Raw genomic sequence first — 44,064 nt, 5'->3', positions numbered from 1 at the left:
CAGCGTCAGATGTGTATAAGAGACAGGGGGAATACCGTCACCTGTGGGAGCGAGCCTGCTCGCGAAGGGGCCTGAACAGGCAACCAATCCTTTAGCGCACCGCCTCAAACAACCCGCTCGCCCCCATCCCGCCACCCACGCACATGGTGACGATGCCGTAGCGCAGATTGCGCCGCTGCAATTCCCGGATCAAATGCCCGACCTGACGCGAGCCGGTCATGCCGAACGGGTGGCCGATGGAAATCGAGCCGCCATTGGCGTTGTACTTGTCGTTGTCGATCTCCAGCCGGTCGCGGCTGTACAGGCACTGCGAAGCGAACGCCTCGTTCAATTCCCACAGATCGATATCCGCCACTTGCAACCCCTTGGCCTTGAGCAGTTTCGGCACCGAGAACACCGGGCCGATGCCCATTTCGTCCGGCTCGCAGCCGGCGACGGTGAAGCCACGGAAAAACGCTTTCGGCTTGAGCCCCAGCTCCAGCGCTTTGTCCAAGCTCATCACCAGTGTCATCGAGGCACCGTCGGACAGCTGCGAGGAATTGCCCGCCGTCACCGAACCGTCGTCGGCGAACACCGGTTTCAAACCGGCAAGGCTTTCGTACGTGGTGTCCGGGCGGTTGCAGTCGTCGCGCTCGACGACGCCGTCGACAATCTGCACTTCGCCGCTGTTCTTGTCCTCGACCCGGTATTTCACCGCCATCGGCACGATTTCATCATCGAACAAACCCGCAGCCTGGGCCTGGGCCGTGCGGATCTGGCTTTGCAGCGCATAGCGATCCTGCGCTTCGCGGCTGACGCCGTAACGTCGTGCCACCACTTCGGCGGTCTGGCCCATGGTGTAGTAGATGCCGGGAGTCTGTTGCTTGAGCAGCGGGTTGATCAGGTGATCGGTGTTGACGCTTTTCAGGGTCAGGCTGATCGACTCAACGCCGCCGGCGACGATGATGTCGCTGCAACCGGAGGCGATCTGGTTGGCGGCAATCGCAATCGCCTGCAAGCCCGAGGAACAGAAACGGTTGAGGGTCATGCCGGCGGTGCCGGTGCCCAGGCGCGACAGTACCGCGACGTTGCGGCCGATGTTGTAGCCCTGCGCGCCCTCGTTGGATCCGGCGCCGACGATGCAGTCCTCGACGCTGGCCGGGTCGATATCGTTGCGGGTCAGCAGGGCATTGACGCAGTGGGCCGCCATGTCATCGGGGCGGGTCTGGTTGAACTTGCCGCGAAAGGATTTGGCCAGGCCGGTCCGCACGCTGTCGACGATCACCACTTCACGCATGGCATACCTCATTGTTGTTGTCGGTTGAAAGTGGACCTGAGCATAAGTCCACCTTCTTACCGACCGCGAGGATCATTCACCCGGCGTATGCGCGGCCATCGCTTCAATCCTTGTGCTTTTTGGCCTTCTTGTCGGATTTCTCGAACGCGTCTTCCAGCGCGCGGTTGATGGTGCGCAACACTTTCACCCGTGCCCAGCGTTTGTCGTTGGCCTCGACCAGCGTCCACGGCGCGATCTCGGTGCTGGTGCGATCAACCATGTCGCCGACCGCCCGGCGATAGTCGTCCCACTTTTCCCGGTTGCGCCAGTCGTCCTCGGTAATCTTGAAGCGCTTGAAGGAAATCTCTTCGCGCTCCTGAAAGCGCTCCATCTGCGTGTCCTTGTCGATAGCCAGCCAGAACTTGACGACGATGACGCCGGCATCGGCCAGTTGCTCTTCGAAGTCATTGATTTCGCCATAGGCGCGCAGCCAGTCGGCCGGGGTGCAGAAGCCTTCGATCCGCTCGACCAGCACCCGCCCGTACCAGGAGCGGTCGAATACGGTGAATTTGCCCCGCGCCGGAAGGTGTCGCCAGAACCGCCACAGGTAGGGTTGCGCGCGCTCTTCTTCGGTGGGCGCGGCGATCGGCACGATGCTGTACTGACGCGGATCGAGCGCGGCTGCCACGCGGCGAATCGCCCCGCCCTTGCCCGCCGCGTCGTTACCCTCGAACACCGCCACCAGCGCATGGCGGCGCATGCGTTTGTCGCGCATCAGCCCGGACAGACGCGCCTGTTCGGTGATCAGTTGTTCTTCATAGTCTTTCTTGTCCAGACGCTGGGTCAGGTCGAGGCTGTCGAGCAGGTTCAACTGATCGACCGGCGTGCCCAGCGGCGCGGCACTGACTTCGTGGGGATTGACGTCGGCGCGCTTGAGCGCACTTTGCAGGCCTTCGAGGAGAATCTTGCCCACCGCCAGGCTGCGGTAATTGGCATCGACGCCTTCGATGACATGCCACGGCGCGTAATCGCGGCTGGTGCGGCGCAACACCCGCTCGCCGTATTTGACGAACTTGTCGTAGGTCTGCGACTGCTGCCAGTCCAGCGGACTGATGCGCCAACTGTGCAACGGGTCGTCGGCCAGCGATTTGAGCCGCGCTTTCATCTGCTTCTTGGACAGGTGAAACCAGAACTTGAAGATCAGCGCGCCTTCATCGCAGAGCATTTTTTCCAGACGCTCGGCGCCGGCGATGGCCTGATCCAGACGCGGATCCTTGAACAGTCCGTGCACCCGGCCCTGGAGCATCTGGCTGTACCAGTTGCCGAAGAAAACCCCCATTCGCCCTTTGGCCGGCAGCATGCGCCAGTAGCGCCACGCCGGTGGCCGCGCGAGTTCTTCATCGGTCTGCTGGTCGAAGGTGCGCACTTCGATCAGGCGCGGGTCCATCCATTCATTGAGCAGCTTGACCGTCTCGCCCTTGCCCGCCCCTTCGATGCCGTTGATCAGGATGATCACCGGAAAGCGCTTCTGCTGCTGCAACTCGAACTGCGCTTCCAGCAAGGCTTCACGCAGCGCAGGGACCGCCGCCTCATAAGTATCTTTGTCGATGGCGTGACCGATTTCAGCGGATTCAAACATGGGACGGCTCCTTCCAGGGTTCAGCAAGACTAGCGGATGATTGCAGCACCTGAACAGATCGCAGTCTTCGGCAGCTCCAAATGCGTTTCCCTGTAGGAGCTGCCGAAGGCTGCGATCTTTTGACATTTTCCCTGACACGCCCAAATCTCGTCTTGTGCTGGATCAGGCAGCTCGCGCGTGATCGGCTAGAATGGCCGCCTTGTGTTTGCCGAGCCTGCCATGAAAGCCGAAATGCCCCACGCCCAACTCGACTGGGACGACCAGGGACGCCCACGATCGCGGGTGTTCGATGACGTGTACTTTTCCGACCAATCGGGGCTGGAGGAAACCCGTTACGTGTTTCTTGAGCAGAACCGTTTGGCCGAACGCTTCGCTGCGCTGCCGGCGGATGGACGTCTGGTCATTGGCGAAACCGGCTTCGGCACCGGGCTGAATTTTCTCTGTGCCTGGCAGCTGTTCGAACAACACGCAGTGGCCGGCGCACGCCTGCATTTTGTCAGCGTCGAGAAGTACCCGCTGGCGCCTGCGGATCTGCGTCGGGCCTTGGCACTGTGGCCGGAACTCAGGCCGTTGGCCGATCAGTTGCTCAGGCACTACGTGGCGATTCATCAAGGCTTTCAGCGCATTACTTTGGCCGAAGGTCGAGTGACGCTGACCTTGCTCATCGGCGATGCGCTGGAGCAACTGCCGCAACTCGATGCGCAGATCGACGCGTGGTTTCTCGACGGTTTCGCCCCGGCGAAAAATCCGGACATGTGGACTGCCGAGCTGTTCGTCGAGCTGGCACGTCTGGCTGCGCCGGGCTCGACCATCAGCACCTTCACCAGCACCGGTTGGGTCCGGCGTCTGCTCAACGCTGCCGGGTTCAAGATGAAGCGCACACCGGGCATCGGCCACAAGTGGGAAATCCTGCGTGGCGAATTTCTCGGTTGGCCCGCCGAGGTGGCGGCGCCCATACCGGCGAAACCCTGGTTCGCCCGCCCTGCTCCGTTGTGCGGTGAACGCCGGGCGCTGGTGATCGGCGCCGGCCTGGCCGGCTGCGCGACGGCGTCGAGTCTGGCGGCGCGCGGCTGGCAAGTGAGTCTGCTGGAGCGTCACGCGGCCGTCGCGCAAGAAGCCTCGGGCAACCCGCAGGGCGTGCTCTATCTCAAGCTGTCCGCCCATGGCACTGCCTTGTCGCAGTTGATCGTCAGCGGCTTCGGTTACACCCGGCGCCTGCTGGAAAGCCTGCAACGCGGCAGCGACTGGGATGACTGCGGCGTGCTGCAACTGGCGTTCAATGCCAAAGAAGCCGAGCGCCACGGGCAACTGGCGGCGGCGTTTCCTGAAGATCTCTTGCAGTGGCTGGAACAGCCGCAAGCGCAGGCTCGCGCCGGTGTCGGCGTGGCTCATGGCGGCTTGTTCTACCCCGAAGGCGGCTGGGTGCATCCGCCGGCGTTATGTCAGGCCCAGGCGACCCACACCAACATTGAGTTGCTCAGCCATCACGAAGCTTTGGAACTGCGCAAAGTCGCAGACCTGTGGCAAGCCTTCGACGGCGAACGTTTGCTCGCCAGTGCGCCGGTGGTGATCCTGGCCGGAGCCGCCGAAATCAAACGTTTTGCCCAGAGTGCAGAATTGCCGCTCAAGCGTATTCGCGGGCAGATCACGCGTCTGGCTGAGACTGCAGACAGTCGTGCGCTGGCCACCGTGGTGTGCGCCGAGGGCTACGTCGCCCCGGCGCGTCTGGGCGAGCACACCCTGGGCGCCAGTTTCGACTTCAACAGCGACGACCTGACGCCCACGAGTGCCGAGCACCAAGGCAATCTGACGATGCTCGAAGAAATTTCCAGCGACCTGCTGACCCGCCTCAACACCAACGAGCAGCCACTGGAGAATCTTGAGGGCCGCGCCGCCTTCCGCTGCACCAGCCCCGATTACCTGCCGATTGTCGGTCCGCTCGCTGATCTGCAAACCTTCAATCAAACCTACGCAGCGTTGAGCAAAGACGCCCGGCAAGTGCCGGACCTCGCCTGCCCGTGGCTCGACGGTCTGTACGTCAACAGCGGCCACGGTTCTCGCGGACTGATCACCGCGCCGCTGTCCGGCGAGCTGCTCGCCGCGTGGCTGGACAACGAGCCGCTGCCGTTGCCGCGCAGCGTAGCCGAAGCCTGTCATCCCAACCGTTTCGCGTTAAGGCAGTTGATTCGCGGCAAGTGAATTTCACGTATCGGGCATTTCGCAGATGCCCAGATCCATCAGCCGTATCGCGTCTTCCGTCAGGCTCTTGAACAGCACGTCTTCAGCCTGGTCCTTTTCCAGCTTGAGTGCCTGGTTCTGACTTAAATAATCGCCAGAGGGCAGCGTATCCTTCTTGTCGAACAGTGCGCTCATTTGCGGGTCGTACGCGTCATCGATCAGCGCAAACTTGCGGACAAATGTGCGTCGCAGATAGTCACGCCAGAACGTGCGCCCCTGCATGTAATCCAGCCATTGCGGGGAAAGTTCGGCGGTCAGAACGCGATTTTTTGCCACTTCAAGATCCGCGGCCGTCACGCCACTCTGGGCACTGAACAGCATATCTTTCGGTTGACCGCGCAGCCCCAGCTCATCGGTCAGACCGATGCGATAAGCAAGGTTCATTTCCAGCGCATCGACCTCTGGAGCCCGGAGCGAATGCTCCCGGGCGATTTCTTCCAGCTTGTCCAGCCTGAACAGACTGCGACCCAGTTCCAACAGAGCCTTGGCTGTTACCCTGCGACCACTTGCGGCGCTGCTTACCCGCTCCACTTCTACTGCGACTTCAAGGCGACTGAAAACAAGCGCCGCGTTATCGGTGCAATGAAGCGGATCGGCCGCGATGTCGAGCAGTTGACGACCCAGTGGCTCGTCAGCTTCCGCCGCCTTCAGTACCGCCCAGACGCGTCGCTGCATGTCAGCGCTGCCCAGTTTGCCGTCCGCCGTATCACCCAGTTGCGCCAGCAAAGTGAACAAGCCATCGGCCGTCTGATCGCTACGCAATGCCGCCCAGATGCGCGACTGCTCTGCCCACTCTTCGCCACTGACCTTGGTCAACCAGAGCGAGCGCGCCGTTTGCTCGTTCATCCGTGCGATGTCATCGGGGAGGTAGTCCATACCGATGCCGAAATTATCGCGATAGTTTTCCAGATGCGTTTTGCTGCGTTCGGAAAAAGGATTCAGTCCCAGCTTGAGTGCGCTGGTGAAATGGCGTGTTTTCTGGAATAACCAGTCGGGCAGCTCTTTGATTTTATTCCCGGTCAGGTTCATCAATTCAATGTGGACGGAATTGGACAGGCCTTCTGGCAGTTCCGTGATGCCGGTTTCTTGCAGGGACAAGCGGCGCAGTTGCGTCATTTGACTGAAATCCGGGGTGGCGCCCAACGGATTCTTGTCCAGATTCAGGTAGCGCAACGTGCTCAGCCTGTTCAGCTTCGCCAGTGTCTGCTCGGTGAGCTTGAGCTGATTGTTTGCCAGGCTCAGCCGTTGCAGACGCGGCATGTGCGACAACACTTCAGGCAACCGGGTGATCGTGTTGCTGCCCAGTTCCAGTAGCTCGAGCTGTTTGAAGGACTTGAGGAAGTGCGCGACATCATCACCCAGCGCCATGTTCCGCATCGACAATTGCTCTATGTGGTCGAAGCTCACCGACGGCGGCAATGTTGGCACCTTACCGATGCGCATGCCGTCAAGATCGAGGGTACAGAGGTTCTTTCCCTCCTCGTTGGCGGCCCAATGAAAGCGTCGAAACGCTTCCTCGATCAGCTCGGCAGCCATTTTCCGACTGTGCCGCGCTTCGGCCAGATCGCCCCCCATGGCTTGCAGCGCGGCGCCATCTTCACTCCAGACAAACAGCGCGTCACGCAGGGTTTGCAGATCCTGACGCAGGGCTTTGATCCGGGTCGCACGGCTCAACGGATCATCACCCAGTTCGTTGAGCAATTGATTGAGCTGCGGCTCGCTCAGACGCGGATAAAGCCTGCGGGCTTTGCGCAGCAGTTTGCGTGAATGGCCAGCCACGGGGACCTGATCGCCTTGCACACAGGCCGGCTCGACGGGAAGTGACTCCGTACTGCCGCCGCGCAATGCCCGCGCAGTGAACTCGCGTTCGTCGAGGGCAACGTTGAGCAGCTTTTTGCGTAACTGTTGCGTACTGACCTGTCCGGTATCGGCAAACCCGAGTGCTGCCCGCTGACGTGGCGGCAATGCCTTGAGGATGGCCATGTACAAAGCGTCGGGGCCGGATGCCACCTTGCCCAAGGATTTTTTGTCGCCGCCAAACGCCTCATAGCCCTGCGTGGTTTTCACCAGATAACCGGTATTTTCCGAAGTCGCCGACGCATCGCCGATGTCTTCGAGGATCGGTCCGGTCAAGGCCTTGTCGCGCATTTGCAGACGCAGCTGCGCGTTCCAGCCGCTCAGGCGCGGCAGTAATTTCATGGCCAGGCTGTCGGTGTCAGCATTGGCCAGCCACGACCAGTGCAACCCGCTCAGCGCCCGGTCAAGCCGCACCTCGGCAACACCGGCCCGCGTCCGCTGCCCCAGCCGCAAGGGCGCGCTCCCGGTCGAGCGCAAGTGCAGGCGCTCGACAGTCGAGGCACGGTCGATCAGCCTTTGACCATGGCGCGCCGGAATGTCGGCGAAGACCTGGCGTAATTTGCCCAGGTCCTGCGCGTCACTGTGGTCATAGCGCTTGTACATCCGCTCGAACGCCGCGCGGTAATCGGACTTGAGCGCAGCACCGAGTTTTTTCGCCAGCGCAGGTGCTTGCGTGCTTTTTGCGACTTTGCCGCCGAGCAAGGCCTCGACTTCATGCTCGTAAAGACCATCGATGACGGTTTGCAGCAAGCGCCCGAGTGCCAACTGACCTTGGGTGACCGGCACTCCCAAGGTATCGTCGAGCGTGGTGTTTGCTGGGTAAGTGGTTTCGACGTCTCCCTCATGACCGATCACCTCAAGGTACCGGTCAGTCGGCCAGCCCGGCAGTTTCGTCAAGGCATGCATCTGTTCTTCAAGAGGCTGCTCGGAGTGGATCTCGCCGTTTTCCAGTTCCGTGGTCAACTCACGAAACTGGCGCTCGATGCGCACGCGCTCGACGGTATCGCGCAGGCGTACAGGCAGGCTCAGATTGTCGTTGAAGGTTTCCAGCAAGGTCTGCTGCGAGGTGTTGCTCAGCCGGCGAAGGATATCCAGATCGCTGTCAGCAAATTCGCTCAACTGCGGATCGATGCGCTTGAGCGTGTAGGCGCTGCTGCCCCATTCTTCGGGCTCTTCAGCGGGTAAGCGCCAGCCACCCTCGACGTGGCGGATCAGTTCCGGAGCATAGGCTTGGGCGCGTGCGGGGTGTTCCAGGCGCCAGTGCTGAGTGTCGATATCAAAGTTGCCAGCCAACAGGCGATGCTCGAGGCGGCCGATGGTCTTGTTGCCGATCTGGTAGAACTCCTTTGAACCGGCACCGATGGTGAATCCGGCCGGCAAAGCATGCTCGTACGGGCTCAAATCAGGCTTCCACAGGCGCGGCTTGCCTGCCCGATCAAGAATCGCGGTGAACTGCGCGAAGAACTCCGGATGCGCACGCAGGAGCTTTTTGCCCAGTGTTCCCAGCGCCTTCTGAGCGCCGGCAAAAACGCCCATCAATGCGATGTTCTCTACCACACTGAGCAGATGTGACAGCGCCTCTTGATGATCACCACGGCGCCAGTCCTCGACGCCGTCGTACACTTCACCGAGCAACTGCCCGACCGCGACGCCCATCATCAATTGTCCCAGGACCGGCACGAACAGCCCTGCCACCGACGCCACGGTCACCCCGCGTTGAATGAAATCCAACAGACGTTTCTGTCGGATCTCTTCATCGATATCAGCGGTTGGCACCGCCAGTTTGCGCGCGTCGATCTGCAATTTTCCGACATGGCTTTGCACCATGAAATCGAAAAGCGGCACATCGATCGGCCAATGCTCGACGACGCCCAGGTCAGGCTTTTCAGCTAACGCCTTGAAGAAGTCCGCCTTGTCATCTTCATCCAGGCTGCCGGCGAAATACTCCTGATATTCCGTGCTTTTGAGTTGTTGCGCGAGGTAGCGCTTGAACGCGTTGAAACTCGGGTACTCATACACGGCGCGCTCGGGCTCGCCGGGCATATACACCATGCATCCATCCTCAGGGTGCTGTTCCACGGAGCGTTTGGAAAATACGACGACGCCCCAAACGCAGCTGTCGAGGATTCTGACGCCCTGCATGATCATCGGGTCTTTGCCGTAGCGCAGGTTTTGCGCCGAAGCGACGCCCTCGGCCAGCATCAGATCCTGCAGCATGCGCAAACCTGCCGCGGTGATATCGCCCTTGAGCTGCGCAGGATGAGCGTCCAGCTCCAGCAGCGATTGCTTCAATGCGGCGATATCGCGAGTCATGGCACTGGTGGCTACGACTTTGCCGCAGTCATCACGCAGACCGAACACTTGCTGCAGATGCTCCTGGTATTTCTTGCCCAGATCCAGCTTGCGGCACAACGCTGCGAACGCTGCCGGCGTCAGATCTTTCACGCCAGCGGGCACACTTTTGACGCGCACCAGACTGCCGGCGGGGAAACCATCGGCCTGCTCCTCGTCTTCGGTGAAATTCTGCATGGCTGCTTGCAACAGGGTCTGCGTCGCGTGTTCGACCAAGTCGATATCGGCCTGATCCGTCGCCTTCCCATCGCAGCCGCAATCGACGCCCGGCAGACTGAGCACATCCTCGCCCACGTCATAGGACGCTGGCCATTTCTCGTTCAGCGCGGCGTTGAGTTCGCTGATGCAGAAGCTGTGCAATGGTTTGAGCCGGGTCAGATCCTTGTCGACTTTTACTTGCAGGGTGTGCAATTCACGATTGATTTCATCCAGCTTGTTCAGCGTGGCCGCAGAAGCCGTGAGCAGATACGCCGGCAAGCTTTTTTCCAGGCTTTCAGCGGTATCGAGATCACCGGTAGCGTCGTACAGGGTGCTCAGGACCGAGTCCTGAGTCTGCGGATGGGTCTTGTCTTGGCTGGGCATGGCAATAGTCCTTTATTGCGATTCGAACCCTCGACTCTAGCGGTACCGGACGGCCAGTAACAGTTCAAATTCCTGCGCAGAATCCGCGCAGATCAAACGTGTTTTTGTATGGAAAAAATAGCCCTGCATCACACGGCAAGCCCCAACCGTACTGGCATTCAGCGCAACCCGTATACCCGGCTGTTCAGAGACATCAGGGAGCGTCGACAGCTGCCAGGGTTGGATAGTGGCATTTTAAAATGCAACATCGTCCATTTAGAGCGGCGCTAAGGTAGAATTGCGGCCATACACTCAATGGACAGCTGCGATGTTGCAACCTAACAAAAAAAGCGGAAATATACCGGCGCTTACCGGACTGAGGTTCTTCGCGGCCCTGATGGTTTTTTTCTCTCACTTCCCGATCAAAACGCAAAATCAAAATATTTTACTACTGCAAACTTCCGGATTTAATGGCGTTACTTTTTTCTTCGTTCTCTCAGGCTTTATAATTGCGTACAACTATCTGGAGCGATTTGAGTCACGGCCATTGCAATCAACACCACGCTTCTTGCTTTCAAGATTCGCCAGGATATATCCGCTGTACGCTCTTATAATAATTTTTTCCTGGATGAATTCGGGTGGCTCCATTCCAATCGCGCCGTACCTCACCGCAACTCAGGCATGGAGTGGAGATCTGTTTGTCGCTATGGGGCTAAACAGCCCGTCATGGAGCATCAGCGTCGAGGTGTTCCTGTACTTATTGTTTCCGTTTCTGATTCCAGCACTTAAAGCAGTTGGAATTTCCACCGACCGATACAAACTGATGATAGCCGCGACGCTCATAGTTGTCGCTCAAATCGCTATTGCAATCTACTTTTCAGCACCTGAGCGCGCCGGTCTCGTGGCCACCGAACCAGGATCTTCGCATCGCTGGCTATACCGAGGGCCGGCGTACAGATCTCTCGACTTTATGCTGGGAATACTCGCGGCGATTTATTATCAGCGTTTTTTCAAACCGACACGAACAACCAATTACATGTGGAGCGCGCTAACTTACGCATGTATCGCTTATATATTCACACTGGCAACTTCTTTGACCGTTGCCGGCAGTGCTTTCAAGTGGGACGCCGCTTACGCTGTCCCGTACACGTTACTCATACTGAGTATCGTCATCTCCAACAAAACCCACGTAGCCCGATTCCTTTCCGGGGAAAAGATCGTTCTACTAGGCGAAGCATCGTACGCCTTGTATTTGATCCATGTTCTCCTTGGTGCGATGTACATACCTCATACTGGTGAATCGATGTTTTTTGTCATACTTCACCAGGCTTTATTTCTAGGAGGTGTCATCAGCATATCCGTCGGCCTGCATCTGTGCATTGAAAAGCCTTGCCAACAGATGATTCTCAAACTGTTTAGAAAAAAAGATCTCAGCCGATACATGCCACCCTCAGATACGATCCCGACAACGAAGTCGATCAACGCAAAATGACATTTCCGGGGCTGTATCCAACGGCCCCACGGCGGTCGTTCGCTGGGTCCGGGAGTACGGCCATTTTCGCTCCCGCGTGGTCGCAACCGAAGGGGACGGACGCGTCGCGGGAAGTTTTATTGAACGATCGCGCTCTGCAGGTACTCGAAAAAGCCAGACCTACTACGGCGGCGCGCTCTGATGACGTTTTCGCGCCGAAAGGTTCGGGTGATAGATCAGAGCTGCACATCCGTTCCGAAACAGGGGCCAAGCGCCACTGGTTGAAGGGGCTGCGGCAGGCGAAGATTCAGTATCGCCAGATGCATAACATCAGGCACACCTGATCGTGATATGCGTGATGTGCGGGGATATGGGAATCGTTACCTTGCAGCTCAGACGCAGTGCCCAGGTTCTGCTTTCAACCGATGCCGGGCGAATCAGCTTTGCGAGTGACCTCGCGGAACATGAAAAAGCCGGATTTATCAAAAAAACGGTACAGCATTGGTACCTGATTCGCGGTAAATACGCTTGACCCCCGCAGACACAAGGCCTTTTTGGATTATGTGCGGATTAGCTGGCGAGTTACGTTTTGATCAACAACCTGCAGACCTTGCAGCGATCGAGAGAATCACCCATCACCTGGCCCCTCGCGGCCCTGACGCGTGGGGCTTCCATGCCCAAGGGCCGATTGCCCTGGGTCATCGACGCCTGAAAATCATGGACCTGTCGGACGGCTCGGCGCAGCCGATGATCGACAGCCAACTGGGCCTGTCCCTGGCGTTCAACGGTGCGATCTACAACTTCCCGGAACTGCGCGCAGAGCTTGAAGCACTGGGTTATGCCTTCTATTCGGGTGGCGACACCGAAGTGCTGCTCAAGGGTTATCACGCCTGGGGCGAGGCACTGCTGCCGAAACTCAACGGCATGTTCGCCTTCGCCATCTGGGAGCGCGATGCCAAGCGTCTGTTCATCGCCCGCGACCGTCTCGGCGTCAAGCCGCTGTACCTGTCGCGAACCGGCCAACGCCTGCGCTTCGCTTCGGCATTGCCGGCATTGCTCAAGGGCGGCGATATCAACCCGATTCTTGATCCGGTGGCGCTCAATCACTATCTGAATTTCCATGCGGTGGTGCCTGCGCCGCGCACCTTGCTGGCCGGTATTGAAAAACTGCCGCCGGCCACCTGGATGCGCGTTGAAGCCGATGGCGGCACCGAGCAGAAAACCTGGTGGACCCTGCCCTACGGCCCAAATGAAGACGAGAAAAACCTCAATCTGGAAGACTGGGTCGATCGCGTCCTCGGCAGCACCCGCGAAGCAGTGGCGATCCGTCAGCGTGCGGCAGTGGATGTCGGTGTGTTGCTTTCGGGCGGTGTCGATTCGAGCATGCTCGTCGGCCTGTTGCGCGAAGTCGGCGTAGAAAATCTGTCGACCTTCTCCATTGGTTTCCAGGATGCCGGCGGCGAGCGCGGCGACGAATTCCAGTATTCGGACCTGATCGCCAAGCACTACGGCACCCGCCACCACCAGTTGCGCATCGACGAGAAAGAAATCATCGAGCAACTGCCCGCCGCCTTCCGCGCAATGAGCGAACCGATGGTCAGCCATGACTGCATCGCGTTCTATCTGTTGTCCCGTGAAGTGGCCAAGCACTGCAAAGTGGTGCAGAGCGGCCAAGGCGCAGACGAACTGTTTGCCGGTTACCACTGGTATCCGCAGGTCGACGGCGCGGCGGACCCATACGCGGCCTACCGCGACGCGTTCTTCGATCGCAGCTACGACGACTACGCGGCGACAGTTCAGCCGAAATGGCTGGTCGATCATGATGCGGCGGGCGACTTCGTCAAACAGCATTTTGCCCAGCCCGGCGCCGATGCTGCCGTGGACAAGGCGCTGCGTCTGGACAGCACGGTGATGCTGGTCGATGACCCGGTCAAACGCGTCGATAACATGACCATGGCCTGGGGCCTGGAAGCGCGTACGCCGTTTCTCGACTATCGACTGGTCGAACTGTCGGCCCGTGTGCCGGGCAAATTCAAGCTGCCCGATGGCGGCAAACAAGTGCTGAAAGAAGCTGCGCGCCGGGTCATTCCAAGCGAAGTGATCGACCGCAAGAAAGGCTACTTCCCGGTGCCGGGTCTCAAGCACTTGCAGGGCGACACACTCAATTGGGTGCGCGAGCTGCTGCTGGATCCGAGCCAGGATCGCGGCCTGTTCAACCCGAGCATGCTCGACAAGCTTTTGACTGATCCGCAAGGCCAGCTGACCCCGTTGCGCGGCTCGAAACTGTGGCAATTGGCAGCCCTGAACCTGTGGCTCAGTGAACAAGGAATCTGATTGATGAAACCCCATGCCACGTCCATCAACCAACGCCTGTTGCGTGGTCAGGCCCCCTCGTATGAACGTTTGCAGGCGCGCCTGGCCGAAGACGGCAGCGAGCTTGCCAGCGCCCCGATTGCCGTGCATTGCGGTTGGGGCCGGCTGCTGATCGGCCACACCTTTCCCGACCCGGCGTCGCTGGCGCAGGAGCTGCTCAACGAGCAACCCGGCGAGCGCGACATCGCCCTGTATGTTGCCGCACCGCAGCAGATTCTCGGCCTGGAGCCGACGCAGCTGTTTCTCGATCCATCCGACACCCTGCGTTTGTGGTTCAGCGATTACCGGCAGGCCACGCGGGTGTTTCGCGGCTTCCGCATTCGTCGTGCGCAGAGCGAAACCGACTGGCAGGGCATCAACCGTTTGTACCAGGCGCGCGGCATGTTGCCGATCGATCAGGAGTTGCTCACCCCGCATCATCAGGGCGGCCCGGTGTACTGGCTGGCGGAAGACGAGGACAGCGGCGCGGTGATCGGCAGTGTCATGGGCCTCAATCATGAAAAAGCCTTCAACGATCCGGAACACGGCAGCAGCCTCTGGTGCCTGGCGGTCGACCCGCATTGCTCACGCCCGGGCGTCGGCGAAGTGCTGGTGCGACATTTGGTCGAACACTTCATGAGTCGCGGCCTGGCTTATCTGGATCTGTCGGTGCTGCACGACAATCGTCAGGCGAAAAACCTTTACGCCAAACTGGGTTTCCGCAACCTGCCGACCTTCGCCATCAAGCGCAAGAACGGCATCAACCAGCCGCTGTTTCTCGGCCCGGGGCCGGAGGCGAATTTCAATCCTTACGCGCGGATCATCGTCGAAGAAGCGCATCGACGCGGTATCGACGTGCAAGTCGATGACGCCGACGCCGGGCTGTTCACCCTTAGCCATGGCGGCCGTCGCGTGCGCTGCCGCGAGTCGCTGAGCGATCTGACCAGTGCGATCAGCATGACCCTGTGCCAGGACAAAAGCCTGACCCACAAGGTGCTCAAGGCCGCAGGCCTGAAACTGCCGGCGCAGCAACTGGCGGGCAATGCCGACGACAACCTGGCCTTCCTTGATGAGCACCAACGGGTGGTGGTCAAGCCTCTCGATGGCGAACAGGGCCACGGCGTCGCGGTGGATCTGCGCACCATCGAAGAGGTGCAAAAGGCTATCGAAACCGCCAAGCAGTTCGACAGTCGCGTGCTGCTGGAAAGCTTCCACGAAGGCCTTGATCTGCGCATCGTGGTGATCGGCTTTGAAGTGGTGGCGGCGGCGATTCGCAAGCCCGCCGAAGTGGTCGGCGATGGTCAGCATTCGATCGGTGCGCTGATCGAAGCACAGAGCCGCCGCCGGCAAGCCGCCACCAGTGGCGAAAGCAAGATTCCGCTGGACCACGAAACCCAACGCACGCTGCATGCTGCCGGTTACGACTACAGCAGCATCCTGCCGGCCGGCGAGCATCTGTTCGTGCGGCGCACGGCCAACCTGCACACCGGCGGGACGCTGGAAGACGTGACCGACATTCTTCATCCAACGCTGGTCGACGCGGCCGTGCGCGCGGCGCGGGCGCTGGATATTCCGATGGTCGGGCTCGATCTGATGGTGCCGGCAGCGGATCAGCCCGAGTACGTGTTCATCGAAGCCAATGAGCGCGCCGGCCTCGCCAACCATGAACCGCAGCCGACGGCGGAGCGCTTTGTCGATCTGTTGTTTCCGCATAGTCAGCCGGCTGTCTGAACCCTTCCTGATCGTTCCCACGCTCTGCGTGGGAACGCCTCATCGGACGCTTCGCGTCCATTCGAGGGACGCAGAGCGTCCCGCGCTGCATTCCCACGCAGAGCGTGGGAACGATCAGTGCTCAACCCATCAGGAGTTTCCATGACCATCACCACACAAATCCCTGAACCGGATCTGGCTTACCTGCAAAAAGTCCTGCTGGAAATGCTCGCCATTCCCAGCCCTACCGGGTTCACCGACACCATCGTGCGCTACGTCGCCGAGCGTCTCGAAGAGCTGGGCATTCCGTTTGAAATGACCCGGCGCGGGACCATCCGCGCGACCTTGAAGGGCAAAAAGAGCAGCCCTGACCGCGCGGTGTCGGCGCACCTGGACACCATCGGCGCTGCTGTGCGTGCGGTGAAAGACAACGGTCGCCTGACCCTCGCCCCGGTCGGTTGCTGGTCGAGCCGCTTTGCCGAGGGCAGCCGGGTCAGCCTGTTCACCGACACCGGCGTGATTCGCGGCAGCGTGCTGCCGCTGATGGCGTCCGGGCATGCGTTCAATACCCAGGTCGATGAAATGCCGATCAGTTGGGACCACGTCGAACTGCGTCTGGACGCCTACTGCACGACCAAAGCCGATTGCGAATCGCTGGGCATACATGTCGGCGACGTGGTGGCCTTCGATCCGCTGCCGGAGTTCACCGAAAGCGGGCATATCAGCGCGCGCCACCTAGACGACAAGGCCGGCGTCGCAGCGCTGCTCGCCGCGCTCAAGGCGATTGTCGACAGCGGCCAGGAACTGAACATCGATTGCCATCCGCTGTTCACCATCACCGAAGAGACCGGAAGCGGTGCAGCGGCGGCATTGCCGTGGGACGTCAGCGAGTTTGTCGGCATCGACATCGCACCGGTCGCCCCCGGCCAGCATTCCAGCGAACACGCGGTGAGCGTGGCGATGCAGGATTCGGGCGGGCCGTATGACTATCACCTGTCGCGGCATCTGTTGCGTCTGGCCGATGAACACGAATTGCCGGTGCGCCGTGACATGTTCCGCTATTACTTCAGCGATGCGCACTCGGCGGTCACCGCCGGCCACGACATTCGCACCGCCCTGCTCGCCTTCGGCTGCGATGCCACCCACGGCTACGAACGCACGCACATCGACAGCCTGGCGGCGCTCAGTCGCTTGCTCGGCGCGTACATTCTGAGCCCGCCGGTCTTCGCCAGCGATGCGGCGCCGGCCAATGCTTCACTGGATCGCTTCAGCCATCAGATCGAGCATGACACGCAGATGGAAAGCGAAACCCGCGTGCCGCCGGTGGACAGTCTGGTTGGGCAGCGTTCTGACAGTTGAGCCTTCGGAACAGATAACCGCCTTCGCGAGCAGGCTCGCTCCCACAGGGGATCGCTTTCAAATGTGGGAGCGAGCCTGCTCGCGAATGGGCCGGCAAGACCGATACAGAACTGGCAGGCAGAACCCAATCCCCGTAGCATCCCGACATTGATTTGACCGAGGTGCCCATGCTCATTCCCCACGACGCGCTTGAAGTCGACACCCTCACCCGCCTGATCGAGGATTTCGTCACCCGCGACGGTACCGACAACGGCGATGACACCCCGCTGGAAACCCGCGTCCTGCGCGTGCGCCAGGCGTTGACCAAAGGCCAGGCTTTGATCGTGTTCGACCCGGAAAGCGAACAGTGCCAGCTGATGCTCAAGCACGACGTACCCAAGCATCTGTTCGACTGAAACCGTCAGCCAGCCTTCGCCGCGGCCTCCTTGCGCTTGATCCGGTCATAGACCTCGGCGCGGTGTACATGGACCTTTTTCGGCGCCTCGACGCCGAAGCGCACGCTGGAGCCGTTGACCGACAGAACACGCAGGGTGATGTCGTCTCCGATTGAAATCAACTCACCGACCACACGGCTGAGTACAAGCATGGGATTCATCCTTCAGGACTGGCAAACCCTGAAGATGCGCGGCTTACAGCGTCTTCACAATCCACGACGAGCAAATCAGTCTTGCCCTACAGCTGCCCACGCCCACAGCTGTCAGACGCTTCGCACAAAAGCTTCAGGCGGCGGAAAAGCGCGGCCCGAACAGAATGATGCTGGCACCGACCACGCACAGCGCCATGCCGATCCAGTCCGAGCCCAGCGGACGCACCCGCTCGACCACCGCCAGCCAGCCAATCGAAGCAACGATGTAGATCCCGCCATACGCGGCATAGGCGCGCCCGGCGTAGGCCGCTTCAACACGGGTCAGCAACAGCGCGAACAGGGTCAGGCTGAGCAACGCGGGAATCACCCACAACGCACTCTTGCCCTGGCGCAGCCACATGTAGAAGGCAAAACAGCCGGCGATTTCAAACAGCGCTGCAAGGAAGAACCACAAGTAATTGAGCATGGAGGCGTCTCGACAGGGTGACCATGGCGGCCACCCTAACGACGCGGCGGGCATCGAACAAGATCAAGCGTTGTTTTGTTTGGCCTTGGCGCGCATTTTCTCGGCCATGGAAGTCATCTCGTTGTAGAGCAGTTGCGGATTCTTTTGCTTGATCGCCCAGGCCATGCGCCCTTGTTCGTGGGGCAGGATCATGAACTCACCGGCGGCGACTTGCTGATAGATGTAGTCAGCGATGTCGGCGGCACTGATCGGCGAACTTTCCAGCAACTTGCCGACTTGGGCTTTCATGGCCGGGGTCGGGCCACGGAAAGAATCGAGCAAGTTGGTCTGGAAGAACGACGGGCAAACCACATGCACCGCCACTTCCTGCTGCGCCAGTTCGATCAGCAGACTCTCCGACAACGCCACTACGCCGGCCTTGGCCACGTTGTAGTTGCTCATCGCCGGGCCTTGCATCAGTGCGGCCATGGAGGCGATGTTGATGATCTTGCCCTTGCTCTGTTCCAGCAGCGGCAGGAACGCCTTGCAGCCTTTGACCACGCCCATCAGGTTGATCGCGATCTGCCAGTCCCAGTCTTCCAGGGACAGTTCGCTGAAGAATCCGCCCGATGCGACGCCGGCATTGTTGACGATGATGTCGATGCCGCCGAGCTTCTCTTCGCAGGCCTGGGCGAAGGCGGTGAGCTGGCTGTAATCGCGCACGTCACAGCGCTGAATGAAGCCGTCACCGCCCGCCTCGCGCACCAGTTTCAGGGTTTCCTGCAGGCCGGGTTCACTGACATCGGACAAGGCCAGCCGCCAGCCTTCACGGGCCCAGCGCAGGGCGATTTCGCGACCCAGGCCTGAGCCTGCACCAGTGATCATCATGCGATTTTGCATAGCGGACAGCCTTGTTGTTCCGGGAGAGATGCGCCGAGTGTAGCGAAGGTTCGACTGCCGCCCACGCTCCATCCAATTGCTGAATGGAGGATCAAAAGATTCCAGCCGTAATCGTTTTCGGGATGGTCTCCTGTAGGAGCTGCCGAAGGCTGCGAACTTTTGCTTTTCTGCTTTAAAGGAAATAACCGAGCAATCCAAATACATTAAAAAAACATTGAATTATTTTTCACCGGCGCAAGTCGGAACATGTAAGCCGGCTGGAATTTAGTTGCTCTCCAGCTGCCCACTGAGCATCAAGACTCTTCCAGACTCTGAACAAGGAAATCACCCATGGGCACAATTCTAATCATCATCCTGATCCTGTTGCTGATCGGTGGTCTGCCGGTCTTCCCGCACTCCAGAAGTTGGGGTTATGGCCCGTCGGGCATTATCGGCGTGGTGTTGGTCGTGCTGCTGGTGCTGTTGTTACTCGGCAAGATATGACGATTTGAAGCTGTAAAAAAAGAGGCCCTTGTTCAAGGGCCTCTTTTTTATTGCGTGGACTTTAAGGAGTGATCAGTCCGGCTTGCCGTGAATGACACCGGCGGTATTATCGAGCAGGCTCTTGGTCGCGGTTTGCAGGAACGCCTCAAGTTTGAGTTTGAGTTCGGCAGTGCGCGGCGCGTCCGGTACAACTTCGGCGTGCGGGTTGGCGCCAAGTTGATATTTCCAGATTTTCGGGCCCATGTCCTTGTCACGCGGCAGCACCAGAATCTCATCGGCGGTGACGATGGCGGTGGTCTGCTCGCTGCCAGATGGCTTGATCACACCGAAACCGGTGTCGCCCTGCGGCAGGTTGAGCAGATCACGACCCCAGCACTGGTGACGCACTTCGCCACCGAGACGGCCCATGATGGTCGGCACGATGTCGATCTGCGTACCCACGGTGTGGTCGCGGGTTCCGAACTTCTGCTGAATGCCCGGGGCGATCATCAGCATCGGCACGTTGAAGCGGCCCAGGTCCATTTCGGTGATCTGGCGCTCGTTGCCGAAGCCGTGGTCGCCGACGATGACGAACAGGGTTTCGTTGAAGTACTTCTCTTTGCGCGCCTTCTCGAAGAACTGGCCGAGTGCCCAATCGGAGTAGCGCATGGCGGTCAGGTGTTCGTTGAGGCTGCCACGGTCAGTCACGCGCTCGACCGGCAATGGCGTGGGCAAGGCGTACGGCGTGTGGTTGGACAGGGTTTGCAGCAATGCGTAAAACGGCTTGCCGTTTTCCCGCGCCTTCAATTCCTGCAGGCCACGATCGAACATGTCCTGGTCGGAAACGCCCCAGGTCGGATCGGAGAACACCGGATTGACGAAGTCGTTGCGGCCAACGAAGTTGGTCATGCCCTGGTTGCTGAAGAAGCCCGACTGGTTATCCCAGGCGAAGTCGCCGTTGTAGACGTAGACGTCGTCATAGTCGCGGGCGCTGAGCAGCTGCGGCAGGCCGGACAGTTTGTGGCTGCCTTCCGGGGTCTGCATCAGGTATTCGAAACCTGGAAGGTTGGGGAAGCAGGCCATGGTCGCGAACATGCCCTGGTGGGTGTGGGTGCCGTTGGAGAAGAAACGGTCGAACAGCAGACCTTCCTTCGACAGCTTGTCCAGGTACGGGGTGATATTGCCCGGCGCGCCCAAAGCACCGACCGAGTGACCGGCCATGCTTTCCATCAGGATCACCACGACGTTCTTGATCGGCAGGGTCTTGTCGGCCGGCGGCATGTAGTCGCGGCGAACAGCGGCGATGTCGGCATCGACCAGTTTGTCGTCGGGCATCAGCAGCATGTCGCGCACCACTTGCTGCGCCTGTTCCTGCGGCAGCGTGGCTTTCCAGATGTTGTCGCGGTCTTCACCCATGCGTGCCTTGGCTGCAGCGATCAGCGACAGCGTGCCGTTGAGGCCGAGCTGGTTGGCGAAGTTGGAATCGGTGGTGTACACGTCACCCCAACGCATCGGCGGGCCCTGACGCAGGGTGCCGCGAGCGGCGACGACGCAGATCAGCAGGCAAACCACGAACACCGCCAAGCGGGTGTACCACGGCGCAACCTGACGGGAGCTGACGCTGCCGCCGCTGAACGGTCCGCGCGGGCGGGTAGCACGGTCGGCGCCTTTGAACGCCAGGGTCAGAATGACCGTGCCGATTACCCATGCCAGCACGTAGCGCACCACCGGGAAACCGTACCAGAGCATGCTCATTACGGTTTTCGGGTCTTCCTTCACGTACTGGAACACCAGACCGTTGAGGCGCTGGTGAAACTCGCGGTAGAAGTCCATTTCCATCAGGCCGAGGAACAGCGCGATGCTCGATGCGACGGTCAGCCACAGACGGAAGAAACCGCGCGCGGCCATGGCCCGGGCACTGAACAGCGCCAGCACCAGCGGAATGCACAGGTAGACCACCAGGCGCAGGTCGAAACGCAGGCCGTTGACGAACGCTTCAAGGAAGGTCGCGGCTGGGGTGTCGAGGATCATCTCGCGGTTGTAGACCAGCAGCGCGAGGCGCAGCGCGGAAAACATGACCATCATGACCAGTGCGCACAGCAGCGTGTAGGCCAGATGCGATTTGACGGTCGGTTGCAGCAGGCGAGCAGAAGATCGCTGCTGATTCAGGGCGTCCGGGTTTGCCATGTCGTTTTAGGACCCATTGGAAGTTGAAGTTGCAAAAATACAGCGGCGCCAGGCCCTCTATTGGTCAGTCCAGACCCCGGGGCGTGCGCGGTGCGCAAATGTTGCACGATCGTTCACACCATTGCCATTGATTACTGCCCTGCTCCTCGAGACTTTCATTCGAAGGGTTGGCAGCGCTATGGCAGGCAACAAGTGCGGGCGAATTGTCTTGGAGACTTTGTGAAAATTTCGTGCAACGCATATCTGGAAATACAATTTAGAGACAAAACAAAACGCCCCGAACCGGTCGGGGCGTTTTGCTTACAGCGAATTGATTATTTCTCGGCGCGTTCTTTCAGCGCTTTCAGGGTATTGAATGGCGCATCGACCACAAACTTGTTGGCGACCATGGCCGGTACGCTACCGCCCGGCTCGGTGTGCACCTGATAAGTCACTTCAACCTGATCGCCTTTAGGCACGAACTTCCAGAAGCCTTTGACTTGCTGGACCCGCACGAAGCCTTTTTCTTCCGGGAGATAGGTCGGTACGCCTTCAAGATTACGGGTCAGGCTGCCATCGGCGCCCTCAACGGTGGTGATCTTCAGCACCGAATCACGCGGGGTCACCGGCCACGGCGTGTTGAATTGCGAATAGGTCCAGCTCAGATCGCCTTCGTGCTTGAGCAGTTTCTGGCTCTTGCATTCGTGAATCCACGCGCAGGCGCCGGAGACGTCTTCCTGCAAGGCGCGCAGTTTGGCGACGGTGGTTTTCATCAGCGCGACGCCTTGGTAGGACTTGTAGTCCGAACCGGGTATTTCGCTCAGGGAAACCTTGATGCCGTCTTCGTTCTTGGCCACTTTCCAGTCTTCCGCCTGAGCGACCGAAGTGGCAAGTACGGCAGTCAGACCACACAACACAGCGATACGGTGCAGCGAACCCATAGTCTTATTCCTTATTGTTGAAGTTCCGTTGGTGAACACATCACGCCGCCGTCATCTGCTCCCACCAGCCGATCAATCTGATCGCTTCTTCCGAACTGCTGCCGCACACCTCGACATCCGCAGCGAAGCCCGAGCACACAGCCGGACGTTCCGGACGGCCGAAAATGCTGCACAGGTTATCGACCGACAGTTGCACGCAACGTTCGCCGGCGGGCTTGCCATCGGGCATGCCGGGGATCGGCGAACTGATGGAGGGGGCAATGCAGCAAGCGCCACAGCCTTCACGGCATTTCATGACGAACAGATCCTCGCGACGGGCGATGTGTAAAGAGACGGGAAACAGAGTAACCGCTAAAACGACTGTTTCAAATTGCTACGAGCGGGTTTTCAACGATAAGTAAAAGTGACCGGGCAGTCTCCGACGAAGCGTCTGCTCTGCGCGTTGCAGAGGGCAGCATCTATTGCTTGAATTCGAAATCCAGCGCCGCACCTTCCACATCGCGTCGCGCTTCGTTGCGCAGTTGCAACTGCATTTCGTTGCTGAGCAAACGGCCGTTGAGCTGGAAGCCGTTATCTTTCTCGCCAAACATCTGCGGCAGGATGGCCTCGCGTTTGGGCAGCTCAACGGTGCCCTGTGGCTTCAACTCTTCAACCATATCTTTGGGCAGGCTGAGATCGAGTTTTGCCGGCGGCAATTTGGTCTTGGCCACTTCGCTGGCGGGTTTCGATTTCGAAGCAACCGGGCGGCGCTTCTTCACCGTGGCGTTTTTTTTCGCCTGGGCTTTTTTTGCCGGAGCCGCGGTTTTGGTGGCTTTGTTCGTGGTATTGGTCGCTGCCGGTTTTTCCTGGGCTGCGGCCGCCAGGACACCCGGCGCCTGGCCGATCATCAGCAAACCCAGCAGTACCCACGCGGCAGGAACAATGGCTTTCATGGACCCAACGAACTAACGGCAGAGGGCCACATGCTCGCCTGTTGTGCGTCACATGACAAGCCTCAGCGCCCTCCCCGTTCAGAATCCGCCAGCGGTTTCCTGACACAGCTGGGTGGCCAACAGACCCAGCGTCATCAGCGCCCGCTCCGCTTCGCGGTTCCACGGAATGCCGCAGTTGAGGCGGATACAGTGGTTGAACTGCTCGGTATTACTGAAGATCAGCCCCGGCGCGATGCTGATGCCTTGTTGCAGCGCGCGGACATGCAATTCCTGAGTGTTGACCCGCCCCGGCAAGCTCACCCAGAGGATGAAACCGCCCGTGGGCCGGGACATTTGCGTGCCCTCGGGGAAGTGCTGCTGCACCGCCAGCTGGAACGCGCTGAGGTTCTTCCGGTATTCCTGACGGATGTAGCGTAAATGCCGGTCATAACCGCCGTTTTCCAGATACGCGGCAATCGCCATCTGCGTAACGCTGCACGCCGAATGGGTGCTGAAGGTTTGCAGGCGCTGGATTTCCTGTTGGTATTTGCCGGCGATCATCCAGCCGATGCGCACACCCGGTGACAGGGTTTTGGAGAAGCTTGAGCAGTAGATCACCCGATCCAGGCGGTCGTAGGCTTTCAGCGCTTTGGTGCGGCCCTGTTCGAACATCAGTTCGCCGTAGATATCGTCTTCGACGATCTGAATGTCGAAATCCGAGGCCAGGCGCAGCAACTGTTTCTGCCGCTCTTCCGGCATGGTGCCGCCAAGGGGATTGCTCAGGCGCGTAGTCAGCACCAGCGCCTTGATCGACCATTGGTTGGCGGCCAGTTGCAAGGCTTCCAGACTCATGCCGGTGGCGGGGTCGCTGGGGATTTCGATGACTTTCAGGCCGAGCAGATCGGCCAGTTGCAGCAGGCCGTAATAGGTCGGCGATTCGGCAGCAATCAGATCGCCCGGCCGCGTCAGCACGCGCAACGACATCTGCAAGGCGTCGACACAGCCGTGGGTGATCACCACTTCCGATGGATCGACCACCACGCCAGCGTCACGCATGCGGATCGCCACTTGCCGGCGCAGCGGTTCGAAGCCGGGGCTGAACATGTAGCTGAACGCCCGAGGGCTGTGGAAGCGGGTGACCTTGGCCAATTGCTGATGCAGCGCGCGCACCGGCAGATAATCGACACTCGGCACCGCAGCGCCCAGCGGAAACACGCCTTCGCGGCGGGATTCGACCAATACCTGTTGAATGATGCTGCTGCGCGTCACCAGCCCCGGCCGTTCGACCCGGGCAATGTCCGGCGTCGGCGCGGTCAGCGCCGGGGTCTGGTGTACGTAGTAACCCGACTGTGGCCGGGCGCGGATCAGGCCCTGATCCTCAAGGTTGGCGTAAGCCTGCAACACCGTCGCATGGCTGACGTTGAGCTGCGAACTCATCTTGCGCACCGAAGGCACGCGCTCCCCCGGTTGATAAACACCACGGCGGATGTCTTCGGCCAGTTGCTGAGCAATACGTTGGTAGAGCAAGAGATTGGTCATGACGCAGCACTCGATTTCACGGGCGTTTTATTCTTGTCTGAAACAATACCGGAACAGTTTAGAAGTGTACTGGGACAGTTGCCAGATTACTCGACCGTACAGTGCGGTGTCTGCCCCATCTGTACGGTTTTGCGCGGCAATCGACAGACACAAAAAAGCCCGGCACTGCATGACAGTCCGGGCTTTCCAGAGACGCAGCCCTTAGCGGGCGGCGCCGAGCTGGCCTTTTTCATCAGAGAACACGATTTCTACGCGGCGGTTCTGCGCCCGTCCACGCTCGGAGGCATTGGCGTCGACCGGGAACTGATCACCGTAACCTTCAACCTGGATACGTTTTTCATCGATACCCAGATCGACCAGCACGTCAGCCACCGATTGCGCACGATCGCGAGACAGTTTGAGGTTTTCCTGTCTGCCACCGGTGCTGTCGGTGTAACCCTCGATGCGCACAACGCGCTTGGGATTCAGTTGCAGGAACTGGACGATCTTCAGTACGACGCGGTTGGCCGAGTTTTTCAGTTCCGCCTGGCCGGTGTCGAACAACACGTCCCCGAGGGTCATCACCAGACCGCGATCGGTCTGCGTGGTGGCCAGCGCGACGATCTGTTCCTCCAGCCACTTGCCTTGTTGCTGCACGCTGAGCAGTTTCGATTCGCGCAGGGCCAGTTGCAGACGCTGGCGCTCAAGCTCGAGTTTGGCTGCGCGCTCCTCGTTGAGGGCCTGGTTGGTGTGCTCGCGGGCGATTTCGCTGTAGCGCTGGCTCAGGTAGGCGTAATGCACCACGTCGGCACCGCTGCCCCAATAGGTCGACAGTCGATCGGCGCGGGCCAGGGATTCGCCGGCGCGGATCACGTCTTTCGGCGCGATGCGCAGCACGTTGGAATCTTCCTTGACCTTCTGGAAATCAGCGCCGGCCTGTTGCAGTGCCGCCTCGCTGTGCTGGCCGGCGCAGCCGTACAGGCTGGCGCAACCGGCAAGAAGCAGAATGCCGAGCGCGTTGGACTTGAGGCTCATTGCGCTTCCCCCAGTTGCAGCTGCTTGCGCAGGCGGACAATGCGGGTATTGAGCACATTCAGCTGTTCTTCACTTTTTTTCGTCAGCACCTTGGCCTCGGCCAGACGCGCATCCAGTTCGGCCTGCTCGGCACGCATGCGCGCGTTGCGATAGGACTCGTCGGCCATGCTGCCTTTGGCGCGGTTGTATTTTGTTTCGGCCAGCTGCATTTCCGGCACTTCGTCAGCGGTGGCGCCGACTGCCTTGGCCTGCACGATGGCTTGTTCGGTCAAACGCATTTGTTCACTGGGTGCCGGATCGGTTGCGCACCCGGCCAGGGCCAGAACGGCCACAGCCGCGAAAAGAGGTCGAATACTCACTAAGAATCCCTACTGTTTTGGGGCACTGACAGGTTGTGGCGGCTGTTGCTGTTGCGCCTTCCAGCGCTCGATGTTGCGTTGCAGCGCGGCTTCCGTCAGTCCGGACGCGGGCAATTCTGTCATCTTTTTGGCGAGCTGTCCGCGCAACCACGGATCGTTGCAGGCCGAGTTATGCGAAACCGCGAGGAACAGCCCCGGACGATCGATGGGTTGCTCGAACGCCAGCAGATCGCTGGTCATGCCCAATGTCTGCGCGGCGGCAAGGCCTGAGTAGCGCCCGGCGAGGACATATTCCACTTCGCCCAACAGCAGTTTCTGTAGTGCCTGGGTAAGGTTTACTGTGCGGGTCAGGGTCAGATTCTGTTCGGCGAAAGTGCCGAATGCCTGGGTCATCCGAGACTTTTCCGACAACGCGCCGACATGGCCTTTCAGGTCGCTGGCCTCGGCATAGGTCAGCGTCGAGCCTTTGCGCGTCCACACCAGATAGTCGTTTTCCAGCAGTGGCGGATGGATATAGTCGAGGTTTTCCAGCTCATTTACCGTCAGCGGCGCATCGGCCAGCATGTCCATGCGTCCGCTGCGCACTTCATCAAGCGCCTGCGAGCGTTTGCCGGCGTAGAGCAGGTCGACTTTGATGCCCAGATCCTTGGCCACTTGCTGCAACAGATCGGCACTGGCACCGATCAAGCGCTTGGGGTTTTGCGGGTCCTGCCACAGGTACGGCGGCGCATCCGGGCTGCCGGTGACGACCAGGCGCTCGCACTTGCCAGCGGCCATGGCCAATCCTGGCAACAGGGCCAATCCCAACAACCATCCGCAGCGCAGATCCATGGCAGAACGCTCCCACTCAAATCCGAGACAAAAAAAGCCCGACCAACAGGCCGGGCTCTTTATAAGTGAAGCCGCCGGATTAGACCAGCTTCTCCAGCTCAGGGATTGCTTCGAACAGATCCGCCACGAGGCCGTAGTCGGCCACCTGGAAGATCGGCGCTTCTTCGTCCTTGTTGATCGCAACGATCACCTTGGAGTCTTTCATACCGGCCAAGTGCTGGATCGCGCCGGAGATACCGACGGCGATGTACAGCTGTGGCGCAACGATCTTGCCAGTCTGACCGACCTGCATGTCGTTCGGTACGAAACCTGCGTCGACCGCAGCGCGCGAGGCACCGACGGCCGCGCCGAGCTTGTCGGCCAGCGCGTACAGGTGTTTGAAGTTGTCGCCGTTCTGCATGCCGCGACCGCCGGAAACGACGATCTTGGCAGCGGTCAGTTCAGGACGATCGGACTTGGCCAGCTCTTCGCTGACGAAGCTCGACGTACCGGCGTCGTGGGCAGCGCCAACGGCTTCAACGGCAGCCGAACCACCTTCAGCGGCAACCGGATCGAAACCGGTGGCACGCACGGTGATTACTTTGATCGCGGCGGTCGACTGCACGGTAGCGATGGCGTTACCGGCGTAGATCGGGCGCTTGAAAGTGTCAGCGCTTTCGACCGAGATGATCTCGGAGATCTGGTCAACGTCCAGCGCAGCAGCAACGCGCGGCAGGATGTTTTTGCCGTTGGAAGTGGCAGCAGCGAGGATGTGGCTATAACCAGCGCCCAGCTCGGCTACCAGCGGCGCGATGTTTTCCGGCAACTGATGCGCGTACGCGGCGTTGTCAGCGTTGAGGACTTTGCTCACGCCAGCGATTTTCGCCGCGGCTTCAGCCACCGGGCCTGCGCCCTGACCTGCCACCAGAACGTGGATGTCGCCGCCGATTTTGGCAGCAGCGGCCACGGTGTTCAGCGTGGCCGGGGCCAACACTTTGTTGTCGTGTTCAGCGATTACCAAGATAGTCATGATTAGATTACCTTCGCTTCGTTTTTCAGTTTCTCGACCAGTTCAGCCACCGACTTGACCTTGATACCCGCGCTGCGTGCAGCCGGCGCTTCGACTTTCAGGGTCTTGTTGGTGGAGGCGGTGGAAACGCCCAAAGCGTCCGGAGTCAGCACTTCGAGAGGCTTCTTCTTGGCTTTCATGATGTTTGGCAGGGACGCGTAGCGCGGCTCGTTCAAACGCAGGTCGGTGGTGACGATGGCTGGCAGTTTCAGCGAAACGGTCTGCGCGCCGCCGTCGATTTCGCGGGTCACGGCAACGCTGTCGCCGGAGACTTCGACTTTCGAAGCGAAGGTGCCCTGACCGTAGCCGCTCAGTGCCGCGAGCATCTGGCCGGTCTGGTTGTTGTCGCTGTCGATCGCCTGTTTCCCAAGGATCACCAACTGCGGCTGTTCCTTGTCGACGACGGCCTTGAGCAGCTTGGCCACGGCCAGCGAGGTCAGGTCTTCAGCGGATTCGACGAGGATGGCGCGATCGGCACCCAGAGCCAGTGCGGTACGCAGCTGCTCCTGAGCGGTGGTCGGGCCGATGGAGACGACGACGATTTCAGTCGCAACGCCCTTCTCTTTCAGGCGTACGGCTTCTTCCACGGCGATTTCGCAGAATGGGTTCATCGACATCTTGACGTTGGCGAGGTCGACGCCGGAATTGTCCGCCTTGACGCGGACCTTGACGTTGTAATCCACAACGCGTTTGACAGCTACAAGAACCTTCATGGATTCCTCGTTACTCTCCGGTGAAAAGAAAGTCGCCTAGGCGAACCTGGCGGATGATGCTCATCGGGCGACAAGGGCACCTCTAAAAACGCCGGCTTGAATGTGAGGTGATTCACTTCGCGAAGGGAGGTGACCGTTCGTCAGGGGTGACTGTCGGGTCATTCATTCTCACGCTGTGTAAACTGCGCGCCGGACTTGCGCTGCGCATCACCGTCTACTGCCTGTGCCCTGTCTTTAGAGGTGCTCTTGAAACCGCCAGTCTGCCTACGGCGAGCGCAAAACCGCCCGTATCTTGACCGGAACGCCCATTCTGGTCAATACGCCAAAATGCCCTGTCATAAGCCGCGCTTCTTTGATTTATCAGGGCTGGAGGCGATTCAAACAAACGTTTGTATTGGACGCTGGGAGTGGTGTAGATATAATGCGCCGCCTAGAGAGAAAGGTGGATTCGCCAATATTCCCTTTGACGTTAACGTAAAGGCAATATGGATGCGAGATCAAACCTCCATATTAGAAAAAAAACTGTTGAGCCTTGAGTAGGAGATAGCCTGTGGAACGCGAATACATGGAATTCGACGTCGTCATCGTCGGTGCCGGCCCCGCTGGTCTGTCCGCCGCCTGCCGCTTGAAGCAGAAGGCCGCTGACGCCGGTAAGGAAATCAGCGTCTGCGTGGTCGAAAAAGGCTCCGAAGTCGGCGCGCACATCCTCTCCGGCGCGGTGTTCGAACCCCGCGCCCTGAACGAATTGTTCCCGGACTGGAAAGAACTCGGCGCGCCGCTGAACACGCCAGTAACACGCGATGACATTTTCGTGCTGAAAAACGCCGACGGTGCGCAGAAGATTCCTGACTTCTTTGTGCCCAAGACCATGCACAACGAAGGCAATTACATTATCTCCCTCGGCAACCTGTGCCGCTGGCTGGCTCAGCAGGCCGAAAACCTCGGTGTAGAAATCTACCCGGGCTTCGCCGCTCAGGAAGCGTTGATCGATGAAAACGGCGTAGTGCGCGGGATCATCACCGGTGATCTGGGCGTCGACCGTGAAGGCCATCCGAAAGAAGGCCTGTACACCCCGGGCATGGAACTGCGTGGCAAATACACGCTGTTCGCCGAAGGCTGCCGTGGCCACATCGGCAAGCAACTGATCAAGCGCTACAACCTCGATAGCGATGCCGACGTTCAGCACTACGGCATCGGTCTGAAAGAAATCTGGGAAATCGACCCGGCCAAGCATCAGCCAGGCCTGGTGGTGCACACCGCCGGCTGGCCGCTGGACATCATGGGCACCGAGAACACCGGCGGCTCGTTCCTCTATCACCTGGAAAACAATCAGGTGGTAGTCGGTCTGATCGTCGACCTGTCCTATAGCAACACTTACCTGTCGCCGTTCGATGAGTTCCAGCGCCTCAAGCATCACCCGGTGCTCAAGCAATATCTGGAAGGCGGCAAGCGCGTCAGCTACGGCGCCCGCGCCATCGCCAAGGGCGGCCTGAACTCGCTGCCGAAAATGGTCTTCAAGGGCGGCGCGCTGATCGGTTGCGACCTCGGCACCCTGAACTTCGCCAAGATCAAAGGCAGCCACACCGCGATGAAGTCCGGCATGCTCGCGGCTGAATCGGTAGCAGATGCGCTGTTCGCCGAGCAGGACTGCACCGTCGAACTGACCACTTACGTCGACGCGTTCAAGAACAGCTGGCTGCACGAAGAACTGTTCGCCAGCCGTAATTTCGGCGCGGCGATTCACAAGTACGGCGCAATCATCGGCGGTGGTTTCAACTGGCTGGACCAGAACATCTTCGGCGGCAAACTGCCGTTCACCCTGCGCGACACCAAGCCGGATTACGCCTGCCTCAAGCTCGCGGCCGACTGCAAGAAGATCGACTACCCGAAACCTGACGGCAAACTGAGTTTCGACAAACTCAGCTCGGTGTTCATCTCCGGCACCAACCACGAAGAAGAGCAGCCGTGCCACTTGAAGCTGACCGATCCGAGCATCCCGATCAGCAAAAACCTGCCGCTGTACGACGAACCGGCGCAGCGCTACTGCCCGGCCGGCGTATACGAAGTGATCACCAAGGAAGATGGCGAGAAGCGCTTCCAGATCAACGCCCAGAACTGCGTGCACTGCAAGACCTGTGACATCAAGGACCCTGCGCAGAACATCACCTGGGTCGCACCGGAAGGTGCCGGCGGCCCGACTTACCCGAACATGTAAGTCGAAACGCTGAACAACAAGGCTCCCGACATGGGGGCCTTTTTGTTGCCCAAAATTCCTCTGACACCACAAAACAACTGTGGGAGCGAGCCTGCTCGCGAAAGCGGTGTGTCATATGAAGATGATGTCGACTGATGCACCGACTTCGCGAGCAGGCTCGCTCCCACAGGGGATATCGTCGGATCAGGCAGCGCGCTCATCCCCCGGACTGCGTTCGAAGTAACGCTTGTATTCGCGACTGAATTGCGACGTGCTCTGATACCCCACTCGATGCGCCACCTGCGCCACGCCCAGCCCCTCCGCCACCAGCAGCGTTTGCGCCTTCAACAAACGTAAACGCTTCAGATACTGGACCGGCGACAACAGCGTGCTGCGTTTGAAATGCTCATGAAAGGTCGACACGCTCATGTTCGCGCAACCGGCCAAAGTCTCGACATTCAGCGGCTCGGTGTAATGCGCATGCAGATGGCTGATCGACGCCGCCACCCGGGCGAATTGCCCTTGTTGCTCGACCAACGCCCGCAACACATCCGCCTGCGGCCCGCGCAGCGCGACGAACAATAACTCGCGAACCCGTGCCGGGCCGAGAATCTGGCATTCCAGCGGATCGTGCAGACAGCTGAGCAGCCGTTCGACACAACCGCGCATGCCATCGTCGAGCACCACCGAGGTCATCGACTCCGGCGTCTGCGCCGGAATATGCCGACCCGGCGCCAGCCCCATGGCCAGCACCAGTTCGCCGAGCAGGACACGATCGATCGCCACCGACACACCAAGCAATGGCGCGTCGGGCAAGGCAAAGGTTTCGCATTCGAACGGCACCGGCAGCGCCTGGATCAGGTAATGCCCGGCGCCATATTCCATGGTTCGTGGGCCGAGGAACGCCAGTTTGCTGCCCTGGGCGATGATCATCAGGCTCGGCTCGTAAATATGCGGGCCACGGGCGACGTCGCAACTGGCGCGCAAAATCTGCACACCGGGCAGGCCGGTCTGGCTGTAGCCATCGCGCAGCGCCAGCGGTTCGATCAACGAAACCAGCCGGGCATTGGCATCAAGATGACGGGTCAACTGCATCGAATAGGTCTTCGTAAAATTCACGGAAAAAGGGATGAAAACATCATCGCAGATCCGCTGGCCAATGCGATCGCCGAAACCCGCATGCCGGAGGATTAGGCATGAGACCCGGAGAAATCGTCATGGCCGCCCCCGCCTCTGGCGGCCAGAATTCACCACCTCACTTGTCACTGTTTTTGCGAGGTCACCCATGTACACCGCCATCGGCTATGCCGCCCAGTCGGCCACCACTCCCCTCGCCCCGATGAAATTCGAACGCCGCAGCCCGCGCGCCGACGATGTGGCGATCGAAATTCTCTACTGTGGCGTCTGCCATTCCGACATCCATCAGGCCCGCAACGAATGGGGCATCGCCGTTTATCCGCTGATGCCCGGCCATGAGATTGTCGGAAAAGTCACCGCTGTCGGTGCGAATGTCACCCGTCACAAGGTAGGCGATCTGGTTGGCGTCGGCTGCATGGTCGACTCCTGCCGCAGCTGCGACGCCTGCCAGGCGAACCTCGAGCAATATTGCCTCGAAGGCCCGACCATGACCTACGCCACCCCGGACCGGGTCGATGGCAGCAACACCATGGGCGGTTACTCCGACAGCATCGTGGTCAGCGAACACTTCGTTGTGCGCATCCCCGAGAAACTGGCTCTGGCCAGCGCCGCACCGATTCTCTGTGCCGGTATCACCACCTACTCTCCGCTCAAGCACTACGGCGTCAAGGCCGGTGACAAGGTCGGGATTCTCGGCATGGGCGGCCTCGGCCACATGGGCATCAAGTTCGCCAAGGCGATGGGCGCGGAAGTCACGCTGTTCACCCGCTCGGCGAGCAAGGCTGAAGAAGGTCGCCGTCAGGGCGCCGATCACGTCATCGTCTCCACCGATGCCGAGCAGATGAAGGCCGCGGCCGGCTACTTCGACTTCCTGCTCGACACCATTCCGGTGCAACACGATTTGAACCCGTACCTCGACACCCTGCGTTTCGACGGCGTGCACATTCTGGTCGGCCTGATCGAGCCGGTGAACCCGCCCGTTCACGCCGGCAAACTGGTGATGAGCCGCCGCGTGCTGGCCGGGTCCTTGATCGGTGGTATCGCCGAAACCCAGGAAGTGCTGGATTTCTGCGCCGAGCACAACATCACCTGCGACATCGAAATGCTCGACATCCGCCAGATCAACGAAGCCTACGCGCGGATGATTGCCGGTGACGTCAAGTACCGCTTCGTCATCGACATGGCGACGCTGAAGGCCTAAACCTTCACGGCTTACACCTTCAAGCCCAGCTCCGCCGACAGCCGGGTTGTGACCCCTTTGAGCAGGGGGATCAACTCGGCCATTTTTTCCAGCGGCATGTACGGCACGGTGCTGGCGATACTGATCGCCGCGACTATGCCCTTGCTCGCATCACGAATCGGCGCCGCCACACAGCGGATCGACGGTTCGTTGTCTTCCAGATCGAACGCGTAGCCACCGGCAACGTATTCGCCCATGCGCTGCTCAAGCTGTTCCCACGACTGCTGGGGATGCTGCGGCCAGAACTGACTTTTGCCACCCGCCGGCAGGCTGATGTCGTACAGCCGCCGCCAATCCTGCGGCGAGTCATCGAGCATCAACGCCTTGCCGATCCCGGTGCGCACCAGCGGCATGCGATGGCCGACCCGCGAGCGCATTTCCGGGCCGTTGCGTCCTGGATTCTTCAGCAGGTACAGCACTTCGTCGCCTTCCCTGATCCCTAAATGTACCGTGTCGCCGGTCAGTGCCGAGAGCTCGTCCAGATACGGCCCGGCCAGGGTCACCAGTGGCAACTCTTCGCGGGCCTGAAAGCCCAGTTCGATCAGTTTCGGCCCGAGCAGATAACCGATTTGCGGCACCACGCGCAGATAACGCTCGTCGACCAGGCAACTGGCCAGGCGATGAGTGGTGCTGCGCGTGGTGCCGATCAGCCGGGCAATCTCCTTGAGATCGCGCGCGCCACTGGCCACCGCCTGCACCACACCGAGGCCGCGCAGCAGGGTCTGGGTGCCAGTGGGCGTGGCGTCCTTGGTTTTTTCCGGGGCGTCTTCCTGCATATCCAGCCTTTTACCGTTGAGCGAAGGAACGGGCGGCATTATGGTCGCCCGAGACTGAGCACTACAACTCGATACGCTCGACCTTGCCCACCAGCAGCACGTAGGACAAGGCACCGACCAGCGCGAGCACGGCGATGTAGGTGATCGCCGGCGCGAACGAATCGCCGCTGGCGAGGAAGCCGATCACGATCGGCGTAGCAATCGCCGACAGGTTGCCGATGAAGTTGAACACGCCACCGGTCAGACCGAGCAACCGCGCCGGTGCCAGCGTCGACACCAGTGACCAGGTGATCGACGCCAGACCGTTGCCGAAAAATGCCAGGGCGAGGAAGGCAATCACCAGCGGCGTCGACTCGACAAAGTTGGCGCCGATGATCGAAGTCGAAATCAGCAGCCCGCCAATGATCGGCAGTTTGCGCGCGAAGCCCACGGTGTAGCCGCGACGGATCAGGAAGTCGGAAAAGAATCCCGAGCACAACACACCGACGAACGCGGCAAGAAACGGCAGCGATGCGAGCAGACCGGACTTGATGAAGTCCATGCCGCGATATTTCACCAGATAGGTCGGAAACCAGGTGAGGAAGAACCACAGCGTCGAGTTCAGGCAGAACTGGCCAAGGTAGATGCCCCACAACTTGCGTTTACTGAGGACGATGCCCAGATCGGTCCAGCTGAATCTGGCCTTGACCTTAGCCGTCTCGGCCTGGATATCGACCAGCCCGCCGCCTTCACGAATCAGGTCGATTTCCGCCTGGTTGGTGCCTTTGAAATCGCGCGGCTCGCGATACACCGCGTACCAGATCAGCGCCCAGAGAATGCCCACCGCGCCCGTGGCGACGAACACCATGTGCCAGCCGAATGCATGTTGCAGCCACGCCAGTACCGGGGTCAGGAAGGCCAGACCGACAAACTGCCCGGAGGTGTAGAAACCGATCGCCGTGGCGCGCTCGCGCTCAGGGAACCAGGTCGTAACCACGCGACTGTTGATCGGATAGGCCGGCGCTTCCAGCGCACCGACGGCCATGCGCAGCACGAACAGGGCGATGAAGCTGCTGACGAAACCGAGCATCACTGTGGCCACCGACCACAGCAGCAGCGCGACGCTGTAAAGGATGCGTGGCGGCACGCGATCGACCAGCCAGCCGCCGGGTATCTGCATCGCGGCGTAAGTCCAGCCGAACGCGGAGAAGATCAGACCGACATGAACCGGATCGATGCCCAGCTCACTGGTCAGCGCTGGCGCGGCAATCGACAGGTTGCTGCGGTCGAGGTAATTGATGACCACGGTGATGAACAGCAACACCATGATGAAAAATCGCTTGCGGCTAGGCGTGACTAAAGACGCCTGCCCGGAGAGGGTATGCGTTTGCATGAGAGATGCCTCTTTTTATGTTTGTTGAGGTCATGACGCAGATCTCCTCTCCCTGGAGATCAAACTGTGGGAGCGAGCCTGCTCGCGAAAGCGTCGGGTCAGTCACATGGATGGCGGATGTGACATTGCATTCGCGAGCAGGCTCGCTCCCACAGGGATCAGTGCTGAATCAGGAGATCACCACTCGGCAAAGCTGCCATCGGCATGACGCCAGATCGGGTTGCGCCAGCGGTGGCCGACTGCCGCACGCTCGATCACGTACTCCTCGTTGATCTCGATGCCCAGCCCCGGGCCGTTCGGGATCTTGACGAAGCCTTGGTCGTAGTCGAAGACGCGCGGATCCTTCACATAGTCGAGCAAGTCGTTGCTCTCGTTGTAATGGATGCCCAGGCTCTGCTCCTGGATGAAGGCGTTGTAACAAGCCGCGTCGAGTTGTAAACAGGCCGCCAGGGCGATCGGGCCTAGCGGGCAATGCAGCGCCAGCGCGACGTCGTAGGCTTCGGCCATGTTGGCGATCTTGCGGGTTTCGGTGATGCCGCCGGCGTGGGAGGCATCCGGCTGGATAATGTCGACGTAGCCTTCGCTCAACACCCGTTTAAAGTCCCAGCGCGAGAACAGCCGCTCGCCGAGGGCAATCGGCGTGCTGGTCAGCGGCGCCAGTTCTTTCAATGCTTCGTAGTTTTCGCTGAGCACCGGTTCTTCGATGAACATCAGTTTGTACGGGTCGAGCTCCTTCATCAGCACCTTGGCCATCGGCTTGTGCACGCGGCCGTGGAAGTCGACGCCGATACCGACGTTCGGCCCGACCGCATCACGCACGGCGGCGACGTTGGCCAAGGCGAGGTCGACCTTCTCGAAGGTGTCGAGGAACTGCAGTTCTTCGGTGCCGTTCATTTTCACCGCCGTGAAACCACGGCTCACCGCTTCTTTCGCCGCACGCGCGGTGTCGGCCGGACGGTCGCCGCCGATCCACGAATAGACACGAATCTTGTCGCGCACCTGGCCACCGAGCAGATCGCTGACCGACACACCGAGGGCCTTGCCCTTGATGTCCCACAACGCCTGATCGATACCGGCCAGCGCGCTCATGTGAATCGCGCCGCCACGGTAGAAGCCGCCGCGATAGAGCACGGTCCAGATGTCTTCGATATTGCGCGGGTCTTTGCCGATCAGGTAGTCGGACAGTTCTTCCACCGCAGCCGCTACGGTATGCGCGCGCCCTTCGACAACAGGCTCGCCCCAACCGGTCACGCCCTCGTCGGTTTCGACCTTGAGGAAGCACCAGCGCGGCGGAACGATGAAGGTCGTGAGTTTGGTGATTTTCATCTCTGCTCTCTTTTGTAAATGCAGCTTTTATTAGATGCAGCGCACACAGCGCCAAAAAGTCTTAACGCAGGGCTTTCCAGGCAGCCACGTAGGCCTTGGCGTTGACGGCCACCTGCTCGGGCGTCATGCCCGGTTTGAACAGGCCGGAACCGAGACCGAAACCTTTCACACCGGCATCGATAAAGGCTTGCATGTTGTCCGGCGTAATGCCGCCGACCGGCGCCAGCACCGTGCCGGCTGGCAATACCGCGAGCCAGGCTTTGACGACCGCTGGATTCATTTGCTCGGCCGGAAACAGCTTGAGAATGTCCGCGCCCTCGGCCAATGCGGCGAAGGCTTCGGTCGGCGTGGCCACGCCCGGCGACAGGTACAGCCCCGCCGCTTTCGCCGCGCGCAACACTTTGGCATCGCTGTGCGGCATGACGACCACTTGGCCGCCAGCCGCTTTCACCTGCTCGACCTGCTCGGGGCTGAGCACCGTGCCGGCACCAATCAGGCAATCGGCGGGCAGCGCGTCACGCAGGATGCGGATACTTTCGTACGGCGATGGGGAATTGAGCGGTACTTCGATGACGCGAAATCCGGCGGAATACAGGACTTCTCCGACAGCCGCCGCTTCCTGCGGTTGCAGGCCACGCAGAATCGCGATCAGACCGTTTTGTGCCAGTGCTTGCTTGAGCATGTCAGGCCTCCAGTCAGGGTTAACGGGATGAGGAATCGATCAGTCCGGCGGCACGCGCCAGTTGCCACAGGCCACGCTCGGTGGCCTGCTCGGCCAGCGTCACCTGAGCAAAGCCGCAGGCGTCGAGGGCACGGCGATAACGCGCGCACAGCTGCGCATTGCCGATGAGCACGATCGATGGAAGATTCGCTTGATTGCGCCGGCGCCTCTGCACGTTGGCGAGTGCGGCCAGCTCATGGCCGATCATCAGGCCGGAGAGATAATCCGCTTGAGCAGTCGGGCTCAGTTCGCCGGTAAGACCGAGGGTACGGGCGCTGAACAAGGTCGACAGCACACCGAGCTCGGCATCCGCCGACAGCGCGATCTGCACGCCGCGATCGAACGCCTGCGCATCGAAGGTCGCGCTCGGTTGTTGGGTACGACCGAGGATGCTGTGCTCGCTGAGCACGGCAAACACTTCGCCGGTCATGAACGTGTCGAAATGGGTGATGCGGCCATCGACCACTTCCACCCATTTCGAGTGGCTGCCGGGCAGGCCGATCAGCAGATCGTTACCCGCCTCGGCCGGCAGACTCTGCAGCACGCCGAGGACTTGGGTTTCTTCGCCACGCATTACATTCGGCAGACGCGAACGCTGGATCACGCCCGGGACGATATGCACCGGCGTACCGCGCAAGCTGACAACGGTTTGTAGGGAATTTCCGAGATGGGCGACGTCGGCCGGCGTCTCGCAGTAAGCCGCCTCGCGCCAGCCCTGCGCACTGCCGACCATGCCGCAAGCGATTACCGGCAGATCCGGCTGCGCATCGAGCCAGTCACCACAGGCTTCGTCGAAGGCCAGTTCAAAACCATCGGCGCATTCACGGCCGTGGATGATTCGCGGGGTCTTGGGCAACTGCATAATCCCGGACGACAGCGCACGCTGCTCCAGCACCACACCGTCCGCCGCGAGTTTGTAAGCACGTAATGAGGTCGTCCCCCAATCGAGCGCGATCAATTGCGCCTGCATCGCTTCACCTGTTTTGTTTTTGGCAGTGAGTGCGACGGACTATAAACCCGAGGGACGGGAAATCTCAATATATAAATATCAATCCCACATTATGGGAAGCATCAACAGTAACGGTATCACCTCACTCAAAACGCCGCCCTTGGGCTGCAACGATGGCGATCGAATGCCGGGAAGGGCCGAGTCAGGCTTGCACGGACAAAAATGCAAGGTTCGCCATGCCGCTGCGGTCGGGAAAAATTCAGGGAGAGCGGCCCTCGAAAGAGGCAAGGCCGGACGGGATAGTTTTTATTTTGCAGGTTCAGTTGTCAGCAAATCCGCGCTAGGTACCCGCATAATCTTGGAAAAATACGTCTTGTATGTAGTGGAGTGGACTCTATACACACAGGAAAAGGAATCTCTGGCTTTTAAAAAGGGATCCAGTGTTTCCCCTTTCAGGCGCCTTTCTCCCCCCTCATCGTCTACCGACTCGTCAAAAATGACATCTGCCCTGTAAGTTAACGAGTCCGGCGAAACCCTCTCGATAAACCCGAAGCCGTACTGTTTAATTCGATGTGCCTGAGAAAAATCAAGGTCATTTGTCAACGAGCAGACCAGCCCACGCCCTATAGACGACTTGAACAGGCCGAGAAGTTCCACGTCGGACTTGAAATAAACTTGATAAATTCCGGTAGTACGAAGCCGCTCTGTCTTTTCGTATTTAAGGTTAGCAATGGGCCGACCATGATTCAAAGAACAAGCCGAGAGAACCGACATACATATTGTCAAGATTAAAACCTTCACAGGTTGTTACCCCTTAATCCACTTGAATATTGACTCCGCTACAATCTGTCGCGCTGACTTTCCACCGGGCAAGGCGTGAGCATACATAGAGTTGGCATCTGCGTGATTGATATCGAGCCGCCCCATGACGTTCGGTCCTTCGGAGATCTCCCATTGCTCACCGAAGTCTGCAACCAGATCTGACAGGTTCCAATCGACCGCGGCTGCCCTGATATTTACCCAATACTGCGCTTTAGGCTTGGGAACCTGACGATATATTTTCGAAATACCATATACGATTTTGCCGTGTCCTACGGGATCCAGGGTCACCAAAATTTTTATTTTGAAACCGCGCTCGGTTAAAACGGCAGACAAATGAGCACCGTTCCAGCCACCCAAACTGTGGCCAATGATATAAATCGCAGTATTGCAACTTGGAATTTTTCGAATAACGTTACGCTCCAAATCCTCCTCACTCATAAATGAGTTATAACCAAGAGGCAACGTCGTACAAGATTTCTGTATTTCCAGTGCTTCGATGTCCGCGTCGACCATGTCTCGCACATAGTCGACATTGTGATTGGGACCATCAACGTAATACCGTTCCTGATCGCCAGCTCCACCAACAAGAAAAACCATTGCATCGCGGATGCTTACTGTTACTTGCTTGACCGATTGATCTGTCTTGCAAGTAAGTGTATGACTCACGGGATCCCTTTTCGCCATTGGCGGTGGTGGAGCCTCTGCTGTAGCACTTCCATTTGCCATCTCTAATTACTCCACAAGTAATTTAATCGTCTCAGCCAGGTGAGAACTGACGGTATGGGTAAATCCCGCCGCATCCGTCACGCCAGACTCTTCACTGCCGTCACCCCGCTGAATGATGTAAGGGTGATAAGAGACCGGCTCTCCGGTGTCCTGATTGACTACTTGCAACCTGTCAGTGAAATGCACAGGCATCGGCAACAGCCCACTAAATGCGGCCCCTCCCCCACTTTGGCCGATGATCACCGTGCCCGAGCCACCGATCACGACATTGCCATGCCCACCAGTGCTATCGAGAATCGCGGCGTTCAGGCCGTTAATGAAAACAGTGCCGGAGACCGCTCCGGTGATAGGGCTGCCACACGCTGATTTATCGGTCATGCGGGCAGCAGCGAGGCCGTCGAAGAATACGTCCGGCGAGCCGGAGACAATCGGGTTGGTGCCGTGACCTGGCAGTGGGCAGGCGGTTGGGTCGGAGACGCGAGCTGCGGGTTTACCACTCAATTCAAAGCTCCTTGCTTAAGGGGTGCCGGGGATGGCTGATAGATGTCGATGTCGGTCGCGGCAAAGCGCCAGCGATTGTCGACTGGGTCGAACAAAGCATGACAATGCTCACGGCTTTCAGGTGATGTCGCGGTTTGTATGGCACGCCAGGCTTCGTTGGCTTGCCAACTCAACTCGGCAGGCGTTGCATCATCAAGTTCGTTGAGCCAGGCGTTGTAGTTGCGCAGGTGATTGCGCTCGAAAGTCGATTGCAGCAAGTCGCCCATTTCCACGCCAAGGTCCAGATGATGCCTGGAGGTCCAGCGCCCTACTTCGGAGTAGACGTGCCAGCCCATCGGGATCAACGCACCGTTTTTCAACAGAGAATGACCGGCGAGAGCGACGAAGCCGCAACAGATGTGCAGCATCAGCCAGCCTTGATGAGCGTCGATAATCGCAGTTGGATCAAAGGTTCTCAGCGCTACCACACGGTATTCGCCGAGGCCGGCGCTGCGCGACATCAACTCAGCGTCGAGCCGCGACACGAAAGCCCGTATAGCCAGGCCGCCAGTGCGCTGGGCCATGCAGAGAATTTCGACAGCCTGTCGATTCGGGTCGTCAGAAGAGCCGGTAGTTTTCACCAGACCATACAGACGCATAGACGCCTGCAGTCCGCTCATAGCTGGTCACTCATTGACGCAGCGAGGGTTCCACAGGCGCGGAGAAATTTTGCCAGATGCATTGCAGGTGTCGTCCATGAGCGCGCAAAAATGGCGCACAGAATGCCGGACTAGAGCGGTGGCGACAACTGAATCAGTAGTAGATTGCCATCATTGTGCTCAGCCCTCGGCGAATTCGCGCAACACCTTGCCATCCATGCGATACCGCACCCATTCCTCCTGCGGTTGCGCACCGAGCGACTTGTAGAATTCGATGGCCGGGGTGTTCCATTCCAGCACGCTCCATTCGAAGCGGCCGCAGTCGTTGGCGCAGGCGATTTTTGCCAGGTGGCGCAGCAGGGTTTTGCCGGCGCCGCCGCCACGTTGTTCGGGGGTGATGTAGAGGTCTTCGAGGTACAGGCAATTGCTGCCCAGCCACGTTGAATAACTGAAGAAGAACACCGCGAAGCCGATCGGCAAGCCGTCGCGCAGGCAGATCAGGCCGTGGGCGGTGGCGCCGTCGCCGAACAGACTGCGTTCGATGTCGGCGACGCTGGCGATGACTTCGTGACGGGCCTTCTCGAAATCTGCCAGTTCGGTGATGAAGGCGAGGATTTGCGGCGCATCGCTGGGGGTCGCCGGGCGGATTTCGATCGTCATGGACAGGCCTTGTCTGCAAATTAAAGCGTCATACTAAGGCGCGCAGCGGCGCTCGTCACATGGCAAAACATACTGACCTGCCCAATTTACTGAACACTGTTGCCCTTGTGGGAGCGAGCCTGCTCGCGAAAGCATTCCGTCAGTTGAATCAACATCTGACTGAAATGACGCTTTCGCGAGCAGGCTCGCTCCCACAGTTGATATCGCAAATTCTGAAAGGATGCTTATGACCGTTAACTGTTTTGCGCCGATGGAAGCACTGGCATCAGCGCTTATTAGGCACACACTGGAGCCGTCAGATGACGGCGCCCACGACGTCGCCCACCTGCAGCGGGTGTGGCACACCGCACGCACCCTGCATGCAACCGAAGGCGGCGATCTGGAGGTTTTGCTCGCAGCGGTGCTGTTGCACGACTGCGTATCGGTCGAAAAAAACTCGCCGCTTCGCTCGCAAGCTTCGCGTCTGGCAGCGGACAAAGCTTCGTCCGTGCTGAAGGAATTGGACTGGCCCAACGAGAAAATCATCAACGTCGCCCACGCCATCGAAGCCCACAGCTTCTCTGCCAACATCACCCCAATCACGCTCGAAGCGAAAATCGTCCAGGACGCCGATCGCCTCGACTCGCTGGGCATGCTCGGTGTTGCCCGAACCTTCTATGTGGCCGGACGCATGGGCTCGGCGCTGTACGACCCGCAGGATCCCGAAGCGCTTGAGCGTGAGTACGACGACACGCGTTTTTGCCTCGATCATTTCCAGACCAAACTGCTACATCTGGCCGACGGTTTTCAAACGGTGACCGGTCAGCGCCTGGCGCACATTCGTCATCAACGACTGAAGGGTTTCATGGAGCAGTTCAAGGAGGAAATTGGCATCGTCTGAACAGCGGCCACGCGCCTCTGGCGAAGACCGTTCGTCGATCATCAGGCACCAATCCGTCACCAGGGCTGACCAACCCAGTGTAAGGATTCCAATCACTGGAGAAGCCCTATGATCCCGTCAAGGTTGACCGCTTTAGTCTTCAGCGCCCTGCTCTGCCCTGCGGTGTTCGCCGCCTCGTCCACGGCAGCGGGCACTGGCCCTACCGATCCGACCCCGCCACGCGCGCCCGCTATCAACAGTGCCCCCGGAATGAATACCGATGGTTCCGGCGTGCCGCTGATCAATCAGCCACCCGCCACCGGCACCGACCCGCGCACTCAAGGCAGCGATCCGGGGCGTCAGGGTGGCATGAACACGCCTGATTCTCCTGGCACTGCGCCTGACAATGCCGGCCCCGGTGTCGGCTCGAAGACCACCACTGGTGGCTCCGGTTCCGAAGGTGCCGGTCAGTAGTTCGCCGACGCGAGCGCCCTATTCACTCCCATGAAGAGGTAACCATGAACGTCGACAAAGACCTGGAAAAAGAAGTCCTCACCCGCCTGCTGCACGCCCATCCCAACGGCCTGGGCAAGGAGGTGCTGGACAATTACCGGGGCGAGAAAGTCGTGGCCAGCGCCCTCGCCGCCCTGCAGGATCGCGGGCTGATTCATCATGGTCATGTGACCATGAGCGAAGCGGGCGAACACTCGCTGAACCTGCCGATCAAGCTCAGCGCGGCTGGCGTAGAAGCCGCACAGAAACTCGATCAGCAATAGTTCCGAAGCCGCTCGCTGCAGGCGTGGCGAGCGGTTGAATCTGCACACAGGAGGAGAAATCCCATGCCTCGTGGAAGCAAAGACAAATACACCAGCGAACAGAAGCGCAAAGCCGAGCACATCGAAGACAGCTACGAGAAAAAGGGCGTGTCGAAAGATGAGGCTGAGGCTCGCGCCTGGGCGACGGTCAACAAACAGTCCGGTGGCGGCGAGAAGTCCGGTGGCTCCGGGCGCAAGAAGCCCGCCAGTGCCAAGTCGGAAGATCGCAAAGAGTCATCGCGCCGCGCGGTGGCCAGCCGCAAGGGCCATTCACGCAACAGCGAGACTTCGAAGGATACGCAGACTGTCGATAGCCTGATGAAAGAGGCCCGGGCGAAGAACATTCCGGGGCGCTCGTCGATGCGCAAGCAGGAGTTGATTGAGGCGTTGCGCAAGGCGAGCTAGAACGACGCCCACTGTAGGAACCGCCGAAAGCTGCGATCTTTTGCTTTTCAAGATCAAAAGATCGCAGCCTTCGGCAGCTCCTACAGAAGATTTGTGTACGACGTAGATCCAATGTGGGAGCGAGCTTGCTCGCGAAGGCCTCATGTCAGTCGCCGCAGGACTCGCGGATAAACGCATCCACCTCAGCCGTCCCCGGCGCTGTAGCCGGCCCCCA

The 44,064-nt window shown here is 59.6% G+C and carries 40 protein-coding genes (1 of these 40 running past the window's edge); 13 read left to right on the top strand and 27 right to left on the bottom strand.

Annotated features, from left to right (window positions below; translation table 11 throughout):
* Nucleotides 1-91: 91 nt before the first annotated feature.
* A complete protein-coding gene (locus AC0IXA_RS25620; RefSeq protein WP_471814729.1) occupies nt 92-1,276 on the bottom strand; it encodes a thiolase family protein in 1,185 nt (394 codons plus the stop codon).
* A gap of 103 nt (nt 1,277-1,379) precedes the next feature.
* On the bottom strand, nt 1,380-2,894 hold the full coding sequence (gene pap, locus AC0IXA_RS25615; protein WP_016770941.1) for a polyphosphate:AMP phosphotransferase: 1,515 nt from the start codon (nt 2,892-2,894) through the stop codon (nt 1,380-1,382).
* 219 nt (nt 2,895-3,113) lie between these two features.
* Between pap and mnmC the strand changes: the two genes are divergently transcribed.
* A complete protein-coding gene (gene mnmC, locus AC0IXA_RS25610; RefSeq protein ID WP_471814728.1) occupies nt 3,114-5,093 on the top strand; it encodes a bifunctional tRNA (5-methylaminomethyl-2-thiouridine)(34)-methyltransferase MnmC2/FAD-dependent 5-carboxymethylaminomethyl-2-thiouridine(34) oxidoreductase MnmC1 in 1,980 nt (659 codons plus the stop codon).
* Nucleotides 5,094-5,096: 3 nt separating this feature from the next.
* Here the strand turns inward: mnmC and AC0IXA_RS25605 are convergent, their stop codons facing one another.
* Nucleotides 5,097-9,923 (bottom strand): NEL-type E3 ubiquitin ligase domain-containing protein, encoded by a 4,827-nt coding sequence (locus AC0IXA_RS25605; RefSeq protein WP_471814727.1) that lies wholly within the window; start codon nt 9,921-9,923, stop codon nt 5,097-5,099.
* A 307-nt stretch (nt 9,924-10,230) separates the two neighbouring features.
* Here AC0IXA_RS25605 and AC0IXA_RS25600 point away from each other — a divergent pair, with 307 nt between their 5' ends.
* The 5 genes from AC0IXA_RS25600 (at nt 10,231) to AC0IXA_RS25580 (ending at nt 17,189) form a co-directional block, all read left to right on the top strand.
* Complete coding sequence (locus AC0IXA_RS25600) at nt 10,231-11,394, top strand: acyltransferase family protein (RefSeq protein WP_341639332.1); 1,164 nt, start codon at nt 10,231-10,233, stop codon at nt 11,392-11,394.
* A 540-nt stretch (nt 11,395-11,934) separates the two neighbouring features.
* The gene (locus AC0IXA_RS25595) at nt 11,935-13,707 is read left to right on the top strand and encodes an N-acetylglutaminylglutamine amidotransferase (RefSeq protein WP_471814726.1); all 1,773 of its coding nucleotides are present in this window, start codon (nt 11,935-11,937) and stop codon (nt 13,705-13,707) included.
* 3 nt (nt 13,708-13,710) lie between these two features.
* The gene (gene ngg, locus AC0IXA_RS25590) at nt 13,711-15,456 is read left to right on the top strand and encodes an N-acetylglutaminylglutamine synthetase (RefSeq protein ID WP_243240963.1); all 1,746 of its coding nucleotides are present in this window, start codon (nt 13,711-13,713) and stop codon (nt 15,454-15,456) included.
* A gap of 141 nt (nt 15,457-15,597) precedes the next feature.
* Nucleotides 15,598-16,794 (top strand): osmoprotectant NAGGN system M42 family peptidase, encoded by a 1,197-nt coding sequence (locus AC0IXA_RS25585; protein ID WP_341639329.1) that lies wholly within the window; start codon nt 15,598-15,600, stop codon nt 16,792-16,794.
* Nucleotides 16,795-16,961: 167 nt separating this feature from the next.
* Nucleotides 16,962-17,189 (top strand): YheU family protein, encoded by a 228-nt coding sequence (locus tag AC0IXA_RS25580; protein ID WP_003172962.1) that lies wholly within the window; start codon nt 16,962-16,964, stop codon nt 17,187-17,189.
* A gap of 5 nt (nt 17,190-17,194) precedes the next feature.
* Here AC0IXA_RS25580 and csrA read toward each other — a convergent pair whose 3' ends face one another.
* From csrA to AC0IXA_RS25565, 3 genes are all read right to left on the bottom strand, one after another.
* Nucleotides 17,195-17,380, bottom strand: coding sequence for a carbon storage regulator CsrA (csrA, locus tag AC0IXA_RS25575; protein WP_024013891.1), 186 nt, complete (start codon nt 17,378-17,380; stop codon nt 17,195-17,197).
* Nucleotides 17,381-17,513: 133 nt separating this feature from the next.
* Complete coding sequence (locus AC0IXA_RS25570) at nt 17,514-17,846, bottom strand: YnfA family protein (RefSeq protein WP_016770946.1); 333 nt, start codon at nt 17,844-17,846, stop codon at nt 17,514-17,516.
* A 63-nt stretch (nt 17,847-17,909) separates the two neighbouring features.
* A complete protein-coding gene (locus AC0IXA_RS25565) occupies nt 17,910-18,725 on the bottom strand; it encodes an SDR family oxidoreductase (RefSeq protein ID WP_122880400.1) in 816 nt (271 codons plus the stop codon).
* A gap of 330 nt (nt 18,726-19,055) precedes the next feature.
* Between AC0IXA_RS25565 and AC0IXA_RS25560 the strand changes: the two genes are divergently transcribed.
* Nucleotides 19,056-19,208 carry a DUF3309 family protein gene (locus tag AC0IXA_RS25560; protein ID WP_003183939.1) on the top strand — a complete coding sequence of 51 codons (153 nt, stop codon included), beginning with the start codon at nt 19,056-19,058 and terminating at the stop codon, nt 19,206-19,208.
* 72 nt (nt 19,209-19,280) lie between these two features.
* On the opposite strand, the gene AC0IXA_RS25555 is transcribed toward AC0IXA_RS25560, so the two are convergent.
* The 10 genes from AC0IXA_RS25555 to AC0IXA_RS25510 form a co-directional block, all read right to left on the bottom strand.
* Complete coding sequence (locus tag AC0IXA_RS25555) at nt 19,281-21,374, bottom strand: LTA synthase family protein (protein ID WP_471814725.1); 2,094 nt, start codon at nt 21,372-21,374, stop codon at nt 19,281-19,283.
* 314 nt (nt 21,375-21,688) lie between these two features.
* Nucleotides 21,689-22,294 (bottom strand): START domain-containing protein, encoded by a 606-nt coding sequence (locus AC0IXA_RS25550; protein ID WP_016770733.1) that lies wholly within the window; start codon nt 22,292-22,294, stop codon nt 21,689-21,691.
* 40 nt (nt 22,295-22,334) lie between these two features.
* Nucleotides 22,335-22,589, bottom strand: a complete 255-nt coding sequence (locus AC0IXA_RS25545; protein ID WP_016770949.1) for a YkgJ family cysteine cluster protein — start codon at nt 22,587-22,589, stop codon at nt 22,335-22,337.
* Between the two features lie 163 nt (nt 22,590-22,752).
* Entirely contained in the window at nt 22,753-23,226 is a 474-nt protein-coding gene (locus AC0IXA_RS25540; RefSeq protein ID WP_341639327.1) for a translation initiation factor 2, read from the bottom strand.
* A gap of 78 nt (nt 23,227-23,304) precedes the next feature.
* Entirely contained in the window at nt 23,305-24,744 is a 1,440-nt protein-coding gene (locus AC0IXA_RS25535) for an aminotransferase-like domain-containing protein (RefSeq protein WP_024013893.1), read from the bottom strand.
* A 201-nt stretch (nt 24,745-24,945) separates the two neighbouring features.
* Nucleotides 24,946-25,758 carry an OmpA family protein gene (locus AC0IXA_RS25530; protein WP_024013894.1) on the bottom strand — a complete coding sequence of 271 codons (813 nt, stop codon included), beginning with the start codon at nt 25,756-25,758 and terminating at the stop codon, nt 24,946-24,948.
* Nucleotides 25,755-26,117: a DUF4398 domain-containing protein gene (locus tag AC0IXA_RS25525; RefSeq protein ID WP_465919718.1), complete on the bottom strand. Its 363-nt coding sequence runs from the start codon at nt 26,115-26,117 to the stop codon at nt 25,755-25,757. The genes AC0IXA_RS25530 and AC0IXA_RS25525 overlap by 4 nt, the downstream gene beginning before the upstream one ends.
* Before the next feature lie 9 nt (nt 26,118-26,126).
* On the bottom strand, nt 26,127-26,948 hold the full coding sequence (locus AC0IXA_RS25520; protein WP_471814724.1) for a substrate-binding periplasmic protein: 822 nt from the start codon (nt 26,946-26,948) through the stop codon (nt 26,127-26,129).
* 79 nt (nt 26,949-27,027) lie between these two features.
* Nucleotides 27,028-27,957 (bottom strand): electron transfer flavoprotein subunit alpha/FixB family protein, encoded by a 930-nt coding sequence (locus AC0IXA_RS25515; RefSeq protein ID WP_471814723.1) that lies wholly within the window; start codon nt 27,955-27,957, stop codon nt 27,028-27,030.
* Nucleotides 27,958-27,959: 2 nt separating this feature from the next.
* A complete protein-coding gene (locus AC0IXA_RS25510) occupies nt 27,960-28,709 on the bottom strand; it encodes an electron transfer flavoprotein subunit beta/FixA family protein (protein ID WP_007908338.1) in 750 nt (249 codons plus the stop codon).
* 550 nt (nt 28,710-29,259) lie between these two features.
* On the opposite strand from AC0IXA_RS25510, the gene AC0IXA_RS25505 reads away from it, so the two are divergent.
* Nucleotides 29,260-30,924 carry an electron transfer flavoprotein-ubiquinone oxidoreductase gene (locus tag AC0IXA_RS25505; protein WP_471814722.1) on the top strand — a complete coding sequence of 555 codons (1,665 nt, stop codon included), beginning with the start codon at nt 29,260-29,262 and terminating at the stop codon, nt 30,922-30,924.
* Nucleotides 30,925-31,107: 183 nt separating this feature from the next.
* Here the strand turns inward: AC0IXA_RS25505 and AC0IXA_RS25500 are convergent, their stop codons facing one another.
* On the bottom strand, nt 31,108-31,998 hold the full coding sequence (locus AC0IXA_RS25500) for an AraC family transcriptional regulator (RefSeq protein ID WP_016770956.1): 891 nt from the start codon (nt 31,996-31,998) through the stop codon (nt 31,108-31,110).
* Between the two features lie 190 nt (nt 31,999-32,188).
* On the opposite strand from AC0IXA_RS25500, the gene AC0IXA_RS25495 reads away from it, so the two are divergent.
* Nucleotides 32,189-33,241 (top strand): NAD(P)-dependent alcohol dehydrogenase, encoded by a 1,053-nt coding sequence (locus AC0IXA_RS25495; protein WP_341639323.1) that lies wholly within the window; start codon nt 32,189-32,191, stop codon nt 33,239-33,241.
* An 11-nt stretch (nt 33,242-33,252) separates the two neighbouring features.
* On the opposite strand, the gene AC0IXA_RS25490 is transcribed toward AC0IXA_RS25495, so the two are convergent.
* The 9 genes from AC0IXA_RS25490 to AC0IXA_RS25450 all read right to left on the bottom strand — a co-directional run bounded on the left by AC0IXA_RS25490 (nt 33,253) and on the right by AC0IXA_RS25450 (nt 41,771).
* Nucleotides 33,253-34,056: an IclR family transcriptional regulator gene (locus tag AC0IXA_RS25490; protein WP_130911919.1), complete on the bottom strand. Its 804-nt coding sequence runs from the start codon at nt 34,054-34,056 to the stop codon at nt 33,253-33,255.
* A gap of 61 nt (nt 34,057-34,117) precedes the next feature.
* A complete protein-coding gene (locus tag AC0IXA_RS25485) occupies nt 34,118-35,428 on the bottom strand; it encodes an MFS transporter (RefSeq protein ID WP_122507574.1) in 1,311 nt (436 codons plus the stop codon).
* A 177-nt stretch (nt 35,429-35,605) separates the two neighbouring features.
* Nucleotides 35,606-36,754 (bottom strand): galactonate dehydratase, encoded by a 1,149-nt coding sequence (dgoD, locus tag AC0IXA_RS25480; protein WP_016770960.1) that lies wholly within the window; start codon nt 36,752-36,754, stop codon nt 35,606-35,608.
* A 61-nt stretch (nt 36,755-36,815) separates the two neighbouring features.
* The gene (locus AC0IXA_RS25475; RefSeq protein ID WP_471814721.1) at nt 36,816-37,436 is read right to left on the bottom strand and encodes a 2-dehydro-3-deoxy-6-phosphogalactonate aldolase; all 621 of its coding nucleotides are present in this window, start codon (nt 37,434-37,436) and stop codon (nt 36,816-36,818) included.
* Between the two features lie 19 nt (nt 37,437-37,455).
* Nucleotides 37,456-38,445, bottom strand: coding sequence for a 2-dehydro-3-deoxygalactonokinase (locus AC0IXA_RS25470; RefSeq protein ID WP_264365606.1), 990 nt, complete (start codon nt 38,443-38,445; stop codon nt 37,456-37,458).
* Between the two features lie 786 nt (nt 38,446-39,231).
* Nucleotides 39,232-39,972: an alpha/beta hydrolase gene (locus AC0IXA_RS25465; RefSeq protein ID WP_110646008.1), complete on the bottom strand. Its 741-nt coding sequence runs from the start codon at nt 39,970-39,972 to the stop codon at nt 39,232-39,234.
* A 6-nt stretch (nt 39,973-39,978) separates the two neighbouring features.
* Nucleotides 39,979-40,473, bottom strand: coding sequence for a PAAR domain-containing protein (locus AC0IXA_RS25460; RefSeq protein ID WP_471814720.1), 495 nt, complete (start codon nt 40,471-40,473; stop codon nt 39,979-39,981).
* Nucleotides 40,470-41,132, bottom strand: coding sequence for a hypothetical protein (locus tag AC0IXA_RS25455; protein ID WP_136492937.1), 663 nt, complete (start codon nt 41,130-41,132; stop codon nt 40,470-40,472). The genes AC0IXA_RS25460 and AC0IXA_RS25455 overlap by 4 nt, the downstream gene beginning before the upstream one ends.
* Nucleotides 41,133-41,291: 159 nt before the next feature.
* Nucleotides 41,292-41,771 (bottom strand): GNAT family N-acetyltransferase, encoded by a 480-nt coding sequence (locus AC0IXA_RS25450; RefSeq protein ID WP_064361472.1) that lies wholly within the window; start codon nt 41,769-41,771, stop codon nt 41,292-41,294.
* Between the two features lie 226 nt (nt 41,772-41,997).
* Here AC0IXA_RS25450 and AC0IXA_RS25445 point away from each other — a divergent pair, with 226 nt between their 5' ends.
* From AC0IXA_RS25445 to AC0IXA_RS25430, 4 genes are all read left to right on the top strand, one after another.
* The gene (locus AC0IXA_RS25445) at nt 41,998-42,651 is read left to right on the top strand and encodes an HD domain-containing protein (RefSeq protein WP_471814719.1); all 654 of its coding nucleotides are present in this window, start codon (nt 41,998-42,000) and stop codon (nt 42,649-42,651) included.
* A gap of 108 nt (nt 42,652-42,759) precedes the next feature.
* Nucleotides 42,760-43,104: a hypothetical protein gene (locus AC0IXA_RS25440; RefSeq protein WP_341639318.1), complete on the top strand. Its 345-nt coding sequence runs from the start codon at nt 42,760-42,762 to the stop codon at nt 43,102-43,104.
* 44 nt (nt 43,105-43,148) lie between these two features.
* Nucleotides 43,149-43,406 (top strand): hypothetical protein, encoded by a 258-nt coding sequence (locus tag AC0IXA_RS25435; RefSeq protein ID WP_471814718.1) that lies wholly within the window; start codon nt 43,149-43,151, stop codon nt 43,404-43,406.
* A gap of 63 nt (nt 43,407-43,469) precedes the next feature.
* Nucleotides 43,470-43,850, top strand: a complete 381-nt coding sequence (locus tag AC0IXA_RS25430) for a Rho termination factor N-terminal domain-containing protein (RefSeq protein WP_071173202.1) — start codon at nt 43,470-43,472, stop codon at nt 43,848-43,850.
* A 145-nt stretch (nt 43,851-43,995) separates the two neighbouring features.
* On the opposite strand, the gene AC0IXA_RS25425 is transcribed toward AC0IXA_RS25430, so the two are convergent.
* On the bottom strand, nt 43,996-44,064 hold the 3' portion of the coding sequence (locus tag AC0IXA_RS25425; protein ID WP_471814717.1) for a PfkB family carbohydrate kinase. The gene runs 861 nt beyond the window's last position; the window shows 69 of its 930 coding nt (coding positions 862-930); the start codon falls outside the window, past its right edge; it ends in the stop codon at nt 43,996-43,998.

This window comes from Pseudomonas sp. AC083, from assembly GCF_979253165.1.
The sequence above is the reverse complement of the archived record's forward strand: the minus strand, read 5'-3'. Positions and strand labels throughout refer to the sequence as shown.

What these genes read in the sequence shown, in the direction of transcription:
- AC0IXA_RS25620 (WP_471814729.1), bottom strand. Translation starts at nt 1,276, where the DNA reads ATGCGTGAAGTGGTGATCGTCGACAGCGTGCGGACCGGCCTGGCCAAA.
- pap (WP_016770941.1), bottom strand. Translation starts at nt 2,894, where the DNA reads ATGTTTGAATCCGCTGAAATCGGTCACGCCATCGACAAAGATACTTAT.
- mnmC (WP_471814728.1), top strand. Translation starts at nt 3,114, where the DNA reads ATGAAAGCCGAAATGCCCCACGCCCAACTCGACTGGGACGACCAGGGA.
- AC0IXA_RS25605 (WP_471814727.1), bottom strand. Translation starts at nt 9,923, where the DNA reads ATGCCCAGCCAAGACAAGACCCATCCGCAGACTCAGGACTCGGTCCTG.
- AC0IXA_RS25600 (WP_341639332.1), top strand. Translation starts at nt 10,231, where the DNA reads ATGTTGCAACCTAACAAAAAAAGCGGAAATATACCGGCGCTTACCGGA.
- AC0IXA_RS25595 (WP_471814726.1), top strand. Translation starts at nt 11,935, where the DNA reads ATGTGCGGATTAGCTGGCGAGTTACGTTTTGATCAACAACCTGCAGAC.
- ngg (WP_243240963.1), top strand. Translation starts at nt 13,711, where the DNA reads ATGAAACCCCATGCCACGTCCATCAACCAACGCCTGTTGCGTGGTCAG.
- AC0IXA_RS25585 (WP_341639329.1), top strand. Translation starts at nt 15,598, where the DNA reads ATGACCATCACCACACAAATCCCTGAACCGGATCTGGCTTACCTGCAA.
- AC0IXA_RS25580 (WP_003172962.1), top strand. Translation starts at nt 16,962, where the DNA reads ATGCTCATTCCCCACGACGCGCTTGAAGTCGACACCCTCACCCGCCTG.
- csrA (WP_024013891.1), bottom strand. Translation starts at nt 17,380, where the DNA reads ATGCTTGTACTCAGCCGTGTGGTCGGTGAGTTGATTTCAATCGGAGAC.
- AC0IXA_RS25570 (WP_016770946.1), bottom strand. Translation starts at nt 17,846, where the DNA reads ATGCTCAATTACTTGTGGTTCTTCCTTGCAGCGCTGTTTGAAATCGCC.
- AC0IXA_RS25565 (WP_122880400.1), bottom strand. Translation starts at nt 18,725, where the DNA reads ATGCAAAATCGCATGATGATCACTGGTGCAGGCTCAGGCCTGGGTCGC.
- AC0IXA_RS25560 (WP_003183939.1), top strand. Translation starts at nt 19,056, where the DNA reads ATGGGCACAATTCTAATCATCATCCTGATCCTGTTGCTGATCGGTGGT.
- AC0IXA_RS25555 (WP_471814725.1), bottom strand. Translation starts at nt 21,374, where the DNA reads ATGGCAAACCCGGACGCCCTGAATCAGCAGCGATCTTCTGCTCGCCTG.
- AC0IXA_RS25550 (WP_016770733.1), bottom strand. Translation starts at nt 22,294, where the DNA reads ATGGGTTCGCTGCACCGTATCGCTGTGTTGTGTGGTCTGACTGCCGTA.
- AC0IXA_RS25545 (WP_016770949.1), bottom strand. Translation starts at nt 22,589, where the DNA reads ATGAAATGCCGTGAAGGCTGTGGCGCTTGCTGCATTGCCCCCTCCATC.
- AC0IXA_RS25540 (WP_341639327.1), bottom strand. Translation starts at nt 23,226, where the DNA reads ATGAAAGCCATTGTTCCTGCCGCGTGGGTACTGCTGGGTTTGCTGATG.
- AC0IXA_RS25535 (WP_024013893.1), bottom strand. Translation starts at nt 24,744, where the DNA reads ATGACCAATCTCTTGCTCTACCAACGTATTGCTCAGCAACTGGCCGAA.
- AC0IXA_RS25530 (WP_024013894.1), bottom strand. Translation starts at nt 25,758, where the DNA reads ATGAGCCTCAAGTCCAACGCGCTCGGCATTCTGCTTCTTGCCGGTTGC.
- AC0IXA_RS25520 (WP_471814724.1), bottom strand. Translation starts at nt 26,948, where the DNA reads ATGGATCTGCGCTGCGGATGGTTGTTGGGATTGGCCCTGTTGCCAGGA.
- AC0IXA_RS25515 (WP_471814723.1), bottom strand. Translation starts at nt 27,957, where the DNA reads ATGACTATCTTGGTAATCGCTGAACACGACAACAAAGTGTTGGCCCCG.
- AC0IXA_RS25510 (WP_007908338.1), bottom strand. Translation starts at nt 28,709, where the DNA reads ATGAAGGTTCTTGTAGCTGTCAAACGCGTTGTGGATTACAACGTCAAG.
- AC0IXA_RS25500 (WP_016770956.1), bottom strand. Translation starts at nt 31,998, where the DNA reads ATGCAGTTGACCCGTCATCTTGATGCCAATGCCCGGCTGGTTTCGTTG.
- AC0IXA_RS25495 (WP_341639323.1), top strand. Translation starts at nt 32,189, where the DNA reads ATGTACACCGCCATCGGCTATGCCGCCCAGTCGGCCACCACTCCCCTC.
- AC0IXA_RS25490 (WP_130911919.1), bottom strand. Translation starts at nt 34,056, where the DNA reads ATGCAGGAAGACGCCCCGGAAAAAACCAAGGACGCCACGCCCACTGGC.
- AC0IXA_RS25485 (WP_122507574.1), bottom strand. Translation starts at nt 35,428, where the DNA reads ATGCAAACGCATACCCTCTCCGGGCAGGCGTCTTTAGTCACGCCTAGC.
- dgoD (WP_016770960.1), bottom strand. Translation starts at nt 36,754, where the DNA reads ATGAAAATCACCAAACTCACGACCTTCATCGTTCCGCCGCGCTGGTGC.
- AC0IXA_RS25475 (WP_471814721.1), bottom strand. Translation starts at nt 37,436, where the DNA reads ATGCTCAAGCAAGCACTGGCACAAAACGGTCTGATCGCGATTCTGCGT.
- AC0IXA_RS25470 (WP_264365606.1), bottom strand. Translation starts at nt 38,445, where the DNA reads ATGCAGGCGCAATTGATCGCGCTCGATTGGGGGACGACCTCATTACGT.
- AC0IXA_RS25465 (WP_110646008.1), bottom strand. Translation starts at nt 39,972, where the DNA reads ATGGCAAATGGAAGTGCTACAGCAGAGGCTCCACCACCGCCAATGGCG.
- AC0IXA_RS25455 (WP_136492937.1), bottom strand. Translation starts at nt 41,132, where the DNA reads ATGAGCGGACTGCAGGCGTCTATGCGTCTGTATGGTCTGGTGAAAACT.
- AC0IXA_RS25450 (WP_064361472.1), bottom strand. Translation starts at nt 41,771, where the DNA reads ATGACGATCGAAATCCGCCCGGCGACCCCCAGCGATGCGCCGCAAATC.
- AC0IXA_RS25445 (WP_471814719.1), top strand. Translation starts at nt 41,998, where the DNA reads ATGACCGTTAACTGTTTTGCGCCGATGGAAGCACTGGCATCAGCGCTT.
- AC0IXA_RS25440 (WP_341639318.1), top strand. Translation starts at nt 42,760, where the DNA reads ATGATCCCGTCAAGGTTGACCGCTTTAGTCTTCAGCGCCCTGCTCTGC.
- AC0IXA_RS25435 (WP_471814718.1), top strand. Translation starts at nt 43,149, where the DNA reads ATGAACGTCGACAAAGACCTGGAAAAAGAAGTCCTCACCCGCCTGCTG.
- AC0IXA_RS25430 (WP_071173202.1), top strand. Translation starts at nt 43,470, where the DNA reads ATGCCTCGTGGAAGCAAAGACAAATACACCAGCGAACAGAAGCGCAAA.